This window comes from Pseudomonas sp. TE12508 (genome assembly GCF_056279485.1).
This window is the reverse complement of record NZ_JBWCCN010000010.1, coordinates 1-57,671: the sequence shown is the minus strand read 5'-3', so window position 1 is coordinate 57,671 and position 57,671 is coordinate 1. Positions and strand designations below refer to the sequence as shown.

Annotated in this window: 44 protein-coding genes and 1 pseudogene (1 of these 45 running past the window's edge); 20 read left to right on the top strand and 25 right to left on the bottom strand. The window is 58.1% G+C overall.

Going from position 1 to position 57,671, the window contains the following annotated elements:
* Positions 1–137: the 3' portion of a hypothetical protein gene (locus ACZ9IM_RS15325; protein ID WP_427624592.1), read on the top strand. It extends 169 nt beyond the left edge of the window; the window shows 137 of its 306 coding nt (coding positions 170–306); its start codon lies beyond the left edge, outside the window; it ends in the stop codon at positions 135–137.
* Here the strand turns inward: ACZ9IM_RS15325 and ACZ9IM_RS15320 are convergent.
* From ACZ9IM_RS15320 to ACZ9IM_RS15310, 3 genes are read right to left on the bottom strand one after another with little or no spacing between them, the layout of a single operon-like run.
* Positions 127–1,176, bottom strand: coding sequence for a DUF2955 domain-containing protein (locus ACZ9IM_RS15320; RefSeq protein ID WP_476224376.1), 1,050 nt, complete (start codon positions 1,174–1,176; stop codon positions 127–129). The genes ACZ9IM_RS15325 and ACZ9IM_RS15320 overlap by 11 nt on opposite strands.
* Positions 1,166–2,305 carry an HlyD family secretion protein gene (locus tag ACZ9IM_RS15315; RefSeq protein ID WP_476224375.1) on the bottom strand — a complete coding sequence of 380 codons (1,140 nt, stop codon included), beginning with the start codon at positions 2,303–2,305 and terminating at the stop codon, positions 1,166–1,168. Before ACZ9IM_RS15315 ends, ACZ9IM_RS15320 begins: the two co-directional genes overlap by 11 nt.
* 5 nt (positions 2,306–2,310) lie before the next feature.
* A complete protein-coding gene (locus ACZ9IM_RS15310) occupies positions 2,311–3,834 on the bottom strand; it encodes an efflux transporter outer membrane subunit (protein ID WP_476224374.1) in 1,524 nt (507 codons plus the stop codon).
* A 190-nt stretch (positions 3,835–4,024) separates the two neighbouring features.
* Here ACZ9IM_RS15310 and ACZ9IM_RS15305 point away from each other — a divergent pair, with 190 nt between their 5' ends.
* On the top strand, positions 4,025–4,546 hold the full coding sequence (locus ACZ9IM_RS15305; protein ID WP_427624588.1) for a transporter suffix domain-containing protein: 522 nt from the start codon (positions 4,025–4,027) through the stop codon (positions 4,544–4,546).
* Between the two features lie 7 nt (positions 4,547–4,553).
* Here the strand turns inward: ACZ9IM_RS15305 and ACZ9IM_RS15300 are convergent, their stop codons facing one another.
* Positions 4,554–5,186: a response regulator gene (locus ACZ9IM_RS15300; RefSeq protein ID WP_008072339.1), complete on the bottom strand. Its 633-nt coding sequence runs from the start codon at positions 5,184–5,186 to the stop codon at positions 4,554–4,556.
* A 33-nt stretch (positions 5,187–5,219) separates the two neighbouring features.
* Complete coding sequence (locus tag ACZ9IM_RS15295; RefSeq protein WP_427624585.1) at positions 5,220–6,581, bottom strand: cache domain-containing protein; 1,362 nt, start codon at positions 6,579–6,581, stop codon at positions 5,220–5,222.
* A gap of 430 nt (positions 6,582–7,011) precedes the next feature.
* Between ACZ9IM_RS15295 and ACZ9IM_RS15290 the strand changes: the two genes are divergently transcribed.
* Both ACZ9IM_RS15290 and ACZ9IM_RS15285 read left to right on the top strand, forming a co-directional pair.
* Positions 7,012–9,069 (top strand): carbon starvation CstA family protein, encoded by a 2,058-nt coding sequence (locus ACZ9IM_RS15290; protein ID WP_476224373.1) that lies wholly within the window; start codon positions 7,012–7,014, stop codon positions 9,067–9,069.
* Between the two features lie 14 nt (positions 9,070–9,083).
* On the top strand, positions 9,084–9,281 hold the full coding sequence (locus tag ACZ9IM_RS15285) for a YbdD/YjiX family protein (RefSeq protein ID WP_008069978.1): 198 nt from the start codon (positions 9,084–9,086) through the stop codon (positions 9,279–9,281).
* Positions 9,282–9,400: 119 nt separating this feature from the next.
* On the opposite strand, the gene ACZ9IM_RS15280 is transcribed toward ACZ9IM_RS15285, so the two are convergent.
* From ACZ9IM_RS15280 to ACZ9IM_RS15230, 11 genes are all read right to left on the bottom strand, one after another.
* Positions 9,401–11,320, bottom strand: a complete 1,920-nt coding sequence (locus tag ACZ9IM_RS15280; protein WP_427624582.1) for a type VI secretion system Vgr family protein — start codon at positions 11,318–11,320, stop codon at positions 9,401–9,403.
* A gap of 228 nt (positions 11,321–11,548) precedes the next feature.
* Positions 11,549–12,280, bottom strand: coding sequence for a hypothetical protein (locus ACZ9IM_RS15275; protein WP_427624581.1), 732 nt, complete (start codon positions 12,278–12,280; stop codon positions 11,549–11,551).
* A gap of 488 nt (positions 12,281–12,768) precedes the next feature.
* Positions 12,769–13,707 (bottom strand): carbohydrate kinase family protein, encoded by a 939-nt coding sequence (locus tag ACZ9IM_RS15270; protein WP_476224371.1) that lies wholly within the window; start codon positions 13,705–13,707, stop codon positions 12,769–12,771.
* A gap of 13 nt (positions 13,708–13,720) precedes the next feature.
* The gene (gene xylB, locus ACZ9IM_RS15265) at positions 13,721–15,217 is read right to left on the bottom strand and encodes a xylulokinase (protein ID WP_476224370.1); all 1,497 of its coding nucleotides are present in this window, start codon (positions 15,215–15,217) and stop codon (positions 13,721–13,723) included.
* A 126-nt stretch (positions 15,218–15,343) separates the two neighbouring features.
* Positions 15,344–16,819: a mannitol dehydrogenase family protein gene (locus ACZ9IM_RS15260; protein ID WP_476224369.1), complete on the bottom strand. Its 1,476-nt coding sequence runs from the start codon at positions 16,817–16,819 to the stop codon at positions 15,344–15,346.
* Positions 16,820–16,833: 14 nt separating this feature from the next.
* A complete protein-coding gene (locus tag ACZ9IM_RS15255) occupies positions 16,834–17,937 on the bottom strand; it encodes an ABC transporter ATP-binding protein (RefSeq protein ID WP_008069957.1) in 1,104 nt (367 codons plus the stop codon).
* Positions 17,938–18,102: 165 nt separating this feature from the next.
* Positions 18,103–18,933 (bottom strand): carbohydrate ABC transporter permease, encoded by an 831-nt coding sequence (locus ACZ9IM_RS15250; protein ID WP_007905617.1) that lies wholly within the window; start codon positions 18,931–18,933, stop codon positions 18,103–18,105.
* A gap of 10 nt (positions 18,934–18,943) precedes the next feature.
* A complete protein-coding gene (locus tag ACZ9IM_RS15245; RefSeq protein WP_218394843.1) occupies positions 18,944–19,870 on the bottom strand; it encodes a carbohydrate ABC transporter permease in 927 nt (308 codons plus the stop codon).
* Positions 19,871–20,041: 171 nt separating this feature from the next.
* Positions 20,042–21,364 carry an ABC transporter substrate-binding protein gene (locus ACZ9IM_RS15240; RefSeq protein WP_427624574.1) on the bottom strand — a complete coding sequence of 441 codons (1,323 nt, stop codon included), beginning with the start codon at positions 21,362–21,364 and terminating at the stop codon, positions 20,042–20,044.
* 338 nt (positions 21,365–21,702) lie between these two features.
* Complete coding sequence (locus ACZ9IM_RS15235; protein WP_063343635.1) at positions 21,703–22,608, bottom strand: AraC family transcriptional regulator; 906 nt, start codon at positions 22,606–22,608, stop codon at positions 21,703–21,705.
* 195 nt (positions 22,609–22,803) lie between these two features.
* Complete coding sequence (locus tag ACZ9IM_RS15230; protein WP_476224368.1) at positions 22,804–24,093, bottom strand: glycosyltransferase; 1,290 nt, start codon at positions 24,091–24,093, stop codon at positions 22,804–22,806.
* Between the two features lie 385 nt (positions 24,094–24,478).
* Here ACZ9IM_RS15230 and ACZ9IM_RS15225 point away from each other — a divergent pair, with 385 nt between their 5' ends.
* Positions 24,479–26,821 carry a hypothetical protein gene (locus tag ACZ9IM_RS15225; RefSeq protein ID WP_476224367.1) on the top strand — a complete coding sequence of 781 codons (2,343 nt, stop codon included), beginning with the start codon at positions 24,479–24,481 and terminating at the stop codon, positions 26,819–26,821.
* Between the two features lie 6 nt (positions 26,822–26,827).
* Here ACZ9IM_RS15225 and ACZ9IM_RS15220 read toward each other — a convergent pair whose 3' ends face one another.
* A complete protein-coding gene (locus tag ACZ9IM_RS15220) occupies positions 26,828–27,196 on the bottom strand; it encodes a response regulator (protein ID WP_008069945.1) in 369 nt (122 codons plus the stop codon).
* 259 nt (positions 27,197–27,455) lie between these two features.
* Here ACZ9IM_RS15220 and ACZ9IM_RS15215 point away from each other — a divergent pair, with 259 nt between their 5' ends.
* The 4 genes from ACZ9IM_RS15215 (at position 27,456) to ACZ9IM_RS15200 (ending at position 33,475) form a co-directional block, all read left to right on the top strand.
* Positions 27,456–30,947, top strand: a complete 3,492-nt coding sequence (locus tag ACZ9IM_RS15215) for a response regulator (protein WP_476224366.1) — start codon at positions 27,456–27,458, stop codon at positions 30,945–30,947.
* Positions 30,947–31,762, top strand: a complete 816-nt coding sequence (locus ACZ9IM_RS15210) for a CheR family methyltransferase (protein WP_476224365.1) — start codon at positions 30,947–30,949, stop codon at positions 31,760–31,762. Before ACZ9IM_RS15215 ends, ACZ9IM_RS15210 begins: the two co-directional genes overlap by 1 nt.
* 76 nt (positions 31,763–31,838) lie before the next feature.
* On the top strand, positions 31,839–33,053 hold the full coding sequence (locus tag ACZ9IM_RS15205; protein WP_476224364.1) for a hybrid sensor histidine kinase/response regulator: 1,215 nt from the start codon (positions 31,839–31,841) through the stop codon (positions 33,051–33,053).
* 44 nt (positions 33,054–33,097) lie between these two features.
* Entirely contained in the window at positions 33,098–33,475 is a 378-nt protein-coding gene (locus ACZ9IM_RS15200) for a response regulator (RefSeq protein WP_476224363.1), read from the top strand.
* Positions 33,476–33,601: 126 nt separating this feature from the next.
* Here the strand turns inward: ACZ9IM_RS15200 and ACZ9IM_RS15195 are convergent, their stop codons facing one another.
* From ACZ9IM_RS15195 to ACZ9IM_RS15180, 4 genes are all read right to left on the bottom strand, one after another.
* Complete coding sequence (locus ACZ9IM_RS15195; protein ID WP_476224362.1) at positions 33,602–35,272, bottom strand: ATP-binding protein; 1,671 nt, start codon at positions 35,270–35,272, stop codon at positions 33,602–33,604.
* A complete protein-coding gene (locus ACZ9IM_RS15190) occupies positions 35,269–36,771 on the bottom strand; it encodes an ATPase domain-containing protein (protein WP_008069933.1) in 1,503 nt (500 codons plus the stop codon). The genes ACZ9IM_RS15195 and ACZ9IM_RS15190 overlap by 4 nt, the downstream gene beginning before the upstream one ends.
* A 152-nt stretch (positions 36,772–36,923) precedes the next feature.
* Complete coding sequence (locus tag ACZ9IM_RS15185; protein WP_476224361.1) at positions 36,924–37,979, bottom strand: tetratricopeptide repeat protein; 1,056 nt, start codon at positions 37,977–37,979, stop codon at positions 36,924–36,926.
* Between the two features lie 76 nt (positions 37,980–38,055).
* Positions 38,056–38,955: a bestrophin family protein gene (locus tag ACZ9IM_RS15180; RefSeq protein WP_476224360.1), complete on the bottom strand. Its 900-nt coding sequence runs from the start codon at positions 38,953–38,955 to the stop codon at positions 38,056–38,058.
* Between the two features lie 210 nt (positions 38,956–39,165).
* Here ACZ9IM_RS15180 and ACZ9IM_RS15175 point away from each other — a divergent pair, with 210 nt between their 5' ends.
* From ACZ9IM_RS15175 to ACZ9IM_RS15165, 3 genes are read left to right on the top strand one after another with little or no spacing between them, the layout of a single operon-like run.
* Complete coding sequence (locus ACZ9IM_RS15175) at positions 39,166–41,313, top strand: FUSC family protein (protein WP_476224359.1); 2,148 nt, start codon at positions 39,166–39,168, stop codon at positions 41,311–41,313.
* A complete protein-coding gene (locus ACZ9IM_RS15170) occupies positions 41,303–41,503 on the top strand; it encodes a DUF1656 domain-containing protein (RefSeq protein WP_007905582.1) in 201 nt (66 codons plus the stop codon). The genes ACZ9IM_RS15175 and ACZ9IM_RS15170 overlap by 11 nt, the downstream gene beginning before the upstream one ends.
* Before the next feature lie 4 nt (positions 41,504–41,507).
* Complete coding sequence (locus tag ACZ9IM_RS15165) at positions 41,508–42,473, top strand: HlyD family secretion protein (RefSeq protein ID WP_427624562.1); 966 nt, start codon at positions 41,508–41,510, stop codon at positions 42,471–42,473.
* A gap of 208 nt (positions 42,474–42,681) precedes the next feature.
* Here the strand turns inward: ACZ9IM_RS15165 and ACZ9IM_RS15160 are convergent, their stop codons facing one another.
* From ACZ9IM_RS15160 to ACZ9IM_RS15145, 4 genes are all read right to left on the bottom strand, one after another.
* Complete coding sequence (locus ACZ9IM_RS15160; RefSeq protein WP_476224358.1) at positions 42,682–44,103, bottom strand: efflux transporter outer membrane subunit; 1,422 nt, start codon at positions 44,101–44,103, stop codon at positions 42,682–42,684.
* Entirely contained in the window at positions 44,100–47,291 is a 3,192-nt protein-coding gene (locus ACZ9IM_RS15155; RefSeq protein ID WP_476224357.1) for an efflux RND transporter permease subunit, read from the bottom strand. Before ACZ9IM_RS15155 ends, ACZ9IM_RS15160 begins: the two co-directional genes overlap by 4 nt.
* A 12-nt stretch (positions 47,292–47,303) precedes the next feature.
* On the bottom strand, positions 47,304–48,557 hold the full coding sequence (gene mexE / locus ACZ9IM_RS15150; protein ID WP_007905572.1) for a multidrug efflux RND transporter periplasmic adaptor subunit MexE: 1,254 nt from the start codon (positions 48,555–48,557) through the stop codon (positions 47,304–47,306).
* 250 nt (positions 48,558–48,807) lie between these two features.
* Entirely contained in the window at positions 48,808–49,836 is a 1,029-nt protein-coding gene (locus ACZ9IM_RS15145) for an AraC family transcriptional regulator (protein WP_476224356.1), read from the bottom strand.
* Between the two features lie 414 nt (positions 49,837–50,250).
* Between ACZ9IM_RS15145 and ACZ9IM_RS15140 the strand changes: the two genes are divergently transcribed.
* The 8 genes and pseudogenes from ACZ9IM_RS15140 (at position 50,251) to ACZ9IM_RS15105 (ending at position 57,557) form a co-directional block, all read left to right on the top strand.
* On the top strand, positions 50,251–50,793 hold the full coding sequence (locus ACZ9IM_RS15140; protein ID WP_476224355.1) for a lecithin retinol acyltransferase family protein: 543 nt from the start codon (positions 50,251–50,253) through the stop codon (positions 50,791–50,793).
* Between the two features lie 17 nt (positions 50,794–50,810).
* The gene (locus tag ACZ9IM_RS15135) at positions 50,811–52,055 is read left to right on the top strand and encodes a dienelactone hydrolase family protein (RefSeq protein ID WP_476224354.1); all 1,245 of its coding nucleotides are present in this window, start codon (positions 50,811–50,813) and stop codon (positions 52,053–52,055) included.
* 10 nt (positions 52,056–52,065) lie between these two features.
* The gene (locus ACZ9IM_RS15130; protein ID WP_476224353.1) at positions 52,066–52,851 is read left to right on the top strand and encodes an SDR family oxidoreductase; all 786 of its coding nucleotides are present in this window, start codon (positions 52,066–52,068) and stop codon (positions 52,849–52,851) included.
* Between the two features lie 79 nt (positions 52,852–52,930).
* On the top strand, positions 52,931–54,169 hold the full coding sequence (locus ACZ9IM_RS15125; RefSeq protein ID WP_401170546.1) for a styrene monooxygenase/indole monooxygenase family protein: 1,239 nt from the start codon (positions 52,931–52,933) through the stop codon (positions 54,167–54,169).
* Between the two features lie 25 nt (positions 54,170–54,194).
* Positions 54,195–54,737 (top strand): flavin reductase family protein, encoded by a 543-nt coding sequence (locus ACZ9IM_RS15120; protein ID WP_007905566.1) that lies wholly within the window; start codon positions 54,195–54,197, stop codon positions 54,735–54,737.
* A gap of 231 nt (positions 54,738–54,968) precedes the next feature.
* Positions 54,969–55,916 (top strand): SphA family protein, encoded by a 948-nt coding sequence (locus ACZ9IM_RS15115; protein ID WP_429543134.1) that lies wholly within the window; start codon positions 54,969–54,971, stop codon positions 55,914–55,916.
* Positions 55,917–56,015: 99 nt separating this feature from the next.
* Positions 56,016–56,315, top strand: a pseudogene (locus ACZ9IM_RS15110) (PAS domain-containing protein); the annotation flags it as partial.
* A 231-nt stretch (positions 56,316–56,546) separates the two neighbouring features.
* Positions 56,547–57,557, top strand: coding sequence for a methyl-accepting chemotaxis protein (locus ACZ9IM_RS15105; protein ID WP_476224458.1), 1,011 nt, complete (start codon positions 56,547–56,549; stop codon positions 57,555–57,557).
* Positions 57,558–57,671 lie beyond the last annotated feature (114 nt).

Sequence of the window (57,671 nt, the reverse complement as noted above, 5' to 3'; positions counted from 1 at the left end):
CCTCGGAGGGTGCTGCGGTGGATGCTACGCAGGTACCAGGACGTCAACATGACGAGTTTTATGAGCAGGTCGAGGGGGATGTGAAACAGCAGCATCACGGTTGCCTGCAAGGGCGGGGTTATCAGGTCACTCCGTGAGCTGGGTGACGCCTGGACTGCGCTGCCGCCGATCAAGCAGATGGACCATCAGCAAGGCATAGAGCGTGAGGGCGATAAACAATCCCATGCGCACGGCGAAGGCGGTATAGACGTCTTTCCCGGCGAGGCTGTCCTGAACCGACTGACCCAGCAGGATGATCAGCGTGACCAGACTGTTGAGCCAGAACCCCGGGGTTTGTCGGGTCGGGCTCAGGGCATAGAGTTTGCGCGCCAACAGCAAGCCGAACAGGAGCATCCACAGAAAGAACATCCACAAGTGCACAAACAGGCTGAGCGCGCACCAGAACCCAACAGCCAGCAGGCCACCCATGAAGGTCGAACCGAGCAATTCATGAGCAGCGTTGCGCGTCGTTGTCGTCGAACTCTGTTGGCCAAGACTGACCGCTTTCAAAATGATCGGCAGATAGCTCGCCGGGTCGATCAGGGCCAACAGGAATGCCGGTATGACAATGAGGGTTGCACGCAGTGCAACCCTGCCCACATCTTGCGCCGGCAAAGCGCTGGCGGCGGGTGGGGAGGGGGCATTGGCAGGGTCGGGAAACAGCCAGTGACTAAACGCCACGACGAGAACGGCGAGGATCAAACCCTTGACCAGGGCACCGATGACCATCGTCGCCAGATCGAACTCGGCAACGCCGGCCGAAGAAATCATAGTCAGGCCAATGATCATGAAGGTCATGATCAAGGCGTTGCCGCCGCGCAGACCAAAACCAAAAGCCAGGAACATACTGACGCCAATCAGCAGCACGCCGGTAATCGGGTAGTAACGCAGGATCGGAATCAACAACAGGCCGACGCCGGTGGTTAACATCGCAGCCAGAGCGAGAATCAATCCGGCCTTCAATGGCAGCGGCCGATTGAGGGAAGCCAACAGCAACACGGCCAGCACAGGCGCGAGAAAAGGGATCGGCAAGCCCAGGCCGAAGCTGGCCGCCAGGCACAATGCGGTGCCTGTGCCCATACGCAACGCACGCTGAACCCGGGGCGTGCGCTTGGTAGGCACGCCCTTAATAGGCATAGCTCAGCCAGCTCATGATCCCCACGAACAAACGACCGAGCAGGTTCAACGGGTTGTCTTGAGTCGGGAATGCCATCACTTCAGCCTGCCCACCGGCACGGATGGCGCGGCTGGCGAACAGCGTTTTCCTTGAGTCCTCGGAGAACTCGATAATCACTGGGAAACGCTGGGCCGGACGCAGCCAGTCGCGGCTGTTCTGCACACTGGGAAGGCTGCCGGGTGCAGTGCTCTGACCGACGCTGACACCGTAGCCGACACTGCGCACACGACCCTCGAAAACCTTCCCCGGCATGGCATCCAGAACGATCGAAACAGGGGTGTCGACCTCGACCAGGCCGAGGTTGTTTTCGGTCATGTCCGCGCTGATCCATACATCGTGGATGGCAATCAGGGTCATGACCGGGCTGCCGGCAGTGGCGAACTGTCCGACATCGGTACGCAGATCGGTGATCAGTCCAGCCGACCGTGCGCGAATCTGCGTGTTGGACAAGTCCAGTTCGGCTTTTGACAACGCAGTGGCGGCGCTACGCAACAGCGCGTTGTCTTCCTCGCTGCCGCCTTCCTGTTCCCGTGCTCGCTGGACTTCGGCATGGGCTGCGGCGACCTGGCTGACAGCCTGTTCACGGTTGGCCCGAGAGACTTCAAGCAAGCGCACGGAAATGGTGCCGGGATCTTCGCGGTACAAACCTTCAAGACGCTGATTGTCCTGCCGCGCCTTGAGTTCATTGGCCTGGGCTGCGCGCAAATTGGCTTGAGCCGAAGCAATGCCGGCGGTGCTGGCACCGATTTGTCGGCGTGTTGATTCCAGGTCGGCACGTGCGCGGTCGACGGCTATTTGATAGGGCTGCTGATCCACTTCAAACAGCACATCGCCCGCTTTGACGTCCTGATTGTTGCGCACATTTACACGGATCACCCGGCCGGCCACTTCGGAGGCCACCGGAATGACAAAAGCGCCCACCCGAGCCTGTTGCGTATATGGCGTGAAACGGTCAGCCAACAAGTACCAGGCCAGACTCAGGACGATCAGCAGCATCACCCATTTGATGCCCTTTTTTGCAGGATCGGCGGCAGGCTCGGATGCCTTGGGGGAGGGCGCCTCAGTGACGGGCGGCGAGGGTTCAGTCATCGGCTTTAACCTTCTGGCTCGGGATAAGAGGCTTGCGAAGGGGCCGGCTCATTCAGCAGGTTGCCCCAGTCGGTACGTTGTTCCATTTGCTGGCGAGTGTTTTGATCGACTGTCGGCTGGGCGCTGTACCACCCACCGCCAAGGGCTTTGTACAGAGCGATCAGGTTGCTCACGGCATTACTTCGGCTGAGCAGGTAATTGTCCTGCTGTTCGAGCAATGCGCGTTGAGCGTCCAGCACGCGCTGGAAGTCCGAGTAACCTTCCCGGTATTGGGTGCTGGCCAGGCTCAACGAACGCGCGGCGGCGACCTGTGCTTCACCCAGGATGCGCTCGCGTTCCAGTGATTTGATCAGGCTGCTGGCGGCATCATCGGCCTCCCGTGCGGCCTGGCGGACTTTGTCGCGGTAAACCTCAATCAGCTGCTGCAACCGCGCATCCTGTATACGCACGTTGTTGCTGATCTGGCCGTGGTCAAACAGGTTCCAGCGCAAACTGGGACCGCCGATCAGGTCCAGGCTGTTGGAGGTGCCGCTCAACGTATCGGTGGTCCAGACGATGCTGCCCAGCAAGGTCAGCGACGGATAGAAGTCGGTTTGCGCGACACCGATCAGAGCCGACTGGGCCGCGACATTGAGCTCGGCGGCGCGCACGTCCGGTCGACGCAATAACAGGTTGGCCGGCACGTCTTGCAGCACGGCTTGGTCCACCAGCGGGATCAGTCCCTCGTTTTCAAGCAATTGGGGCAGGGTGCTGGGTGGCTGTCCGATCAGCACAGCCAACGCGTTACGGGTGCGCACTACTTGCGCCTCAAAATCCGGAATGCTGCTCAAGGTGCCCAGGTATTGGGTCTTGGCTTGTTGCAAGTCGAGTTCGGCGCTCTGGCCACTATTGAACAGTTTTTCGGTGATCTCAAAGTTGCGCTTTTGCTGTTCGGCGTTTTCTCGGGCGACGCGCAAACGCGCTTCGGTGGTGCGCAACAAAAAGTAGGTATCGGCCACCTGAGCACGCAACAGTACAAGAACGTCTTCATAGTTGGCTTGGGCCGCGAAGTAACTGGCATCGGAGGACTCGATGGCTCGACTGAAACGCCCCCAGAAGTCCAGTTCCCAGCCGACATCAAAGCCCGCGCTGTGTTGCCAGAAGTGGCTGTCTTGCGGGTTGCTGCCACCGGATTGCTTGCGGTTGAAGTACAAGCTGTCGGCGCTGGCCTGTTGCAGCTGCGGATAACGCCCGCTTTGCGCAATGCCCAACCGGGCACGGGCTTCCATGACGCGGAGGCCGGCAATTTTCAGGTTGGAATTATGCGCATCCGATTCGGCGATCAGCGCGTCGAGGACCGGGTCGGCGAACACCTGCCACCACTGGCGAATGTCGGGATTCAGGCTTCGTTGGCTGGCTTGCTCAAGCGCGGGGCTGCTCCAGAGTTTTGTCCAGGCCTCGCCTGGGGCCTGGAAATCCGGTCCCAGACGGACACAGCCGCCAAGGCCGAGGGCGACCAGCAGAAGCAGCCGGCCCGAGCGCGTCAGCATCGGTGCACTGATGGTAGATCTTGGGAAAACGTCATCCGAACATACCTAGTATTGAAATGGCGTTGGTTACCGGTTCGCTTAGGTTAGTACAGCTCGGACAAATACAAGGTCATGTTGAATGATCATGGGGTCGACCAACTGCTACGCTTCTGAAGATCCATTAATCCCGGCAAAAAAGGTTAAGAAGACCATGAGCAACTCTCAGGATGACAATGCACCTGGTTCCGCTGGTTGGCGCTTCAAACTGGGCATCGCGATTATCTGTTTGATGCTGGGCTCCTGGCTGATGGTGCCTCTCGCTGCCGCAGTGGATGTGCCCGGCTCAAAGATCGCGGCACTGACAGGCGTTTTGTTTATCAGTAACAAGGTTCTGTTGATTCTGGTCATTGCCATTATGGGCAAATCCGGCTTTCAGCAACTCAAGCGCAGCATGTTCGGTTACGTCTCCACACTTGCACCGGCAGACGTGGAAGTAGGCCCGGCTCGCCATAGAATTGGCCTCGTGATGTTTTGCCTGCCGCTGATCTCGGGATTTCTCGAACCTTACATAGATACTATCTGGCCGGGGCTGAGACCCAATATCTGGCAGCTCCAGGCGCTGGGCGATGCCATGTTGATCGGCAGCTTTTTTGTGCTGGGGGGGAATTTCTGGGACAAGGTACGCGCGTTGTTCATTCGCACGGCACGTGTCGTTAATACGAGCGCGGTGTGAATCGCCTCTAGCGTGAAATGATCCCGTGATCGATCGCGTACTTTACAAGTGCGGCGGGTTTGTCGATGTTGAGCTTGCGACGGATGCTCAGGCGATGAGTTTCTACAGTCCGCACACTGATATCCAGTTCGCGAGCCATTTCCTTGTTGTTCAGCCCCTGAGCCATCTTGTACAGCACCTGGCTTTCGCGCGGAGTCAGCTCGTTGTCGCTACTTTTATCGGCGATGAGCCGCTGTGCGATCTCGGCACTGTAGAACGTCCCGCCGCTGACAATGGCTTCGATTGCCGCAATGATTTCCCGTGAAGGCGCGTTCTTCAGCACATAGCCGCTGGCACCCGAGCGAACGGACTCACTCACGTATTCATAGTTGTCGTACATGCTCAGCACCAACACCTTGAGCGACGGGTATTGGCTGCGTAACAACCGCGTCAGCTCAAGGCCATTGATGTCCTTCAGACTGATGTCGACCAGCAACAGATCCGGCTGGCAGCGCCCGACCATTTCAATGGCATCGGCGCCATTCTCGGCTTCTCCCACCACTTCCAGCTGCGTCATGACCCCCAGCAGCGATTTGATTCCGTCGCGGACCAGGGAGTGATCGTCAACCAGGGCGACGCGGATCGGGTAGGGCAGGTTCATCGCAGGCATTCACTCTAATTGTTATGGGCTGAGTCAGCGTTCTGTACCGGGCAGTTTCATCGGCAGCAGCACGTCCAGCTCACTTCTTCCCGGCGTCGAGGTCAGGTCGAATCGACCGCCAAAATGCTCGACACGCTCACGGATGTTGCGCAGGCCAATGCCCGCGTGACGACGTTCGACCTGGGCGACGTTGAAACCGATACCATCATCGACCACCGTCAAACGTACGGACTTTTCAGAACCGTGCAGGGTAATGATGACGTTTTTTGCTTGTGCGTGGCGTTCGATATTGGTCAGGCCTTCTTGCACAATGCGAAACAACGAGACGGCGGCGCCATCGACCAGATGACAGTCGAATTCGTTATCGTTGAAAGTCACGACCAGACCGCTGCGCTGCTCGAATTCTGCGGCGAGTTGACCGATTGCCGCCGGCAGGCCAAGGGTGTCGAGCAGCGACGAGCGCAGGTCGTGAGAGAGGCTGCGAACTTCGCCAATCGCATCCCCGAGGCGCTCCGTGGCGTCTCTTAAAATGCTCAATCCCTTGTCTTGCCCATTCTCCAGCACATGGCTGGCCAGTTCGAACTGAAACTTGATAGACACCAGTAGCTGGCTGATGCCGTCGTGCAGCTCTCGGGAAACCCGTGACCGTTCTTCCTCTTGAAGGCTGACAATGCGTTGGGTCAGGCGCTGGAGTTTTTTGTCGGCCAGGCGATGCTCGCTGACGTTCAACGTCATGCCGCTGGCGAAGACAAACAGCACCGCCACAAGGGCCACCACGGCAATGGCCAGCATGGTTTTGCGGATGCCCTGAGCCACCTCGTCACGGGCCTGTCGGGTGGCGCGCTCAACGTCTTCAAGGTAGATGCCAGTGCCGAGCATCCAGCCCCAACGGTCCAGCATCACCACGTAGGCGAGCTTGTCGGTCACTTGGCCGGAAGAGGGTTTGTTCCAGGCGTAACGTTGAAAACCTTCGCCCGATTGCGCACTTTTGAGCAACGCCTGGATCACCGGCAAACCGTGAGGGTCGGTCATGTCCCACAGGTATTTGCCTACAAGCTCTGACTGGCGCGCGTGCATCAGGCTGCGACCTTCGCGGTCGTAGACGAAGAAGTAGCCGTTGATGCCAAAGCTGAGCTTGCGCAGTTCTTCGAGCACTTGTTGCTGCGCGCGCGCGTCACCCCGGCCGTTGTCGTACAGCGGCGCGATCAGGCTCTGGGCCATTTCGACGTAGTTTTTCAGCTCTGCGCGCTTGCTGGCCAGAATGCTGTCTTCGATCAGTTGCGCCTGTTGATCACCCAGTTGGCGGTTCAGGGAAATCACCAGCGCGCAGATGACCGCGATCGCCAACACCAGCGGCAGAATCCCGAGCGCGACGATTTTGTGTTTGAGCTGCATCTCTACTCCTGGCCAGACCGAGGGAAGGCGAAGGCCCGGCATCATATGCCAAAGATACGCGCCTCCAGTAGCAATGCTGGACAGAATGACCTGCGGCCGTGATGAAAACGCAGAACCTTGTGGGCTGTGGCGAGGGGGCTTGCCCCCGTTGGGCTGCGAAGCGGCCCCAAAAAATCTCTGATGTACCCAAGATCTTGTGAGTGCTACGCACTCAAACGGGGGCAAGCCCCCTCGCCACAGCCCGCTCCCACAGGTGTTGCATTTCAACTGAGAGATCAGCGGCGCCTACGTAGAACTACGTAGACGCCACGTACGTAGTAACGCGGATTTATTTGTCGACAGCATGGGCGGATATTGGGCCCGCTCCGCAATGCGGACACAATTATAATAATTACCGCCGCAGCCACTGGCTGTCGGCAGGAGACACGCTATGCCCCGTCTGGCTAAACACCTCGCCTGGTTTGCCGTGGCTGTCCTGGGAGCGTTTGCGCTAAGTGTCGTGGCCCTGCGCCGCGGCGAAGCCATCAACGCCCTCTGGATCGTAGTCGCAGCAGTCGCTATTTATCTGGTCGCGTACCGCTATTACAGCCTGTTCATCGCCACCAAGGTGATGCAACTCGATCCCAATCGAGCCACTCCCGCCGTACTCAACAACGATGGTCTGGACTACGTGCCGACCAACAAACACGTGCTCTTCGGACACCACTTCGCAGCGATCGCTGGCGCAGGGCCGCTGGTCGGTCCGGTCTTGGCGGCGCAGATGGGCTATCTGCCCGGTACGCTGTGGCTGATTGCCGGGGTGGTGCTGGCGGGTGCGGTTCAGGACTTCATGGTCTTGTTCATGTCCACCCGCCGCAACGGTCGTTCCCTGGGCGACATGGTCCGTGAGGAAATGGGCCGCATCCCCGGGACCATCGCGCTGTTTGGCTGCTTCCTGATCATGATCATCATCCTCGCGGTGCTGGCGCTGATCGTGGTCAAGGCCCTGGCCGAAAGCCCGTGGGGCATGTTCACGGTGATGGCGACCATCCCGATCGCGATGTTCATGGGCATCTACATGCGCTACATCCGCCCGGGCCGCATCGGTGAAATCTCGGTGATCGGCGTGGCGTTGCTGCTGGGTTCGATCTGGCTGGGCGGGCAGATTGCCGCTGACCCGGTATGGGCCAAAGCCTTTACCTTCACCGGAATCCAGATCACCTGGATGCTGATCGGCTACGGTTTCGTGGCCGCAGTGTTGCCGGTGTGGCTGATTCTGGCGCCGCGTGACTACCTGTCCACCTTCCTCAAAATCGGCACCATCGTTGCGCTGGCGATCGGCATTCTGATCACCATGCCCGACCTGAAAATGCCGGCATTGACCCAGTTCATCGACGGCACCGGGCCGGTGTGGAAGGGTGGTCTGTTTCCGTTCCTGTTCATCACCATCGCCTGTGGCGCGGTGTCGGGTTTCCATTCGCTGATTGCTTCCGGCACCACGCCGAAGCTGCTCGCCAGTGAAGGCCATGCCCGTTACATCGGTTATGGCGGCATGCTGATGGAGTCCTTCGTGGCGATCATGGCCATGGTGGCCGCTTCGGTGATCGAGCCCGGCGTGTACTTTGCGATGAACAGCCCGGCGGCCCTTGTCGGCGCGGATGCTGTTTCAGTGGCGCAGACGGTCAGTAGTTGGGGTTTTGCAATTACCCCGGAAGCGCTGCAAGCAGTGGCCAAGGACATCGGTGAAACCACCATCCTGGCCCGGGCCGGTGGTGCGCCGACCCTGGCGGTCGGTATCGCGCAGATCCTGCACCAACTTCTGCCGGGTGAAAACACCATGGCGTTCTGGTACCACTTCGCGATCCTGTTCGAAGCGTTGTTCATCCTGACTGCGGTGGATGCCGGCACTCGTGCCGGGCGTTTCATGCTGCAGGACTTGCTCGGCTCCTTCGTGCCAGCGCTCAAGCGCACCGAATCCTGGACCGCCAACCTGATCGCAACCGCCGGTTGCGTGGCGATGTGGGGTTACCTGTTGTATCAAGGCGTGATCGACCCGCTGGGTGGGATCAACACCTTGTGGCCACTGTTCGGCATCTCCAACCAGATGCTGGCGGGTATCGCGCTGATGCTGGCAACCGTGGTGCTGATCAAAATGAAGCGCCAACGCTACGTTTGGGTCACCATGCTGCCAGCGGTGTGGCTGCTGATCTGCACCACCACCGCAGGGTTCATCAAGCTGTTCGACGCCAACCCGGCAATCGGCTTCCTGGCGCTGGCGAAAAAGTACAGCGACGCCTTGGCCAACGGCCAGGTCCTCGCGCCGGCCAAAAGCATCGAGCAGATGCAGCACGTCATCTACAACGCCTACACCAACGCAACGTTGACCGCGCTGTTTTTGCTCGTGGTGTTCAGCATCCTGTTCTTTGCACTCAAGGTCGGTATAGCCGCCTGGGGCACCAAGGAGCGTACGGATAAAGAAGCGCCGTTCCAGGCTTTGCCGGATGCGTAATCGAGGATTGCACCATGTTCAATGACCTGAGTCGCCTCGGTAAATACCTCGGTCAGGCCGCGCGCCTGATGGTCGGCATGCCCGACTACGACACTTACGTCGAGCATATGCAAACCAAACATCCGGACAAACCGCTGATGAGTTACGAGGTGTTCTTTCGGGAGCGTCAGGAGGCTCGTTACGGCAGCAAGGCGGGACCGAAGTGCTGTTGATGCGAAACATTTAAGCGGTATTTTGCTTTAGGAGCCCGGCCTGCCGGCGATAGCGATCTTCGAGACGCTACCGTTGGCAAGCCGGGCTTTTTTGCTCGCTGTATCCGCATCCGCCACCTTCATCGGCCCGGCAACAATGGCGCAGCAGGCGTACCCGCACCCGGCTCACCACCGGAATTGACCTTCACCTCTGCGCCGCTGATGGTCACCCCACCCGCATCAATCTTCACAAAGCTCCCGCCAGCCTTGGCCGTGAGCTCCATCCCACCCTCAACCACCACCTTCTCTCCGGCGTGGTAATGAATCTCCGTCCCGGCCTCGACAAACTGCGCCGTGCCAACCTTCACATGCCGGGTCACGCCAACGGTGAGGTGATCGTCCGCCCGCGCTTCGGTCTTGCGGTCGAGGTGGGTGAGGCGGTGCTCTTCCACCTTGAACTCGCTGAATACATTGGCCTCGACCGTGTCATGCCGTTCATTGCCGATGCGGATTTTCTGGTCGTGCTCGATGTTTTCATCCCAGTCGCGCTGGGCGTGCAGGTAGATCTGTTCCGCGCCTTTCTTGTCTTCGATGCGAATCTCGTTGTAGCCCTTGCCGCCCGGTGAACTGAGGGTCTTGAAAGTGCTGCGGGTTTTGTTCGCCGGCAGATCGTAGGGGACGACGTTTTCCTTGTGGTACAGGCAGCCGGTGATCAGCGGTTGGTCGGGGTCGCCTTCGAGGAAGGTGACGAGCACTTCCATGCCGACTCGCGGGATGGCGATGCCGCCGTAGGCGTTGCCGGCCCAGCCGGTGGCGACGCGCAGCCAGCAGCTGCTGGTGTCGTTGCCCTGACCGTCGCGGTCCCAGTGGAATTGCACTTTGACCCGGCCGTATTCGTCGCAGTGAATTTCTTCACCCGCCGGGCCGGTGACGATGGCGGTCTGGCTGCCCAGCACTTTCGGTTTCGGGTGTTCCAGGGCCGGGCGGAAGTGCGCGTCCCACGGCGTGGCGAGGAAGCGGTTGCGGTAGCCCTGGTGGAAGTCGTCCTTGTTATGGGTGACGTCGCTGGTGATGTTCTCCCCGAGCACTTGCGGCTGTTTGCCTTCGTGGACGATTTCCAGCAACAGCCAGAGATCGTTCCACTCGGCGCGCGGGTGTTCGCTCAGGGCCATGAAGTGGCCGCTGACCAGGGTCGGTTCGTCGCCTTTGCCTTCTGCCAGTTGGTAGTCGCTGCGATGGCGTTCGAGGGCGCGGGTCGCCAGTTGTTTGCCCCGTGCGCGGTCGGTGAAGCGGCCGGGGTAGTCGTAGTCTTCGAGGTCCGGGGCGAATTCGCTTTTGGCCGCACTTTCCGGCAGCAGGCGTGGTTTTTCGAAGTTGTAGTCGCGGCGGCTGACGCGGGTGGTACGGGTTTCCAGGCGCAGGTTGAAGCGCTTGATCACCGGTTTCTCGGCGGCCATACCGGAGTCTTGCTGGTAGCTCACCGGCGCGAGTTTGCGGAACACCGTCTGGTCATCGCCGAACACCAGTTTGTGGCCGCTGGTCGAGTGCTGGAAATGGAAGTGAATGCCTTCCTCTTCGCACAGGCGCTGGATGAAGTGCAGGTCGGATTCGTCGTACTGCACGCAGTACACACGCTCGGGGTAGATGGCGCCGAGCTGGAAGCTGTAGGCGTCGGCCAGAATGCCCCGGGCTTCGAGAACCTGGGCGATGATCTTCGGCACGCTTAAATGCTGGAAAATCTGCTGGTCGTGGTTGTGTCGCAAATAGGCCAGTTGCGGCACCAGGCTGATGCTGTAGCGGGTCAGGCTTTTGCCGGAATCACCTTGCTCGATGCGATAGACCAGGCCATGGATTTTGCCTTGGCCGGTGGCGCCAAAGGTCAGGCAGCCGGGCTTGTGCAGCAGTTTTTCGAGTTTCAGGTCGGGGCGGGCACTGACCAGTTCGATATCGAAACAGAACGGCTGGTTGAGAGCTTCGCGACCGACGAAGCTGAGGACCTGCAGGTCGACGGAAACGCCTTCGAGTGTGAGGGAGATATGGATTGCGTTTGCGTCCAGCATGCCTTGAGTTCCGTCCTTTGAAAAAGCAGGGGCGGATGGTGCAGTATTAAAGTGCCATGTTCAAGGTTGAAATGCCGTAGGTCCGGGGCCTGACGGGTATCGGGCTTTCCCCTATAGCCGAGGTCTTGTGCAATGAATACAGGCATTTTTTGAGGCGATTGGGGCCGTCACACCAAATAAAGGAAGGCCCCACAGGGTGGGGCCTTCTCTATTACTCAGCCAGGAAACTCAAAGCGATTGCAAGGAAATGGTCGCGCTCTGGGAATCTTGCGGGCTGTCAGCATCCATCCACACCCATTGCGTGCCGTCGCCTTGCAGATTATTGGTGATGCTCTGAATCTGCGAGTAAGTGATCTTGACGGCTCCAACCTCACCGGCAGTAGGCCCGATCGTGGTGACCTGCCCAGAGAGTAGGCCGTTCGACGTCTCATTGACGACGAATACGGTCGCTTGCGCCTCACGGAACTGGCAAGAGAGGAACTGTGTAATGGTGCTGGTGATCGTCAGGTTCATCCACTTCGATGGGGGTACCGCATAGTAACGGGCGTACTTGTTGAACGGATGCTGCTCACCATCGGCTTGCAGCGGATAATTGCTCAGACCCGATGTATTGGTCGGCATACTGACACTTCCCAACCAGATTTCGACCTGGGACTTACCGGCGTTGCTAGGCAGTGAAACCGACACGGTTTGAGTATCGGTACCCGAGACAAAACCCAACGATGCCAGGCCTGCATTGGCCGTGGTGCCAGGAACTGTGATCGGTACGGGTGGCTGGCTATTGCTCCAGTTCACGGAGACAGTCGAATTGGTATCATTTTGAGCGGAGTTGTAGATAAAGATGCCATAAAGCTGGCCGGGGCTAAGTGCGGTGCAGGTGGCTGTATCTCCTGCGGTGAGCGTAATGCGTTGTCCGCCGTTCCAGTTAATTTGGGCAGCTGAGATAGCGACACTTTCCATGTTGGAGTTCCTTTTCCTGTTGTGGGGTATAAGGATAGCCGCACAGCAATTTCCTTACCTGCGCTGTGCGTGGAAAGGATATTAGTTGAAGGCATGTAGCGGTCAAGTAACGGGCTGGTTATTTTTATTGAACGCACATTATCTTCAGTAGCCGCTGGATTGTCTCGGCGGAGCTTTGTAGTGATTATCTATTTATTAATATAATTCAATAAGATAAGAATCAGTTGTGCATTCGGCGGTAGTGCTGTTTGAAGAAGCAGGAGTTTAGGAAATTGATTTTTGGAATAGCTCAAATCAGGAAGCGCTATAACTGCGCTCATAATTTTAAGGGCTATAAAACTGTCAATATCCGTTTATCTTTTATTTGGATTGAGGGCTCGGTACATATTTTCAATCGAAATATAAATATATCAAAACAATATTTAATCTCTACCGGCAGGTCCTGAAATCAGCACCTGCGGTAGTGAGAAGGCATGAGGTCGCGGATTTCAGCTCAACTGCTGCCGATACGGCAAATCCGGTCCGGTCTTGCTGCAGGTCAACGCTGCGGCGCTCACCGCAAACCTGATCATCGCGTCAGTTTGCTCACGGCTCAGCTGTTGCAACCCGTCAACCGAATCCAACTGCTGCTCGGTCAGCCAGGTAATCAACGCTGCCTGAAACGTATCGCCAGCCCCCACAGTGTCGGCAATTTTCACCGAACAGGCCGGTACCGACCACGAGCCGTGGGCGCGGCTGAACACCGTTGCGCCTTCGCCGCCACGGGTCAGGAACACCAACTGGCAGCGATGCTCCAGCCAGCCTTCGATGACGCGCTGAGGATCTTGCTCGGGGTACAGCAGACTCAAGTCTTCGTCGCTGACCTTGATCAGATCCGCCAGCTCCACCAGCGTGGCAATCCGCGAACGCCACAACTCGATGTTCGGCTCGGGATTGAGGCGCACGTTCGGATCGAGGCTGATCAGGCGTTTGCCGCTTTCCCGTTGCACCAATGCCAATAACGTATCGGCAATCGGTTGCACCACCAGCGAAAACGAGCCGACGTGCAAACCGCGCACTTCAAGCCCTAGCTCTGGCAGATGCGCCAGGCTCAACTGCCGATCAGCGCAGCCTTCGCCACGAAAGCTGTAATGGGGCGAGCCATTGGCACCGACTGCGACCATCGCCAAGGTAGTCGGCGCGGCAAAGTCCACGAGGTAATCCGGGCGTACACCTTCATCCTGCAGCACTTGCTGCAAACGTCGGCCGAGGTAATCGGTCGACAGCCCGCCAAACAGCGCGGCGTCTACGCCCAAGCGGCGCAAACCTACGGCCACATTGAACGGCGAGCCGCCGGCAATCGCCTTGAAATTCACTTTGGATGCCAAGCCGCTGGCATCCTCTTCGCTGAAGAAATCGAACAGCGCTTCGCCACATACCAGATACATAGTTTCTCGCTCTTTAAAGGGTTGCGACATGCTGTCGATAGCGTTCATAGGCCTGCTGACAGGCCGCCACATTTTCTGCAATCGGTAAGGTTTCACTGGCCAGATCGAGCTTTACGCAACGCTCGCACAAGTCCGCCAGGCTGTCTTCGTGACCGTTTGCCCAGGACTTGCACCACGCCGCCTGAATCGCTGCGCCGAGGGCCGCGGCTTCACTTTGCTCGGTACAAATCACTGGCGTATTCATGATGTCAGCGACGATCTGTCGCCACACCGGGCTCTTCGAACCACCCCCAGTCAGGCAGATGCGCAGGCTTTGTAAGCCATTCTGGCGCAGCAGGTCCAGCCCATAACGCAAACCAAAGGTGGTGCCTTCCACCACGGCGCGGCACAGGTTGGCCCGGGTCAGGTTGGTCATGGTCAGCCCCAGCAGACTGCCGCTGGCATGGGGCAGGGCGGGGACGCGTTCGCCATTGAGGAACGGCAGCACGCACACGCCGTCGGCACCGATCGGCGCTTGCTCGACCAAGCCGTTGAACGCTTCGATATCCAATTCGAACAACTCGCGAATAGTGCCGGTCGCGTTGGTCAGGTTCATCGTGCAGATCAGCGGCAGCCAGGCGCCGCTGGAGGAACAGAACGTCGCGACCGAGGCGTTCGGGCTGACGTTCGCCTGGTCGGCATAGGCGTAGACCGTTCCCGAGGAGCCGAGGCTCATGGTGATCGCGCCGGGCTTTATATTGCCGGTGCCGATGGCGCCCATCATGTTGTCGCCGCCGCCGCTGGAGACCAGTGCGTGCGGGTTGATGCCCAGATGTTCGGCGATACTCGGCAGGATTGTGCCGACCGGTTGATGGGCGTCGATCAGCTCCGGGAGCGCGGCTTGCAGGCGCCCGGTGGGGTCGATGTCGCGCAGCAGTTGCAAGTCCCATTGGCGGGTGCGCACGTTGAAATACCCGGTGCCCGAGGCATCACCGTACTCGCTGCAACTGCGGCCGGTGAGCCAGTAGTTGAGGTAGTCATGGGGCAGCAAAATGCGGGCGATCCGGGCGAACACTTGCGGATGTTGTTCTTTGGTCCAGAGCAGTTTGGACACGGTGTAACCCGGCGCGATGACGATGCCGAGGCGCTCCAGGGAGCCTTTTTCGCCGCCCAGATGGGCGAGCAAGCGGTCGTTCTCCGGCGTGGACTCGGTGTCGCACCAGAGCTTGGCCGGGCGCAGCACCTGGCCGCGATCGTCGAGCAGTACCAGGCCATGTTGCTGGCCGGAAACCCCGATGCCGAGGATGGCCTGACCGTCTACATTCGCTGCGAGCAATGCACGGTGGGTGGCCAGGGTAAAGGCTTCCAGCCATTGGGCAGTGTCTTGCTCCCGACGACCATTGGCACCGCTGATGAGGCTGTGGGCCGCGGCGCCCTGACCGAGGACCTGGCCGCTGTGCGCGTCGAGGACGACGGCTTTGGTGCCTTGGGTGCCGCAGTCGACACCGAGGAATAGTTGTTGGTTTGCCATGGAAACACCCTACCGAAGATCGTTCCCACGCTCTGCGTGGGAATGCCTCAATGGACGCTCTGCGTCCGCTTCTGGATGGGACGCGGAGCGTCCCGGGCTGCATTCCCACGCAGAGCGTGGGAACGATCAGGCGGCGAGCACTCTTTCGAGCGTCCGCGTCACCCCAACATCGCGCAAGCTGTTACAGCACCACTCGAACGCAGCGACAAACTCCGGAGAGCGCGGTATCGCCGTCCCGAAAATTTCCTCCACTTCCAACAACCGCTGCGTGATCAACACATCATCGGCCACCAGTGCCTGACAGAACGCCGCCCGTGGATCCGGAATTGCATAGGTCTGGCCATTCTCATCCACACCTTTGAGGTACAGCGCCCACGCCGCGACCACCAGCGCCGCACGCTTGGTCTCCTGCCCATCGGCAATCAAGCGATTGATCGTCGGCACAGTGAACTTCGGAAACTTCGACGAGCCATCCGAACACACTCGCTCCAGCTGATCGGCAATCGCCTGGTTGGAGAAGCGCGCCACCAGGGTGTTTTTGTATTCAGTCAGGTCGATCCCCGGCACTGGCGCCAGTTGCGGCGTCACGTCCAGGTCCATGTAGGCGCGCATGTAGCGCACGAACAGCGGGTCGTTCATGGTTTCGTGAACGAAGCGGTAACCCTTCAAAAAGCCCAGATAGGTCAAGGCCAGATGGCTGCCGTTGAGCAGTTTGATCTTCATCTCTTCGTAAGGCGTGACGTCATCGGTGAACTGCACGCCGACCTTTTCCCAGGCCGGGCGACCGTTGACGAATTTGTCTTCCAGCACCCATTGCACAAACGGTTCGCAGACCACCGGCCAAGCGTCGTCGATGCTGTGTTTGTCGTGCAGTTGCAGACGATGCTCGGTGCTGGTCATCGGCGTGATGCGATCGACCATCGCATTAGGGAAACTGACATGGCGCTCGATCCAGTCGCGCAGATCGGCGTCGCGCAGGGCGGCGAATGCCAGCAGGGCTTTACGGGTCACGGCGCCGTTGTGCGGCAGGTTATCGCAAGACATCAGCGTGAACGCGGGCGTACCGGTTGCACGACGTTTGGCCAGTGCGGCGCAGAGGAAACCGAATACAGTCTTAGGCGCGTTCGGGTGAGCCAGGTCGTGCTGGATCTGCGGCAGGTGCGCCATGAACTCGCCGTTGCTGTCGTCGATGCAATAGCCGCCTTCGGTGATGGTCAGCGAGACGATGCGGATATCTGGATGGGCGAGTTTGTCGATCAGCACTTCGGCGCTGTCTTCGGCCAGCAGCATGTCGCGGATGGCGCCGATAACCCGCACTTCAGCGTCGTCGGCGTCGCCGAGTTCGAACAGGGTAAACAGATAATCCTGCTCTTTGAGATCGTCCCGGGCCCGGCGGTCTTCGGCGCGCAGGCCGACTCCGCAGATGGCCCAGTCCAGCGCTTGGCCGGTATTCATCAAGGCATCGGTGTAATACGCCTGATGCGCGCGGTGGAAGCCGCCAACGCCAATGTGCGCGATGCCTTGGCGGGTATCGCTCAAGGTGTAGGCGGGCAAGGCCACCTCGGGGGCGAGGCGGTTGAGGTTCTGTCTATTCAGTTTCATCGCATGCTCTCGGATCAGGCTGCGGCGCGCAGTGGGCGGGTCAGCGCCACGCCGTCGGCATCGAATAAATGGCAGTGTTCGGCATCCAGGTGCAGGCTCAGGGTTTCGCCATAACGGCTGGCCAGATCGCCGCGAACACGCATGGTCAGCGCTTCGCCGGATGACGTCAGGACGTGGCAGAAAGTGTCGCTGCCCAAGCGTTCGCTGACGTCGGCAGTGACTTGCAGGGTGCAATCGCCGGGTTGCGCCAGTTCAAGATGTTCCGGACGAATCCCTAAAGTCACCGCACCGCCGACACTCAGATTCGCCCCGCTCAGCGGCAGGGTAATGCGGGTGCCGGCGTCCAGCAGCACTTCGCAGCTTGGGCCGTTAACGCGGGTGATTTTGCCCTTGAGGAAGCCCATTTTCGGCGTGCCGAGGAAGCCTGCGACAAACAGGTTGGCCGGCTGGTGATACAGGTCCAGTGGCGAACCGACTTGCTCGATCTTGCCGCCATTGAGGACAACGACTTTGTCGGCCATGGTCATCGCTTCGACCTGGTCGTGGGTCACGTAGATCATCGTGGCTTGCAGTTCTTTGTGCAGGCGCAACAGTTCCAGGCGCATCTGCACCCGCAGGGCGGCGTCGAGGTTGGACAGCGGTTCGTCGAACAGGAAGATTTTCGGGTTGCGCACGATCGCACGGCCGATGGCCACGCGTTGACGCTGACCACCGGACAGTTGCTTGGGCTTGCGCTCCAGCATCGGCCCGAGTTCAAGGATGCGCGCCGCTTCGCCGACTTTTTTCTCGACTTCGGCTTTCGCTACACCGGCCAGGTCCAGCGCGAACGACATGTTTTTGCGCACGCTCATGTGTGGGTACAAGGCGTAGGTCTGGAACACCATCGCCAGGTCGCGCTTGGCCGGGCTGACTTCGGTGATGTCGCGGCCATCCAGTTCGATGGTGCCGCCGCTGACTTCTTCAAGGCCGGCGATCAGTCGCAGCAGGGTGGATTTGCCGCAGCCCGACGGGCCGACGAACACCACGAATTCCTTGTCATTCACTTCCAGGTCGATGCCTTTGATGATGGAAAAACCTTCGAAGCCTTTTTGCAGATTTTTGATTTTCAGGTTGGCCATGATGATGGGCCTCCACTTGTAGTTATTCAGTTGAGCCGGGCGGGCTTTTTTGTGGGAGTGAGCCTGCTCGCGATGAGGCCGTGTCAGTCAACATCACTGTTGAATGACACTCCGCCATCGCGAGCAGGCTCGCTCCCACAGTGGATCGCGTTGAGTCGGCGATCTTCATTTCACGGCGCCGAACGACAGGCCGCGGACCAATTGTTTCTGGCTGATCCAGCCGAAGATCAGGATCGGCGCACAGGCCAGGGTCGACACCGCCGATAACTTGGCCCAGAACAGACCTTCGGGGCTTGAGTACGAGGCGATCAATGCGGTCAGTGGCGCGGCCTGGGACGAGGTCAGGTTCAGCGACCAGAACGCCTCGTTCCAGCACAGGATCAGCGACAGCAAAACCGTCGATGCCAGGCCGCCCTTGGCGATCGGCAGCAACACCCGGACCATTTCCTGCCACAGCGTTGCGCCGTCCAGGCGTGCGGCTTCGAGGATGTCCTTGGGGATGTCTTTGAAGTAGGTGTAAATCATCCAGACCACGATCGGCAGGTTGATCAGCGTGTAAATCACGATCAGCGCGATGCGCGTGTCCAGCAGGCCGAAGCTCTTGGCCAGCAGGTAGATCGGCATCAACACGCCCACCGGCGGCAGCATCTTGGTCGATAGCATCCACAACAGCGTGCCTTTGGTGCGCTGGGTTTCGTAGAACGCCATGGAGTAGGCCGCCGGCACTGCAATCAGCAAGCACAGGGCCGTGGCGCTGAAGGAAATCACCACCGAGTTCCAGGCGAAGCTGAAGTAGTCGCTGCGCTCGTTGATGTGCAGGTAGTTCTCCAGCGTCGGCGTGAAGATGAATTGCGGCGGCGTGGCGAACGCGTCGATTTCGGTTTTGAAACTGGTCAGCACCATCCAGAAAATCGGGAAGAAGATCAGGATCGCGATGGCCCAGGCCAGGGTGCCCAGCAGCAGGCTTTGCAGACGACGGGATTGTTGAAGAGTCATGGCGCAGGCCTCAGGCTTTGTCTGTCAGGTTTTTGCCGATCATCCGCACCAGCACGATGGCCGCGACGTTGGCAATCAACACCGCGATCAAACCACCGGCGGACGCCATGCCGACGTCGAACTGCACCAGTGCCTGGTTGTAGATCAGGTAGGCGAGGTTGGTCGAGGCATAACCGGGGCCACCGTTGGTGGTGGTGAAGATTTCGGCAAACACCGACAGCAGGAAGATGGTTTCGATCATCACCACCACTGCAATCGGCCGGGCCAGGTGCGGCAGGGTCAGGTGCCAGAAGATCGCGATGGGGCCGGCACCGTCCAGGCGCGCGGCTTCTTTCTGCTCCTGGTCGAGGGACTGCATGGCGGTCATCAGAATCAGGATCGCGAAGGGCAGCCATTGCCACGAGACAATGATGATGATCGACAGCAGCGGGTAATGCGCGAGCCAGTCCACCGGCTGTGCGCCGAACAGCTTCCAGATGTAGGCGAGAATCCCCGAGACCGGGTGAAAGATCAGGTTTTTCCAGATCAGCGCACCGACGGTGGGCATGATGAAGAACGGCGAGATCAACATCACCCGCACGATGCCGCGACCGAGAAACTCACTGGCCTCCAGCAACGCACTGATCAATACGCCGAACACTATGCTGATCAGCAGCACGCTGCCCACCAGTAACAGGGTGTTGGTGGCGCCGGGTAGAAAGCCCGAGTCACTCAGAAAGTAGCTGAAGTTCTCCAACCCCACGAACTGGTTTTCACCGGGGTAGAGCAGGTTGTAGCGGATCATTGAAAAGTAAACGGTCATGCCCAGCGGCACGATCATCCACAGCAGCAATAGCGCCACCGAGGGGCTGACCAGAAACCAGCCGGGGTTGGTCAACCGGCTTTTACGCACCGGTTGGGCAATGTCCATGTGAGCTTTGACAGTTGAAATATTCATGGCGTTAAAACCGATTAAGAACAGACAAATGAAGATCCAATGTGGGAACAGGTTTGTGTGGCGAGGGAGCTTGCTCCCGCTGGGTCGCGAAGCGGCCCCAAAAGCTTTGCGACTGCTTCGCAGCCGAGCGGGAGCAAGCTCCCTCGCCACAAAAGCCCGTTTCCACAGTTGTTATTGCGCGGTTATTTTTGGATAACCGGCGCGCTTCATCTCACGTTCGGTGGTTGACTGGGCGGCGGTCAGGGCCTGGTCGACCGTGGTCTGGCCGATCAGCGCTGCCGAGAACAGTTTGCCGACCTGGGTGCCCACGGCCTGGAATTCAGGGATGGTCACCAGCTGGATGCCGATGTAGGGCACGGGCTTGAGGGACGGTTTACTCGGATCCGCAGCCTTCAGCGACTCCAGCGTCACCTTGGCGAATGGCGCGGCATTCATATAAGCCTCGGTGTAGGTCGAGGCGCGAGTGCCTGGCGGCACGTTGGCGATGCCGTCTTTTTCCGCGACCAACGCACCGTATTCCTTGGAGGTGGCCCAGGCGCTGAAGGTTTTCGCCGCGTCCTTGGCCTTGGAACTGGTCGGAATGGCCAGCGCCCAGGAATACAACCAGGCCGAACCTTTGTCGGTGGTTTCATGCGGTGCGTAGGTGAAGCCGACGTGATCGCTGACCTTGCTTTGGGTCTTGTCGGTGACGAACGAGCCGGCAACGCTGGCATCGACCCAGATCGCACATTTGCCACTGTTGAACAGCGCCAGGTTTTCGTTGAAACCGTTGCTCGACGCGCCCGGCGGGCCGGATTTCTTCATGGTGTCGACGTAGAAGTTCAGCGCGTTTTTCCATTCGGGACCGATGAATTCCGGTTTCCACTGCTCATCGAACCAGCGTGCGCCGTAAGCATTGGCGACAGTGGTGATCAGCGCCATGTTCTCGCCCCAGCCAGCCTTGCCGCGTAGGCAGATGCCGTACTGTTCTTTGTCTTTATTGGTGAGTTTGCCGGCAAATTCGCTGATCTGAGTCCAGGTCGGGCGTTCGGGCATGGTCAGCCCGGCGTCCTTGAACAGGTCGGTGCGGTAATAGGTGATGGAGCTTTCAGCGTAGAACGGCAGGGCATAGAGCGTACCCTTGACCGAAAGGCCTTCACGCACCGACGGGAACACGTCGTCGAGGGCATAACTGGCCGGCAGGTCCTTCATCGGTTCCAGCCAACCCTTGGCGCCCCAGAGTGCGGCTTCGTACATGCCGATGGTCAACACATCGAACTGCCCGCCCTGTGTAGCGATGTCGGTGGTCAGGCGTTGGCGCAGGACGTTTTCTTCGAGCACCACCCAATTGAGCTTGATGTCCGGATGCTCGGCCTCGAAGGTTTTCGAGAGTTTTTGCATGCGGATCATGTCGCTGTTGTTGACGGTGGCAATGGTCAGGGTCTGGGCGCCGAGGCTGACGCTACTGAGGGTCATGCAGGTGAGAGCAAGCAGAGCTTTTACAGAAGGTTGCATCGTGCACTCCTTTTCTGCACCCGGCGGGTACAGAAGGACAGTTATTGTTTTTGTGTCTTCCTGGGCAGGAAGAATGTGCACTGATTACAGCCTTCAATTGATGGGGTGACAAATCATCCATCGCACTGTGACCGATACTTTTTTGCACTGGGGTTTGCGGCGAGAGGTGCGTGGTACGGTTTATTAGCCGCTAGCGCCGTTGGAATCTGTACAGGTTTTCAGCTTGAATACAAAACCTTGTGGGAGCGGGCTTGCCCGCGAAGAGGCCGTCAGATCCACCATTTATATCGGCTGACAGTCTGCTATCGCGGGCAAGCCCGCTCCCACAGGGGTAGGAATTAACCCAGGTTTTGCTCAGTCAAACGCTGCACCGCCAACCGCCGGTAGTGCGATGGCGTCATGCCCTTGAGCTGTTGAAAGCGCCGGTTGAAGTTGGAAATATTATTGAAGCCCGATTCGAAACACACATCGGTCACCGTTTTGTCGCCATCGGCCAGCAGCTCGCAGGATTTGCTGATCCGCAGGCGATTGACGAATTCGATGAAGCAGCGCCCGGTGGCCTGTTTGAACACTCGGCTGAAGTAGGTCGGCTTCAGGCCCAGGTGCTCGGCGACTTCTTCCAGCGGCAGTTCCCGGGCGTAATGGGCAAAGATGTAATCCACCGCCCGGTTGGTGCGGTCGATGTTGTGTTCATCGGCCAATTGCGGCGTCGTGGCACCGGACAGCAACTGATAGTCATCGGATGCCGCCAGCAACTCCAGCAGAATGAAAAAATGCCCGAGCCGGGTCATGCCCTTGGTATCAGCGATGCGCTGCATCAAGGTCATGGCCTGGCGGATCGTGCGCTTGCAGCGAAACTCGATGCCGTACTGCGCGCGCTCCAGCAAGGGTGCAAGCGTCTTGAGCTCGGCGAACACCTGATGGCCGCTTTCGAACAGTTCGTCAGTGAAATTGACCAGCATGTCGCGTTTGGGCACCACTTCGTCTTCGGCCACCTGGCTGATCCAGTTGTGGGGCAGGTTGGGGCCGGTCAGGAACAGCGTTTCCGGGTAGAAGTTACCGATGTAGTCACCGATGAACACCTTGCCGGAGCTGGCGACGATCAGGTGCAGTTCGTATTCCTTGTGGAAATGCCAGCGCACCAAAGGGCAGGGGAAGCCGTGCTGACGATAGATGATGGACAACCCGTTATGGTCGTCCATCAATTCGTAGGAAGGATCGGTAACTCTGGCTGGTCGGCTCATGTCAGGGCACTTTTATTGTTATCGCCCGTTGATCATGCCTCTTTCCAGGCTCTCTGTACCAGCCTGCAACACTGACCGTGGCTGCTCGATAGCGAATGGTGGTCGAAGACAGCGATCAGAAGAACGTTTCGTAGGGCGTCCCTTCAAGGGCTGATAAGTTCTTGTTGCGTACGGCGGGCGAAGTTCGGCATTTTCTTAAATGCGATTTTTTGCTTCAATCCACTGGGCCATGTACTGAGTGCTTTTGTGATGATGATGGCGCAACATGCTGCCGGTGAAGTTATCCCTTCTAAGGCGTGCCAGGTGTTGCTGGCAATACAACAACTTCTCGATCAGCGCCGGGCCATGTACTGCCGGCTGATAGCGATCGGCTAATAACGTCTGCCCATGGGATTGGGCGCTCATCCAGAGCTCTTTGTCCTTATAAAGACGAACCGCACAATCGGCGAACTCGCGCGCGGTTCGGGTCACGGCGCCCGGCCACGGCTGTTCGCGGTGCATCGCTTCTGCGCCAATCGGGGTGGTGACATTGGGCGTGCCACACAGCATGGCGTCGACAATCTTGCCTTTGATACCCGCACCAAAGCGTAACGGCGCCAGGCACACCCGGGCTTCAGACATGACTTGCAAAGCATCTTCTGCCCAGTTCATCACATGAAACCCTTGGGCCGCATTGTGCAGGGCGGTAGCTTTGGGCGGCGTATAGGCGCCATAGATATGCAGTTGCGCCTCTGGCAGCTGCGCACGGATCAGCGGCCAGATCGTGGTTTTCATCCAGAGCACGGCGTCCCAGTTCGGCGCGTGACGGAAGTTACCGATACTGAGGAAATGCGCACGGTCTTCAAAGGCTGGCGATGCGGTGGTCAGCGGTTCGACCATCAACGGGCACCAGTGCAGCAGTTGTTGTGGTAACCCGAACTGCTCGACCAGCAATTCAATCTCCACTTCGGAGATCATCAGGTTCAAGTCGCAGCGATACAGCGCGGCGATCTCCCGTTTTGCCTGATCGGTATCGGCCATGAGCTCGAACTCTTCGCGCAATGCAGGGGCGAACAACTCGCCGAAATCATTGGCGTCATCACTGGCTTTCAAGCGTTCCTTGAGGCGCTGATGCCGGGCATGTCGCAGGCTTTGCAGGTCGGAGGTCTCCAGTACGCGCAAGGCGTCGGGGCAGTGTTTCTCTACTCGCCAGCCGAACTGTTCTTCCATCATGAACTGGTCGAACAACACGATATCCGGTGCCAGTTCACTGACAAAGGTGTCGAAACTGCTGTTATTCAACTCGATCGGCACTTCGCGGATGCCCAACGCGGTCAGATCGGCCTTGTGCTCGCCGGGACCGGCGGGACTGCTGAAGGTGATATCCCAGCCTTGCTGCAAGAACGTTTCGAGGATCTGCATCACATGCCCACTGGCCGCAGAAGAGCGGGGCTCGGGCCAGACGTAACCGATGACTAGGACTTTGGTGATGGGCGGGGGGGCCATGAAGGTGGATCCTTTGCGGCAAGCGATAGGGCGAAAAGGGCGCAATTAAACCACAGCGCTGGGTAATTTTATTCCTGCGTGGAATCACACGACGGTGTGAATTTTTCAAGCAACCAATGACAAGGGGCTATTCATTATTCCTGGATAGCCCGGAATTCACTTCTCGCCTGGCCATGTCGAGCCGCTGTCGCCGGTTGCGAGCAGTAACGTTCTTTACTGTCATTGCATGCAGGTCAAAAAATATAACTAAGGTTTTTGGTTGTGTTGTAAATATTAATAACATATCTACGGTTTGTTATTTAGTTGGGGATGATTACGCTTGTGCCTGGCTTGCAGTAATGGAAAAGTGCAGTTCGTGCTTTGTTGCTGCTCGCAGGAATACGTTATGAAAATGGAGTTGCCTGGTATTTACGATAATGCCGAAGATCAATACTCGCTTCTATGGCTGCTGGACCCCCTAAGTGATGTGGAGGAGGAAGAGTCTGTGCCAATGGCGAAAACCAGAACATTCGAAATCAGTTCGCTCGATGACGGAGATGTCGATGGTGTTAATGTGAAAGAACTGAGTGATGAAATATTGCATGGCTGTTCTATCGTCGCTGACCCCGCCAGCTTTGATCCTGCCTATTTTATTCGTGATCGCATTGATGAGGCTGTGCAAGCGCTAGTGCCTGACGAAAAAAACAGGTCACGGATAAGGCATGATTCAGAAGTGACGATTAAATATATAGAGGTTAAACAACCCAATCGCAGTGACATGCTTAAAGCCGAAAGGGATTCTGCCAACTGGAAGGAGCGAACATTTACATTGGCAGAACTATGCACCGGCTATCATTATCGTGTGCTGAAAGACAGAGGGTACTCTGAAATACAATGGCCTTCCTACTATCCTGCCAAGCTTGTAAAGACGTTGGAGGGGGCCGACTATCAGGCTGACTTCAAAAAGTATGTTGTCGAAAGCTTACAGCATCCTGCGGCGCACGCTTTTGGGCGACTGCTAAAAAAAGCCGAACTCAACAAGCTGGTCGTAGAGTTCATCAAGAGTGACGCTCGTTCAATGGAAGACAGGATGATTGCCTTTGAGTATCTCAAAGGCTTGATCCCTGCGCGCCTTCTTAACTTGCACAGCGACCCGGATCTTGAGGTCGATAACGTAGTGTTTATCGGGCGCAGCAATCTGGATCGCGGCGTGTTGTTTTTTCTGGGCGAAGACAGCGCGGCCATCGAATTTCCCGCCGGGCATGACGAGCGCGGAAGGTTTCTGGAAAACCATCCGGAACTGCAAAAGCGTCTGCTGAAGCGTGTTCCATTGAGCGCGCAACAAAAACCTTACGTCCGTGATTTCAAATATCGGGGAATGGAGTTTCTCCTGTTCGCGACGCGCCCAAACTATCGAGAGATTGTATTTCGATCCAGCACTGACATTGGCAAAGACCTTTTCGACCGGCAGATCGAGCGAGCGTTGGCGGACATCGATACATTGGTATCAACCCACGCCGAGCGTATGACCGATATTGCGTTGGAAGTCGCCGGGTATCTGCTGCAATGCATTGCGTTCGCGGTTTCGATCCCTACCGGAGGAACGGCGGCCTTGGTGTCTGCACCGATTCGTATGCTGATTCCCTTCCTGTTGGGAATTGGGGCATCGGCAACTGATCTGATCCGTGCCGAAATCTCTGATGACCCTTCCGAGGCGGAACGTTTGAGGATCAACGCAGCGATCGGAGTTTTGTCTGAACTCGCCGGCCCCATTGCGGAAAAGCTTTTGGGTAAAGCGCTTTCCATGGTGGCCAGGAAAAACATCAGCCGCCGAGTGCTCGAAACGCTTAAGCGCAGCAATAGACCCTCGTTGGTGCGCAGACCCGCAGGCAGCATCAGCCATCAACTGGCGAGTACTGCTGGCAAAGAAATACCGGATGCAGGCAAGGGGGTGCTTGTCGCAGGCTACCTGTCAGAGTTGGCGGGCGGGCCGAATGTGGCGCAGTCCCTTGCGACGAACTCACAGGTGGTGAGACTTTCCGGGCCGGAAAAAGGTTTTGTCTATCAAGGTTTCGTGTTCCGCGGGGACATGCGCGACACGAAGGTAATCTTTGAAAAAGGGTTTACCCAACGCACGCCAATCAGGGATCTCAATCAGGTCAACGGCTTCAAAGGTGGCTATGGAGGTGCTCACGATGCACTCGATCTTGATGGCGCGGGGATTTCGACCTCGGCTTTTTACAAGAAAGACGGCGCAGGTGCCTTTGTCTATGGTGGCCAAAAAGGCGGCTACACCTATTTCGTCGATGCTCGTCAGTTGGAGGGATTCCATTTGTATGCCAATACCGAACTAGCGTTTCGCCCAAACTCCGGGTTGAAACAACTGCCGCCTTTGGAAATCAACTATGCCGTCGATCTACCGCCTGCCTTGATTCTCGGCGCCTATGACAAGACCGGAACGTTCATTCCCAACCCCAAAGCGATCAATCGAGCGCTGATGGCGAGTGAGGTCAATCCATTGAAAGGCAGTGGTCGAGACGTGGGAAATAAATTCCGCCAGCCGCTGACTGATATCAACGGACTTGCAGGCGTCGATTTTGGTAACGAGGCGGTGGCCGAGCAGGAAGCAGTGCCGCCTGTGCCAGACACTACTCCGACGCCTGCAAGACTACCGGCTAAAGTGGATGCCAATGACATCATCGCTTTCCGAGAGCGGCAGGAGGCTAAACGCAAACGCCCGAGTGCTTGAGTCGCGTTATTGGCCAGGCGACAAAATACCCTTGACCTTGTCCCGCAACTGATCGATAGAGAATGGCTTGCCGATGAGATACATGCCGTCCGGCACCTCGATGCTTTCGGCATAGCCGCTGGCGAACAGAATCGGCAACTCGGGACGCAGCATGCGTGCCTGCTTCGCCAATTCCCGACCGTCCATGACCGGCAACCCTACATCCGTCATCATCAAGTCGATGTACTGGTCTTCATCATTGATGAACTCCAGCGCCGCTTCACAGCCGTCCGCCGCAAGCACCTTGTATTCGAGCTCCTCCAGCACATCGACGATCAGCGTGCGCACGATGGCATCGTCTTCGACGACTAGAATGGTGGAGGGGTCAGCGGACATAGTGGGGCTCTCAAAGGTTGAATTCGCGGTTGCCGGACAATCGAAACCGCCGGGTTCTTGCGTGATTGAGTGATGAATCACGACAGGTTCCCGACGCGCTACAAAAACAATAGCCGCACAAGAGCCGCAGAGAATAACCGCTCCTTTGTCCCAGAGCAGCTAAATGCAGGTTTTTGCCGCAAAACATGTCAGAAAAATGGATGAGTCCGGCCGTTTTGGGGCAGACTCGATGCCTTTCAACAGCACGACAAGGCTTCCCATGACCTCTGCGTCTTCGGTTGATGAGCAACGATTCCGTAAACTCCTGAGCCGCAACGTCAGCCTGCCATTGGGCGTGGGCGTCATCAGTGCGGTTTTCTTCGTTTCGCTGATCACTTACCTGCTGTCAGTGATCCAGTGGGTCCAGCACACCGACCGGGTGATCAATAATGCCAATGAGGCGATAAAGCTGACCGTCGATCTGGAAACCGGCATGCGTGGGTTCCTGCTCAGTGGCGACGAACATTTTCTTGATCCCTACGAGACGGCCAAGCCGAGAATCGCCGTCGCGCTCAATACCTTGCTCGAATTGACCGCTGACAATCCGGTCCAGACTGATCGTCTGCGCCGGCTCCAGGCCTTGCAGACAGAATGGGCCAATTACGCGCAAGCGATGATCGATTTGCAGCGCGCCAGCGGTGACTACCGTGGCGCCGTCAAGGCCGGGCGTGGCAAGCGGCTGACCGATGAGATCCGCAAGCAATTCGAAGACGTTATCGACCTGGAGCAGCAGTTGCGTGCCACACGTAACGAGGAAGTGCGCCGCACCACGATCTGGAGCATCGCCCTTTATCTGCTGTTCGTGGCCGCTATCAGCGGGTTGCTGGCCTACATTGGCCGTCGGGACTTGCTCAAACTGTCGCAAAGTTACAGCACCAATCTCGCCGGACAACAGGCCAGTGCCCGGCGCCTGGAACAGCAAGCCTGGTTACGTAACGGCCAGACCGAACTGGCCGAGCAAGTCCTGGGGCAGCTATCGCTCAATGTGTTGGGGCGCAACATTTTGCAGTTCTGTGCCCAATATTTAGGCACGGCTGTCGCGGCGATCTATGTCCGTGAGGATCATGGTGGCCTGAAGCGTATCGCGTCTTACGGTTTCTCCCGGGAACAGGAAGCGCTTGAACAGCAGATCTACAGTGGCGAAGGGATTGTCGGTCAGGTGGCGCAACAGGCGCGTTTGATTCGTCTAGATGACGTACCAGGCGACTACTTCAAAGTCAGTTCCGGCTTGGGCGAAGGTTTACCGCATAGCGTATTAGTGGTGCCGACCAGCGATGACGATCGGGTCAACGGTGTGATCGAACTGGGGTTCCTGCGCACGCTGACGGATCGTGATGTTGAACTGCTCGAATTGATTGCCGGCAACATCGGCACCTCGATCGAGGCCGCTCGCTATCGTCAACGTTTGCAGGAGGTGCTGGCCGAAGCCCAGCAACTCAACGAAGAGCTGCAGGTTCAGCAAGAAGAACTCAAGAGCGCCAACGAGGAGCTGGAAGAGCAGTCGCGGATTCTCAAGGAGTCCCAGGGCCACCTGGAAACCCAGCAGGTAGCGCTGGAGCAAACCAACGAACAACTCGCCGAGCAGGGGCAGATCCTGGCCGCGCAACGCGATGCCATGGACCAGAAAAACACCGAGCTGAATCTGGCCCAGGTTGAGCTCGAAGCGCGCGCCGAAGAGTTGCAGCGCTCCAGCAAGTACAAATCCGAATTCCTCGCCAATATGTCCCACGAACTGCGCACGCCGCTGAACAGTTCGTTGATTCTGGCCAGGCTGTTAGCGGAAAACCCGCAGGAAAATCTCAGTGCCGAGCAGGTCAAGTTCGCCGAGTCGATCTATTCCGCCGGCAATGATTTGCTCAACCTGATCAACGACATTCTCGACATTTCCAAGGTTGAGGCCGGCAAGCTTGAGGTGCGAGCGGAAAACACCAGTGTCGCGCGTCTGGTGGAAGGCCTGCGTGGCATGTTCCAGCCGTTGGCTGCGCAAAAGAACCTGGATTTCCAGGTGCAATTGCTGGCCGATGCGCCCCTGATGCTGTTCACCGACCGCCAGCGCCTGGAGCAAGTGATCAAGAACCTGCTGTCCAACGCCGTGAAGTTCACCGAGAAAGGCACTGTCAGCCTGAGCGTCGCCGCTCAACCGGGCGAGGGCATTGCCTTTATCATCCGCGATTCGGGCATCGGTATCGCGCCGGATCAGCAGGAAAGCATTTTCGAAGCCTTCCGTCAGGCCGATGGCACCATCAATCGTCGTTACGGCGGCACCGGCCTGGGTTTGTCGATTTCGCGTGATCTGGCCACCTTGTTGGGCGGCTCGATCAGTGTGACCAGTACGCCTGGGCAGGGCAGTGTGTTCACCCTGGTGCTGCCGCAGCAGTACGTCGAGCCGGACGACGGGCCTGTCGATGCGATGGAAGCCACGCCGGTTGTCATGCCCCAAAGCGCCATGGTTGCTGCGCCTGGGCCGCTGATTGCCGCCGTCGATATTCCGCGTTTCGACGATGATCGCAACAAGGCGCCATTCGCAACTCGCTGCATTCTGGTCGTGGAGGATGAGCCAAACTTTGCGCACATTCTTTACGATCTGGCCCATGAACTGGGTTATCAGTGCCTGGTGGCCCACGGCGCCGACGAAGGCTACGACCTGGCCATGCAGTTCCTCCCTGATGCGATTCTGCTGGACATGCGCTTGCCGGATCACTCCGGGCTGACGGTATTGCAGCGCCTGAAAGAACATGCCGAAACCCGGCACATCCCGGTGCACGTGATTTCGGTCGAAGACCGTGTCGAGGCGGCCATGCACATGGGCGCCATCGGTTATGCGGTCAAGCCCACCACCCGCGAGGAGCTCAAGGATGTATTTGCCCGCCTCGAAGCCAAACTGACGCAGAAGGTCAAACGGGTCTTGCTGGTTGAAGACGACGATGTGCAACGCGACAGCATCGCCCGGCTGATCGGCGACGAGGACATTGAAATCACCGCTGTCGGCCTGGCGCAGGATGCGCTGGACTTGCTGCGCACCACGATTTTCGACTGCATGATCATCGACCTGAAGCTGCCAGACATGCTCGGCAACGACTTGCTCAAACGCATGTCCACCGAGGATATCTGCTCGTTCCCGCCGGTGATCGTCTATACCGGACGTAACCTGACCCGGGACGAAGAGACCGAGCTGCGCAAGTATTCGCGTTCGATCATCATCAAGGGCGTGCGCTCGCCCGAGCGGTTGCTGGACGAAGTGACACTTTTTCTGCACAAGGTCGAATCCCGCTTGTCCCAGGAGCGTCAGACGATGCTCAAGATCGCCCGCAGCCGCGACAAGGTTTTCGAGGGCCGTAAAGTGCTGTTGGTGGACGACGATGTGCGCAACATCTTCGCCCTCACCAGTGCATTGGAGCAAAAGGGGGCCGTCGTGGTCATTGGCCGCACCGGCCGTGAGGCGATCGAGAAATTGAATGAAGTCGAGGACATTGACCTGGTGCTGATGGACGTGATGATGCCGGAAATGGATGGTTTCGAAGCCACCCTCGAAATCCGCAAGGACCCGCGCTGGCGCAAGCTGCCGATCATTGCGGTGACGGCCAAGGCGATGAAGGACGATCAGGAGCGCTGCTTGCAGGCCGGTTCCAACGACTACCTGGCCAAGCCTATCGACCTGGACCGCCTGTTCTCTTTGATTCGTGTGTGGTTACCGAAGATGGAACGAATCTAGTGGAGCGCGGCACCGACATCGAATTGCGCTTATTGATCGAGGCGATCTACCTCAAGTACAGCTACGATTTTCGCGATTACTCCAGCGCGTCGATCAAACGCCGGGTCAATCACGCCTTGAGTCAGTTCGAGTGCAAAACCATCTCGGCGCTGCAAGAGAAGGTTCTGCATGATCCGACCGCGTTCATGCAATTGCTGCAATTGCTGACGATTCCGGTCAGTGAAATGTTCCGCGACCCTTCGCATTTCCTGGCGCTACGTCAGGAAGTGGTGCCACTGCTCAAGACTTATCCGTCGATCAAGGTCTGGATCGCGGGTTGCAGCACTGGCGAAGAGGTTTATTCGATGGCGATTCTGCTTCGCGAAGAAGGCCTGCTGGATCGCACCATCCTCTATGCCACCGACATCAACCCGCACTCGCTGGATAAAGCGCGGCAGGGGATTTTCTCCCTGGAGAACGTACGGGCCTACACTCACAACTACCAGCAGGCGGGTGGTCAGCGGTCGTTCGCCGATTACTACACGGCGGCCTATGGTTATGCGATTTTCGACAAGAGCCTGTGCGACAACGTGACCTTCGCCGATCACAGCCTGGCCACCGACAGTGTGTTCTCGGAAACTCAATTAATTTCATGTCGTAATGTATTGATTTATTTCAATAAAAAACTTCAGGGCCGTGCGTTGGGCTTGTTTCACGAATCGCTGTGTCATCGGGGTTTTCTGGCGCTGGGCAGTAAGGAAACCCTGGATTTCTCGGCCTATGGCAATCAATTTGAAGCATTGGTCAAACCAGAACGGATCTATCGCAAATCATGAATAGGGCAGTGCTGGATACTCATCGGCTGGATCTTCGCGGCATTGGCCGTCTGTTTGTCGAGCTGGAACGAATCGTATGTTAAGTAATGTCCTGGCCAAATTACTGATCGTCGACGACCTGCCGGAAAACCTTCTGGCGCTCGATGCATTGATCAGGCGTGAAGACCGTATCGTCTACAAAGCCCTGTCCGCCGACGAAGCCTTGTCGCTGTTGCTGCAGCATGAATTCGCCATGGCCATTCTCGATGTGCAGATGCCCGGCATGAACGGCTTCGAGCTGGCCGAGTTGATGCGCGGCACGGAAAAAACCAAAAATATCCCGATTGTGTTCGTCAGTGCCGCCGGCCGCGAGCTTAATTACGCGTTCAAGGGCTATGAAAGCGGTGCGGTAGATTTCTTGCACAAGCCGCTGGACGTTCATGCGGTCAAGAGCAAGGTCAATGTCTTTGTCGACCTGTATCGCCAGAGCAAAGCGATGAAGCATCAGGTCGAAGCGCTGGAGCAAAGTCGCCGGGAGCAGGAGGCGCTGCTCAAACAGTTGCAGAACACCCAGAATGAGCTGGAGCAGGCGGTGCGCATGCGTGATGACTTCATGTCTATCGTGGCTCATGAAGTCCGTACGCCGCTCAATGGCCTGATTCTTGAGACCCAGTTGCGTAAAATGCACCTGGCCCGGAATAACGCTGCAGCATTCACGCTGGACAAGATGCACGCCATGGTCGACCGCGACGAGCGGCAGATCAAAAGCCTGATCCGCCTGATCGAAGACATGCTCGATGTATCGCGGATCCGCACCGGTAAGCTGTCGATCCGCCCCAGTCGGTTTGACCTTGTGCAACTGGTGAACAACCTTCTGCAGAACTTTGCCCCGCAGGTCGAGGCCGCCGAGTCGTCGATGACCTTGACGGCCGAGCAGCCGGTGGTGGGCCACTGGGACGAGTTCCGTATCGAACAAGTGATTTCCAACTTGTTGACCAATGCGCTGCGTTATGGTGCCAAGAGCCTGATCGACGTACGCGTGTACAATCAGGACGGGCAAGCGTGGGTTGAGGTTCAGGATCGCGGTATCGGGATCAGTGAAGAGAATCAGCAGCGCATTTTCCAGCAGTTCGAACGGGTGTCCGCCCAGTCCGTTGTAGCGGGGCTGGGCCTGGGGCTGTTTATTTCGGAGCAGATTGTCGCCGCCCACGGTGGCTCCATCACTGTCGAGAGCCGGATTGGCGAAGGCGCCTTGTTTCGCGTTTGTCTGCCGCTGCAGGAAAACAGCCCGATAAACGCAACCTCTGAGTGACCGCACGGTCGTATCAGCAGCTATTGACCGAACAAAGGCTTTCCATGAGTGAAGATGCACAAGATGTGGTACTGATCGTCGAGGATGACCCTTCGATCTTGATGGTGCTGTCTGCTTACTTGTCGGGTGAGGGGTACCGGGTGCTGCAAGCCGAGAACGGCGAGCAGGCCTTTGAAATTCTTGCGAGCAAGCCGCATCTGGACATGATGATCACCGACTTCCGCTTACCGGGGGGAATCACTGGCGTGCAGATCGCCGAGCCCGCCGTGAAGCTGCGACCGGAGCTCAAGGTCATTTTCATCAGCGGCTACTCGCAGGAAATTCGCGAGACCGACAGCCCGATCACCCGCAAAGCACCGATCCTGGACAAGCCCTTCGATCTGGATATGTTGCAAAAGATCATGCAGGACATGCTGTCCTGAAGACGGCGGGCCCCCGTAGGGGCTGCCGCAGGCTGCGATCTTTTGATCTTTTGATTTTTTTGGCGCTCGCGCGACGGCCCAGGATCAAAAGATCGCAGCCTTCGGCAGCTCCTACACGAGAATCTCTCAGATTCTGATCATCTCCCGCACCTTCGCCGTCAACAAATCGAAGGTGAACGGCTTGGTGATCATCTGCATGCCGGGGTCAAGAAAGCCACCGCGCACGGCGGCGTGTTCGGCATACCCGGTGATGAACAATACCTTGAGATCAGGCCGATACTGCCGGCCGATTTCCGCCAGTTGCCGGCCGTTCATGCCCGGCAGCCCCACGTCGCTGATCAACAGGTCGATTCGCTGACCGGAGTCGAGAATCGGCACGGCGCTGTCGGCGTCGCACGCTTCAACGAAGGCGTAGCCCAATTCACTCAATACGGCACTGACCAGAACTCGCACGGCGGGATCGTCTTCGACGATCAGCACGGTTTCGCCATCCCGGGCGTAAGGAGCGTGTTGGGCATCAACTTGGGTGTCCTCGAGCAGTTCCCCGCTGAAGCGCGGCAAAAACAGACTGACCGTGGTGCCTTTTCCGACTTCACTGTGAATGCTGACGTGGCCGCCAGACTGCTTGCTGAAACCGTAAATCATCGACAACCCCAGACCCGTGCCCTGGCCGATGGGTTTGGTCGTGAAGAAAGGGTCAAAGGCCCGGTTGATGGTGCTTTGCGGCATGCCGTAACCGGTATCGGTGACGCTCAGGACGATGTAATCGCCCGGTTGCAGATTGCTGTGTGCCGCGGTGAATCCCGTATCCAGATGCTGATTGGAGGTTTTGACCAGCAGCTTTCCGCCGTCGGGCATGGCATCCCGGGCATTGAGCACCAGGTTGAGCAGGGCGCTTTCAAGTTGGTTGGGGTCTGCCTCGGCGACCCACAGTTGCTCGTCCAGCTGCATTTCCAGGTGAATGCTTTCGTTGATGCTGCGTAGCAACAGCTCGCCCATGGACACCACAAGGGTGTTCATCTGCACCGGTTTTGAATCCAGCGACTGACGCCGAGAGAACGCCAGCAGACGATGCGTCAGACCCGCCGCGCGGTTGGCGGAGGTCACTCCAAGATCGATCAGACTGTCCAGGTCTTCGGTGCGTCCGCGCGCCAGGCGTCGACGCAGCAGTTCCAGGCTGCCGATGATGCCGGTCAGCATGTTGTTGAAGTCGTGGGCAATGCCGCCGGTGAGTTGGCCGACCGCTTCCATTTTCTGCGACTGCCTGAGGACCTCCTCGTTGAGGCGCAGTTGTGCGGTGCGTTCCTCGACCTGTTGCTCGAGGGTTTCCAGAGTGTTTTGCAGGCGCAGTTCACTTTGGCTCAGATCAATCAACCGGTCCCTGGCTTCATACTGCCGTCGTCGCCCGCGCAACGCCGTGGTGACCAGGCTGATCAGCGTGACCGGATGGAACGGGCGCTCAAGGAAAGTCACGTTACCCAACTGCGAACCAAGTCGCGACGCAGGGTTCTGCTCCGGGCCACCGTGGTGGGTCAGCAGCACGATCGGCAGATCCGACCACGCCGGTTGCTGTTCGATCAGACCCAGCAGCGGTTCAAGGTCGGCGCCCAATAAAGCCTCGCAAGCAATCACCAGCAGGCCGGCACCTAGCGACAGCTCATTGCACAACGCGCCCAGATCCCGGGTGATGACCCCGTCGAACCCTGCCTCGTTGAGCATCATCAGCGCGATCTGGCTGTCGCGTCCCAACGGCGCAAGAATGATCGCACGCTCGGACATTGCCTCCATGACCGTCACTGGGCATCTTCCTCAAGCAGCGGATTGCTCGCGCCCAGGTAAGTGGGCACACCACGCAATACACCCTGGAATGCATCCAGTGGTTTACCGATGGTCATGCCCTGGCTGCTGATGCGGTATTCGCGGATGGTCGATTCGTGGCTGCCGGTACGTTTTTTGATGATCGAGATCGCTCGGCGAACCTTGCCCAGGGCTTCGAAGTAGCGCAGCAGAATGACCGTGTCGGCGAGATAGGTAATGTCGACGGGGGCCTGCATGTCACCGACCAGCCCATGCTGGGCGACGGTCATGAATGTCGCGGCGCCTTGGCGATTGAGGTACAGCAGCAACTCGTGCATGTGCAGCACCAGGGCATTTTCTTCGGGCATTGCCGCTTGATAGCCGTTGATACTGTCGATCACCACTGTTTTGATATTGCGTTCATCGACACAACGACGAACCCGGTAGGAGAACTCGCCGGGGGACAATTCGGCGGCGTCCACTTGCTCGATCAGCAGATTGCCGGTGTCTTCCAGTGCCTTCAGGTCGATGCCGATGTTTTTCATCCGCTCGAACAGCAGCCCCAACTCTTCATCGAAAATGAACAACGCAGCCTTTTCGCCACGGGCCACTGCCGCAGCGGCGAAGATCATCGAGATCAGGGATTTGCCGGTACCGGCCGGGCCGAGGATCAGGGTGCTTGAGCCCGTCTCGATACCGCCACCGAGCAGGGCATCCATTTCCGGGATGCCACTGGTCAATTGCTGGCGGATATAGCGCCCGCGATGTTCGGCCGCCACCAGGCGCGGGAAGACATGCACACCGTCACCCATGATGGTGAAGTCATGGAAACCACCCCGGTACTTCTGACCGCGATACTTCACCACGCGAATGCGCCGGCGTTCGGCGCCGTAATTGGGCGTCAATTCTTCGAGGCGAATCACCCCGTGGGCCACACTGTGCACGGTTTTGTCGAGGGCTTCGGTGGTCAGGTCATCCAGCAGCAGCACCGTGGCCTCGTAGCGCACGAAGTAATGCTTGATGGCCAGAATCTGTCGGCGGTAGCGCAAAGAGCTTTGGGCCAACAGGCGGATTTCGGACAGGCTGTCGACCACGACGCGGGTCGGCTTGACCCGTTCGACCGCCTCGAAAATCTGTTTGGTGGCTTCGCCCAGCTCCAGGTCCGAGGAATACAGCAGACTCTGCTGTTGCTCGGCATTGAGCAGGCTTTCCGGCGGCGTCAGCTCGAAGATGTGGATGTTCTCATCCAGCTCCCAGCCGTGGGACAACGCCCCTTGGCGCAGCTCGCGCTCGGTTTCCGACAGGGTGATGTACAACGAGCGCTCGCCGGCACGGGCGCCAGCCAGCAAAAAATGCAATGCGACGGTGGTTTTGCCGGTTCCGGGTTCACCCTCCAGCAAGAACACGTGGCCGCGGGACAATCCACCGGCCAGGATGTCATCCAGACCTTCAATGCCGGTGGCGGCTTTTGCACTGATCAACTCGTTAGATGTAGACAAGAAATGCCCTCTCATGACTAGGGGAAGCGAGGCAGCAGGCTGCAAGTGCCTGAATGGACTGCCTGATCACTTGACCTTTCGCCGAGACGGCGGTTCACCTTTTCTTGCTCTGATTTGTAGCAGCCTTCGGCAGCTGCTACAGAGGCGATCTTTTAAAGCCCTTGCTGCAACGCCGGATCATCCGGATTGAGTTGCTCCAGCTGTGCCAGCAGGATCTGAACGTTCTGCAACTGTCCGCTTTCCTTCCAATAGTTGATCAGCAACACGCGCGCCTTGCGATCGGCCGGGTGGCGCTGGACGATTTCCTGTAGCTGGTTCTGCGCCGCTTCCAGCTCTTGCTCAGCATGCAGCGTGGTGGCCAGGTCGTAGCGGTAATCCTTGTTGTCCGGCTCAAGCTCCACGGCCTTGGACAGGCCGAGCAGGGCGAATTCACTTTGCCCGTGATGCAGCAACCAAAGCCCCAGCGCATGTTGCAGGTAGGCCGAGTCAGGCTGGGCCTTTAACTGTTTCGCCAACAATTGCCTGGCGGCATCGCTTTGGCCCTGTTTATCCAGCACTTCGATCTGCATCACCAGTGCCGGCAGGTTACCGGGCTCCAGTTGCAACGTGCGTTCCAATGCCTGCTGCGCATCCTTCAGCTCGGCATTGTGCAAATGCAGGCGCGCCAGTTGATATTGTGTTTCGGCGCTTTCCGGCTGACCCTTGAGGAGTTGCTCCCAGGCATCGATGGCTTGCTCCAAGGGGCCGAAATACAACCCCAGCTCATCCGGCGTCAGGCCCAGCAAGGCATTGACCGCCGCAAACCGCACGCTCGGATCGCTGTCATCGAGCAAAGGCCCCAGCAACAGGCTGCGCTGCCCACTGGGCACCAACCCATTGATGCTTTTGATCGCTGCGATGCGCACATCCGCCGAGGGGTGTTGCAGGTCCGCATCCGCCAGCTTCAGGGCTTGCGGGCTTGGGTAGTTGGGCAGTTCTGCATGCAGCCAGACACGGCGCTTGGTCGACAGGTCAGGACGACCCAATTGCTGATAAAGCACCCGCGCCGCGCCCGGTTGACCCGTGCGTGCCTGGGCCAGTGCTTCGCTGTAGCCATGCTTGATCGCCGCCGGCACCACGGGTGTCGTGCTACGCAGGAAAAACCAGGCGAGGACGAGGGCAAACAGTACGCAGAGGCTGATGAGCAAGTAGCGGCGGGACTGAGGCATGCAGGAATCCGGGAGCTGGCAGGCTTTTGCAAAGCCTCCAGCTTCGGTCAGGCCGGGCTGTGAGTCAAACCCAAGCTTAGTTCAGCACGTAGTCGACGGGCTCAAGGGCGGGTGGCAACGCGGTTTGCCCCAGTGCTGCCAGCACTTCGCGCTCCAGCATGCGCATAATTGCATTGCACGGCAGATCGTTCTCATCGAAGCCGAACGGGTCTTCCAGATCGTCGCCGATTTCGTCGAGGCCAAAAAAGGTGTAGCTGACAATGGCGGTGATCACCGGTGTCAGCCAGCCAAGGGGTTCGGCCATGGCAAATGGCAACAGGATGCAGAACAGATAAATGGTGCGGTGCAGCAACAGGGTGTAAGGGAAGGGCAGTGGCGTGCTTTTGATTCGCTCACAACTGGCCTGGACCTGGCTGAGGCTGACCAGTCGGGTTTCCAGTTGGGTATAGCGCCATTCACTGATCTGGCCGCGCCCGGCCAACGCTGAACACCGAGCACCGATTCGCTGCAAGAGTGCGTCGGTGATGTTCGGGTGCTTTGCGTCTACGGCTTCTTGCGTCCACGGTTTGATCGCGCTCATCTCGTTTTCAAAGCGCAGGCGGGCGATCAAGCCATGGGCGAAGCCGCAGAGTTCACGCAGCAGAAGTTCACGTTCGGCCGCAGCCATCAATCCTTGGGTTTCGCGAATCAACGAGCGTACTTCGATGATCAGTTGCCCCAGTTGCTTGCGACCCTCCCACCAACGGTCGTAGCAAGCGTTGTTGCGAAAGCTCATGAAGATCGACAGCGCCAAGCCCAGCAGGGTGAAGGGTGTGGCATTGACCTTGGAAAAATAGGCCGGGTGCCAAGTCTCCACCAATACAATGACCGACGCGAGCAGGGTCACCAATAGACTGCGCAAGGCAATGCGCTTGGCAATCGAGCCTTTAAGGGAAAACAACATGCCGATCAGGTTCGGCTTGGGACGCACAATCATGGGCAGCAACTTTATATAGAGAGTGGCGCTTTCGCAGCAGTGTCAGCCTAAGGGGCGGAGGAAGGGCCGTCCAATTGCTATGGCTGACGAACTAATCGACAGGCTCTATCAAGGTAGGCGTATTCATCAGCGAATTTGCCTACAGGTTTTGTCGACACCGAAACCTGTCGAGGCACTGAAGCAATGACTACGCTTGCTGGAGATGACTCAATGAGCGCTCCCATGCAACCACTGCTTCAATATTTCAAGGCGATACTCAACCCCGGACGAGAAGTGCTGCTGTTCGCCCTGAGAACCATTGTGGCCGGACTGCTGACATTGTATCTGGCCTTCCTGTTCGACCTTGAACAGCCCAAGTGGTCGATCATGGCGGTGGTTATCGTCAGCCAGCCATTGGGCGGCATGGCCTTGGCCCGAAGTTTCGGCCAGGTCATCGGCACCACGCTCGGAGCAGTGGTGGCGGTGTTGATCATGGCGATCTTTCCCCAGGCGCCCCTGCCTTTCATCCTCACCCTGGCCTTGTGGTTGGCATTCTGTACCGCCGGCGGAACCTTGTTGCGCTACACCAGTTCCCAGGCATTTGTCCTGAGCGGGTACACGGCGGTGGTCGTGGCGCTGCTGGCGGTGCCCGATCAGGAGGGCACGTTCCTGCTGGCCGTCACTCGTGTGACCGAGACGCTTTTGGCGGTGGCTTGCGTGTGCGTGGTCAGCCTTCTCACGGCGCGGCCGGAAGCGGTGGCGCGGGATTACTTCGCCAAGATCGATCAGGTCATCAAGCTGCTCGCGACCCACGCTGCTGCCGTCATCCGAACCGAAGAAAGCGAAACCGATTTCCATCGGCGGCAAATGCAACTGCTCGGCGCAATCAGTGCTCTGGAAGGGGTACGTCGGCATTTATATTACGATGCGCCACGGTTGCGCAGCGCCAATAGTCTGGTGCAGTTGCTCGGCAATCAACTGGTGCTGCTGACTTCGCGGTTGACGGCCCTGCGTCACCAGCGGCTATTGCTCACCGAACGCTGGGAAGGCGCATTGCCGGAAGAGATACAGCGTTTGCGCGCCGAAGAACTGGCGTTTCTCGATGAGCTGGCCCTGCAAGGGCGTTCACTGTCGACCGAGGCGCGGCACCATTTTTCCGCGCTGCAACAGCGTTTCGATGACCAGGCCTACAAGGCCGAACAACTCACCGAGACGATGCCTGCCACCCTGCGTTCATTGGCCTGGGCACTGCGCTGGGAGCAGGCACGGATGTTAGAGCAACTGGCGCAGATTCTGGAACTGAGCGACGCGATTCAGGAAGGGCGTGAAGCCAGTTGTGTGTTCCGTGGCCAGGAAAATCCGCTGCATTTGGACTTCACTTTGGCGGCAATGAATGCAATCCGGGCATTTGCCGCGTTGCTGGTGGCCGGTCTGATCTGGATCGAGACTGCTTGGGACGGGGCCCGTGGTGGGATGATTGTGGTGGGGATTCTCTGTTCGCTGATGGCGACTTTTCCGCGACCGTTGCTGGCCGCGCAAAGCTTTGCCAGGGGGCAGGGTCTGGCTTTGGTAGTGTCGGCGCTCTATCTGTTCATGCTGGTACCGATGATCAGTGACTTCGAGTTACTCGCCTTGTTGCTTGCCCCATTGCTATATGCCGTCGCGGTGGGGCTGGCCAGTCCGTCAACCACGGGTACAGGCATTGGTCTTGGGCTGACGACCATTCTGTTGCTGGGTCCGCAAAACACAGAAATCGGCCAGAACAGTGCCATTCAGTGGTTCGAGTTTGCCGGTGCGTATGTCAGCGCCTCCGCGCTGGCGCTCAGTGTCTACGCCTTGATCTTCCCGTTCAGGCCCGTTTTGCGGATACGCCGGCTGTTCAATGAAAACTGCGAGCAGGTTTACGCTTTGCTGAAGACGCCGGCCACCGATGAACAGCAATTTACGTTTGAAAGCCGTATGGTCGATCGCCTGACCATGATGCTGGGACTATTGCCGGCGACCAACGACAAGCACTCCAGCGAGCTGTTCGAAGTCAGCCTTGGGTGCATGGCACTGGGTGTGGCCTTGAACCAGCTCAGGCAACAGGGGCAAAGCAACACGTTGCTGAGTACAGAACAGCAAAACCGTTTGCTGGCTGCCGTGCGTGAGACAGGACGATTGATCTCTGGGCGGCCCGGGATTGACCTTGAGCAGTTGCTCGCAAACTTGCGTGTCTTGGGCGATGAAATGGACGACTTGCATTTAGATGTTCATGAACACCTGTGGTCGGTATTCAGGATGCGCGTGGCGTTGTTGATCGTGGTGTCGTTTCTGGAACGACATCGCAAATACTTTCAACCTGCTCAAACGGAAGGAGAGCCAGCCCTTGCCCATTGATTTTGAATTGGGGGGCGTCTACTTGCCGCCGATTGCCCAGGCGTTACTGCTGGCCCTGCCGATTTTCCTTTTGCTGGACTGGGTCTTGCGCCGCTTTGGCGTGCTGCGTTTTGTCTGGCATGAAGCCTTGTTCGAAGGTGCGCTGTACGCGTGTGTTTGCGCGACGCTGATTCTGGTGATGGGAGCTTGATGCCTTGAAGAAGATCCTTGCCCGACTCGTGACTGTGGCGGTGGTATTGCTGGCCTTCGTGCTCGGCTGGTTCGCCTGGGAACATTACACCCGCGCCCCCTGGACCCGGGATGCGCGGGTTCGCGCCGATGTGGTGACATTGTCCGCCGATGTCTCGGGCCGCATCGTCAGCCTGAGCGTTCAAGACAACCAGCATGTTACGAAAGGCCAGTTGCTGCTGGAGATCGACCCGGCTCGTTATACGCTGGCGGTGGAGCATGCCAAGCGTGCGGTGGAAGTCGCAAAAGCCACGCTGGGCCAATCCGAAGCGACGATTGTCTCCAGCGAAGCGCTACTCAGGCAGCGCCAAAGCGAAGAACGGCGCCGTCGAACCCTCAAACAGGGTTTCGCGATCTCCGGCGAAGAATGGGAAAAATCCAGTACCGAAGTGGCTGTGGCGCAGGCGGAGCTGTTGCGCAATCAGGCGAATCTGGGCCTGGCACAAGCCAATGTGCAGCTGGCGATCGCCGCATTGACCCAGGCTGAACTGGACTTGCAACGCACGCGGGTCGCAGCGCCGGTCAGTGGTTACGTGACCAATCTGCTGACTCGTCAGGGTGATTACGCCACTGCTGGAGGGGCGTTATTGGCACTGGTGGACAGCGACTCGTTTTATATCAGCGGCTACTTTGAAGAAACAAAACTGCCACGAATAGAGGAGGGCGACCGGGTAAAGGTCGAGTTGATGAGCGGCGAGACCTTCGGCGGCACCGTGCAGAGCATCGCTTTTGCTATCGCCGACCGCGAGAACTCCCCCGGCAGTCGCCTGCTGGCCAACATCAACCCCAGTTACACTTGGGTGAAGCTGGCGCAACGGGTGCCGGTACGGATTCAAATCGACGCCGACTATGTCGCCAAAAACCGCCTGCGTGCCGGGACCACGGCCACCGTGACTGTGGAAGATCACCGAGATAACAAGACAACACACTAACCCCATGTGGTAGCGGGCTTGCTCGCGAAGAGGCCGGTACATCCAATAGATATTCTGCGGCTGATACATCGCATTCGCGAGCAAGCCCGCTCCCACAGGGGGGGGTGACTCCAGCACGGCGTGCAGACAAAAAAAGCCCCGCGACCGAATGAGGCGCGGGGCAAAAGAATTGGTTGGTTGCGGCCAACCAAAGGAGCTCTATAAAACGTTACTTGCTGGCGACCGTCTCTGGTTGCCAGCCGCCGCCAAGGGCTTTGTAGATCGCGACAATGCCGCGATACAAATCGACTTCGGCCTGGGCCTGGGTGTCTTCGGCTGCGAGGCGCTCACGCTGGGCATCGAGCAGCACGAGGAAGTCCACGGTGCCTTCGCGGTAGCGAATGTCGGCCAGGTCCGCGGCGGCGCGGCTTGATTCGCTTTGACGAATCAGCGAGATCAGGCGCTGCTGACGTTTGCCGTAATCGCTGAAGGCGTTTTCCGATTCTTCCAGCGCCAGCAGTACTTGCTGCTCGTAGGTCGCCAGGGCGCCTTCGGCTTCAGCATCGGCGCCGCGCAAACGGGCGCGCACACTGCCCAGGTCAAACGCCGCCCAGGTAATGCTTGGGCCCAGTGCCCAAGCGTTGGCCGCCGAGGAACCGATCTGCGACCCGCGCCCGGCGGTGAAACCGAGGAAGCCGCTGAGGCTGACCCGCGGGAACAAATCAGCTTTGGCCACGCCGATGCGGGCGGTGGCGGCCGCCAGTTGGCGTTCGGCGCTGCGAATGTCCGGACGCCGTTGCAGCAGTTCGCCCGGATCACCAATGGGCAGTGCCTTGGCGATCGCTGGCAAGTCTTTTGGACTCAGGTCGACGGTCAGCTTGTCTGGACGCTCACCCAGCAAGGTGGCGATGCGGTTGCGCTGACGAACCTGTTCGGCCTGCAGTTGCGGCACGCTGGCTTCGACAGAGGCCAGGCGTGCATCGGCGCGAACCACGTCCAGCTGATCGCCGACACCGGCATCACGCAGGCTTTCGGTGATCTTGCGCGACTCCTGCTGGTTGTTCAGGTTGGCCAGGGCGATCTTTTCCCGCAACTGTGCGCCGCGCAGTTGGCCATAGGCGTCCACCAGTTCGGCAATCATGGTGACTTGCAGTTGGTAAAGATCGGCTTCGGCGGCCTGCTGTTCAGCGTCGCTGGATTCCAGGTTGCGCTGGATGCGACCGAACAAGTCCAGTTCCCAGGCCATGTCCAGGCCCAGGTCATAGCGTTCACTGCTGACGCGTTTAGTGGTCTGGCCGGGAATCTGTCCTTTGGCCAGATCACTGCTGGCGCGGCTGGTGATGGTCGGCATGGCGTCATTGCTGGCGTCATCGCGAATCGCCCGGGCCGCTTTCCAGCGAGCGAAGGCCACGCGCAAATCACGGTTGCCTTGCAAGGATTGCGTCACCAACTGGTTGAGGGTCGGATCGTCGAACTGCTGCCACCAGATACCTTCGAAACGGGCGCGGTCGAAGTTCTTCTGACCGGCGCTGCCATCGGTGGCGGCCGTGATGTTGGCCGCCTCCGTGGTTGGGGTTTTGTAGTCCGGGCCGACGGCACAGGCACTCAGGGCCAGCACCAGAAGGCTCGGCAGGAAGGCTTTCAGGCTCATTGTTGCGCCTCCAGTTGCTTTTCCAATTTCAGTGCCTTGGCCGCTTTGCGCGCTTCACCGCGCTCCACAAAGTTACGAATCAGTACGTAGAACACCGGCGTCAGCAACAGACCGAAGAAGGTCACCCCGAGCATCCCGGAGAACACCGCCACACCCATGGCATGACGCATTTCAGCACCGGCACCGCTGGAGAAGACCAGAGGCACCACACCCATGATGAACGCGAAGGAGGTCATCAGGATCGGCCGCAGACGCAGACGGCAAGCTTCCAGCACCGCTGCCAGCGGGCCGAGGCCTTCTTCCTGTTTATCCTTGGCAAACTCGACGATCAGAATCGCGTTCTTACAGGCCAGTCCCACCAGTACGATCAAACCGATCTGGGTGAAGATGTTGTTGTCACCGCCCGAGGCAATCACACCGGTAATGGCCGACAGCAGGGTCATCGGTACGATCAGGATCACCGCCAGTGGCAGGCTCCAGCTTTCGTATTGAGCCGCGAGTACCAGGAACGCCAGCAGTACGCAGAGCGGGAACACGAACAGCGCCGTATTGCCGGACAGAATCTGCTGGTAGGTCAGGTCGGTCCACTCGTAGGTCATGCCGTTGGGCAATTCGTCCTTGAGCAGTTTCTCGATGGCTTTCTCGGCCTGGCCGGAGCTGTAGCCGGGGGCTGCGGCACCGTTGATTTCAGCGGTGATGAAGCCGTTGTAGTGCATCACGCGGTCCGGCCCGGAGGTGTCGCTGACCTTGATGAAGGTCGCCAGCGGAATCATCTCGCCCCGGTTGTTACGGACTTTCAACTGACCGATCTGGTCCGATTCGAGACGGAACTGCTGCTCAGCCTGAACGTTGACCTGATAGGTGCGACCGAAGCGGTTGAAGTCGTTGGCATACAGCGAACCCAGGTAGATCTGCAGGGTGTCGAAGATGTCACTGACGGCAACGCCGTGGGTCTTGGCTTTTTCCCGGTCAATGGCGGCATCGACCTGCGGCACGTTCACTGTGTAGCTGGTGAACAGGCCGGCCAGTTCCGGCACGCTGTGGCTTTTGGTGATGATGTTCATGGTTTCTTTGTACAGCTCGTCATAGCCCAGGTTGCCCCGGTCTTCGATCTGCAGGCGGAAACCACCAATGGTGCCCAGGCCTTGTACCGGCGGCGGCGGGAAGATCGCCATGTAGGCTTCCTGAATCCCGGCGTACTGGCCGTTCAATGCACCGGCAATCGCACCGGCGGACATGCTCGGATCCTTGCGCTCGTCGAACGGTTTCAGGGTCACGAACACGATGCCGGAGTTAGGGCTGTTGGTGAACCCGTTGATCGACAGACCCGGGAAGGCCACCGCGCTTTCCACGCCAGGCTGTTTCAGGGCCAGGTCGGACATGCGCTTGATCACGTCTTCGGTACGGTCCAGGCTCGCGGCATCCGGCAGTTGCGCGAAGGCCACCAGGTATTGCTTGTCCTGGCCAGGTACGAAACCGGTCGGGGTATTGGAGAAACCGAAGAACGTCAACACCATCAGGCCGGCATACACAAGCAGGGCGATACCGCTGCTGCGGATAACCCGGCCCACGGTGCCGACATAGCCGTGGCTGGCCTTGTCAAAGAAACGGTTGAACGGACGGAACAACCAACCGCCGAAGATTTTGTCCAGAACCTTGGAAAAACGGTCTTTCGGCGCGTCATGACTCTTGAGCAATACCGCAGCCAGAGCCGGCGACAAGGTCAACGAGTTGAAGGCCGAGATCACGGTCGAGATCGCAATCGTCAGGGCGAACTGTTTATAGAACTGCCCGGTCAACCCGGAGATGAACGCAGCCGGGATAAACACTGCGCACAACACCAGCGCCGTCGCGATGATAGGGCCGGTCACTTCACGCATCGCACGCTTGGTGGCTTCTACAGGGGCTAATCCGAGCCCGATGTTTCGCTCGACGTTCTCCACCACCACAATCGCATCGTCGACCACGATACCGATGGCCAGTACCAGCCCGAACAGCGACAGGGCGTTCAATGAGAAGCCGAACAGGTGCATCACGGCAAACGTACCGATCAGCGAAACCGGCACCGCCACCAATGGGATGATCGAGGCGCGCCAGGTTTGCAGGAACAGGATCACCACGAGCACAACCAGGATCAGCGCTTCGAAGAGGGTGTGAACCACCGCTTCGATCGAGCCGCGCACGAAGATTGTCGGGTCATAGACGATGCTGAAGTCCATGCCTTCCGGGAAGTTCTTCTTCAGCTCGGCCATTTTCTCCCGAACATCGTTGGAGATCTGGATCGCATTGGAGCCAGGGCGCTGGAAGATCGGGATCGCCACCGCCGGCTGGTTGTCCAGCAGGGAGCGCAGGGCGTATTGGCTGGAGCCGAGTTCGACGCGAGCGATGTCTTTCAGACGAGTGATTTCACCATTTTCGCCGGAGCGAATGATGATGTTCTCAAACTCTTCTTCGGAAACCAAACGGCCTTGCGTGTTCACCGACAGCTGGAACGCGGTGGCATTCGGCGCAGGCGGAGCGCCCAGGGCACCGGCCGCCACTTGACGGTTCTGTTCACGAATCGCGGTGACCACATCGGTGGCGGTCAGGTTACGCGAAGCAGTCTTGTTCGGATCGAGCCATACCCGCAGCGAGTAATCGCCCATACCGAACAGCTGCACGTCACCGACACCGCCCAGACGCGCCAACTCATCCTTGATGTTGAGCAAGGCGTAGTTGGACAGGTAAAGCATGTCGTAGCGTTTGTCCGGCGAGGTCAAGTGCACAACCATGGTCAGGTCGGGCGACGCCTTGTCCACAGTGATACCGATGCGCGTCACTTCCTCGGGAAGTTTGGGCTCGGTCCGGGTCACGCGGTTCTGAACCTGCACCTGCGCGTTGTCCAGGTCGGTGCCCAGTGCAAAGGTGATGGTCAGCGTGATCTTGCCGTCAGCGGTGGACTGCGAGGACATGTACAGCATGTTCTCGACGCCGGTGATGGCTTGCTCCAAAGGAGCGGCCACGGTTTCACCGATGACTTTAGGGTTGGCACCCGGGAAGTTGGCACGGACCACAACGGTCGGCGGCACGACTTCCGGGTATTCGCTGATCGGCAACTGGAACAGCGAGATGGCGCCGGCGATCAGGATCAGCAGCGACAGTACCGCTGCAAAGATCGGCCGTGAAATGAAGAATTGGGAAAAATTCATCGTAGAGATCCCTTAACCGCGTGGAGTCGCAGCAGCCACTTTCACAACCGTACCCGGCGCGACCTTGGCAGGTGCGACTTGGGGCAGGTTGCTGGCTTCCAGCGCTTGTCGTTGTTGAGCCAGCGCCGCGAGGGTTTCCTGGCTGGCCATCGGGATCACTTCAGGGGTGACCGGTGAACCAGGGCGAACCCGTTGCAAACCCTTGACGATGATGGTGTCGTCTTTGTTCAGGCCGCTGCGCACGATGCGCAGACCTTCGATCTTTGGACCCAGCTCGACAGGGCGATAAGCCGTTTTGTTGTCGGCATCCATCACCAGCACGAACTTTTTACCCAGGTCGGTACCGACCGCTTCGTCGTTGATCAACACCGCGGAGTAAGTGCCGCTGCCCACCAGTTTCAGGCGTGCATAAAGACCCGGGGTGTAGGTGCCGTCGCTGTTGTCGAACACCGCGCGACCGCGGATGGTGCCGGTCTTCGGGTTGACCTGGTTGTCGACGAAGTTCATCTGGCCCTGGTGCGGGTTGCCGTCTTCATTGGACAGGCCGAGGTAAACCGGCGTGGTTGCGCCGCGTTGGCCCTGGCGGGCGAGCTGGGTGTATTTAAGGAAGACACGCTCGTCGGCGTCGAAGTAGGCGTAGACCTTGTCGGTAGACACCACGCTGGTCAGCGCGGTGGTATCGGCGGTCACCAGGTTGCCGGCGGTGATTTCCGCACGGCTGACACGGCCGCTGATTGGGGCCGTGACGCGGGTGAAGCTCAGGTTCAGTTTGGCCAGGTCCAGTTGGGCCTGGAGGGCGCCGACGGCGGCGCGGGCTTCTTGAGCCGCGCTGGTGCGCGAGTCGGCGAGTTCGGCGGAAATCGCGTTGCTGGTGCGCAGGCGTTCACCGCGCTGGGATTCGTTTTCGCTGCGGGTGGCGGTGGCGCGAGCTTGGGCAACCAGGGCTTCGAGGCGGCGGACCTCAGCCTGGAAGGGGCGCGGATCGATCTGGAACAGCAGGTCGCCTTTCTTGACCAACGCGCCTTCGGTGAAGGCCACATCATCGATCTGGCCGGAAACCCGTGGACGAATCTCTACCGTTTCCGGCGCTTCAAGGCGCCCGGTGAATTCGTCCCACTCGTTGACCGGTTGTTCCAGCACCTTGGCCACGCTGACTTTGGCCGCGGGCATCGTGGCGGCAGCGTCCGGGGTCTTGCCGCAGGCGCTCATCACCAGCACGGCCAACAAGGCCAAGGGGAAGCGCAAATGTTTGAGTGACTGTTCCATGGATGCATCCGCCAATGTATTGAGATGGACGGATGATGCTTGGCGGGGTTGTATGGCACGAATCGAATGAACCGAAGGTAACTATCATTCGGAATGATATAAGTTCATTGCAAGCCCTCTAGCATGCACCTCCCATTAGGGGCCTTTCAAATGAATTGATGACAATTGTGTGTTGCGGGGAATGCAAAGGTTGGCTTGAAACCGAGTCTTGGCGGGCGGGTTCGGCCAACTCTGCCTGTGCTCTCTGAATTCAGCTACGGAATCTGAGCGTTGTTGAGGGGGCTTCGCCGTAGCGTCTTTTATACTCCTGAGCAAATCGCCCCAGATGAGCAAAACCCCATTTGAAGGCGATATCTGTGACCGAACAATCTTGTTGCTGGCGGCAAAGTTCAAGGTGCACTTGTTCCAGCCGTAAATTGCGCAAGTAGGCCATGGGCGTGGTATCGCAAAAGTCGCGGAAGCCGGCGAACAGCGTGCGAACGCTCACACCGGCATGTTCGGCCAATTGCTCGATGCTCAGCGGTTGGTCGGCGTGAGCGCGCATGAATTCTTCGGTTCTTTTAACGAAGTGGGGTAAAGGCGCTCTGGGTCTGCTGGCACAGTCCAGTCGTTCTCGAAGATTGTTCGGCTGGCCGTAAACCAGAGCATCGAGCAGCATTGACTCGAACTGCTTGAGTACCAGCGAATGATGCAGTGGATGGTCATCCAGCTTGATAGCGTCTGCCAAAATGCTGATTAGCTGGAGAAAGTAGTGACCGCCAGGCGTGGTCAAGTCGAGTTCTGGATCGAACTCCAACGGTCTTTCCAAATTGTGTCCCAGATGCTGGACGCAATGGTATTCGACTTCACTGCGCTCGATCCTCAAGGCCAATTGTGGCGCGTTAGCCTCCCAGCTCATCGACAACGGCAGATTAGGGGAGATCAGCGAGGCCCGTTCCGGCGTGGAAATGAAGTCATGTCCTGCGCATTGAATGCGTGCTTGTCCCTTGATGGGTACCTGGATCAGGAAAAAATCCTCGAGGCGACCAGGGTCGATAAAGACGTTGACGCCGTATTCCAATCGATTCAAGGACAGTCGCCCACGGTTGATGTGGTGCATCCGTGCGCTGACCCGCTCGGTGCTGTCGATGCAGCGCAATTCGTGGTTTTTGAAGACGCCGCTGACGCCCTCGCGGATGCCCTCCAGATCATTGAGCAGAAACAATTGGTTTTCCGGGGTGAACAGCGACGCACTGTCGAAAAGGCTGGCGCAGCGCTGTGCGATGAGATTCTGACTCATGGTCACCTCAGTTGCATGCACGATTCAAGGCATGTCGCACGGTGGTGTTACCCAGGTTTTGCAGGATCTGGATGATCGCTGCGTTATCCGGATAACCCGTGTGCATGTCCGTTTCTTTTTGTGCCCTTATTGGGCTTTCTGCCTAAGTCAGCAATTGGTGTGCCAAGCGACGACAGTGGCATTCTGACGCAGCGTGGCGTAGTCGGTAATTCTTAGAATCCTCCCGCAAATCCTGGACGTCCAACTTTTTTTGGAGGGGCGAGGCATAGGTGAATGTGGCAAAGGCGTCGACACATTTTCGCAGCTCGCGGACAACGACAGCATCAGATGGATAGTGCTGGCAAGGGTAGGGTCGCACCATGACTTCAACGCTTGTTGATTCGTTGAAGCCGCCAGACGGCGAGGTTGAACGCCATGAACATTACCCATACACAGCCTGTTCCAAGCGCTCATCAATGGCGCAACTGGGACGACCTGGAAAATGCAGACGTTCAGCCTGGCAGCCATCTCATCACGTCAAGACGTCGTTACTACCACCATGGAATTTATCTGGGCGGGCGTCGAGTCGTGCACTACGCAGGCTTTCATAAAGGTTTTCAGGTCGGTCCGGTCGAAGTGTTGGCATTGGACTGTTTTGCTGGCGGGCAACCAGTGTGGGTCGACGATGCCCCGATGTCTCAGTTCGACGGTGAGGAAGTGATCCGCCGGGCACTCTCGCGCCTGGGGGAAAATCACTACCGGTTGCTGACTAATAATTGCGAGCACTTCTGTAACTGGTGCCTGTACGGCAAAAGCAGCAGCGAACAGGTTCGCGGCTTCATGACCCATCCATTGGCACTGCTGCGGCTGGTGCTGCAAAGCCTGCCGGATAACTTCCTGCAGGCCTCGGACAAGCGTTGCACTCAGCGGATAGTCGGTGCAGCAGAAGGTGCCCAATATCACATCCAACGTTCCTGAGCCCTTGGAGATTCGAGATGAAAGGCCAATATGTCAGCGTGCCGGTTCCGTCCGGCGGTCAGTTCCAGGCTTACCTTGCGACCTCTATCGATGGTCGCGGTCCGGGTGTGGTGCTTTGCCAGGAAATCTTCGGCGTTAACCAGGCTATGCGTGAAGTTGCCGACCTGTTGGCCGAGGAAGGTTATACGGTGCTGGTTCCGGACCTGTACTGGCGCCAAGAGCCTGGTGTCGATTTAGGTTACACCGAAGCGGAGTTCGGTCGTGCCTATGCGCTCTACCAGGGCTTCGACGAGGCGCTGGGCATTGATGATATCCGTGCCAGTCTGAAGGCATTGGAGTCATTGCCTCAATGTAAACCGGGGGACCTGGGCGTTGTCGGCTATTGCCTGGGTGGCAAGCTGGCTTACCTGGCGGCCTGTCGGTTGCCTGAGGTGGCCTGTGCCGTTGGCTACTACGGCGTAGGAATTGAAACCGCGCTCTCGGAAATTGAAGGACTTCAAGGGCGTCTGGTGCTCCATATGGCCGAACAGGATCAGTTCTGTCCAGCAGAGGCCCGCTCCGCGATCAAGGAGGCCCTTGGCGATAAAAAGGGTGTTGAACTCTACGTTTATCCGGGCGTTGATCACGCGTTTGCTCGCCCCAGCGGTCATCACTACCACAAGCCATCAGCGCTTCTGGCCCACGAGCGGACTGTTGCCGCATTACGCAGAGAGCTAGGGCCAGACTACAACCTCTCTGACCTGTGGGATGAGCATGTCCGTCACGAGTTCGATACCCGGGACGTACCTGCCACCATGGCGACCATGGTCGCTGAACCTTACGTCAACCACATCCCGACCATGACCGGTGGCGTGGGTGCTAAAGAGTTGAGCCGCTTCTACCAGCATCACTTCGTCCACGGCAACCCCAAGGATATGGCGTTGACGCCACTGTCTCGCACAGTCGGTGCATCACAGATCGTCGATGAATTCATCATGAGCTTTACCCATGACGCCGAGATCGACTGGATGCTTCCCGGGGTGGCGCCCACCGGGCGCTACGTCGAGATCCCGATGCTTGGCGTAGTCAAGTTCCGCGGTCCGAAGCTCTATCACGAACACATCTACTGGGATCAGGCCAGCGTGCTGGTTCAGATCGGCCTGCTTGACCCGACCGGACTACCCGTAGCGGGTGTGGTGACTGCGCAAAAGTTGCTTGATGAGTCACTGCCCTCCAATACGCTGATGCCGAGTTGGGCTTCCAGCGCTGACAAGCCGGTGTAAGGGGAAAGACATGTCTCATCTACAGAATAAGGTCGCCGTGATCAGCGGTGGCGCAACCCTGATTGGTTCCGCCGTCGCACGGGCGCTGATGGATGCCGGTGCTGTTGTTGCGCTGTTCGATATCGATCGTGAAGCAGGTCTCAGGACGGCGTCCGAGCTCGGTGAGCGAGCCGCATTTTTTCATCTCGATGTAACGGATGACGAACTCATTGCCCATGCAGTCGAAGACGTTCGGGCACGTTTTGGTGGGGTCGACCTGTTGATTAATCTCGCCTGCACCTACAGCGACCAGGGCTTTGCTTCCAGCCGCCAGGATTGGCTACAGGCACTTGATGTGAACCTGGTTTCAGCCGTGGCATTAACTCAAGCGGTGCATCAGGACCTTAAAGCCCGACGTGGTGCGATTGTCAATTTCACGTCCATCTCGGCCAAGTGTGCCCAGACCGGGCGCTGGCTTTATCCAGTCTCGAAGGCCGCCATGGTGCAGCTGACTCGCTGCATGGCGATGGACCTGGCCGCCGACGGTATCCGCGTTAATTCGGTGTCGCCAGGCTGGACCTGGTCGCGGGTGATCGACCACGCCAGTGGTGGTAACCGCGAAAAGGCTGATGCGGTCGCCGCTTCCTATCACCTGTTGGGCCGTCTGGGAGAACCCGGCGAAGTGGCCAATGTGGTTGCGTTTCTATGTTCGCCAGCCGCCAGCTTTGTGACGGGTGCGGATTATGCCGTCGATGGAGGCTACTCGGTCATGGGACCGGAACAGAACCTGCCGGCGATACCACGGCTTGCTGAGTAACACCGAACACTAACAAGAAACCCTGTTCGGCGACTGCCGAATGCTGCACCTGTAACCGTCGATAACCAGGAGAATAACAATGCGTCGAATCGCCATCGTCGGAGCCGGTCAAGCCGGCCTGCAACTCGCTCTAGGCCTGCTCGCCAAGGGCTACCATGTGACCCTGGCCACTAATCGTAATGGCGAGGACATTCGCAACGGTAAAGTGATGTCCAGTCAGTGCATGTTCAACGCCGCCCTGCAAAGTGAGCGTGATTTGGGCCTGAACTTTTGGGAAGACCAGTGCCCGGCCGTAGAAGGTATTGGCCTGGCAGTGCCTGACCCAGAGAAGCCAAACGAGCCACTGTTCAGCTGGAGTACCCGGCTGGAACGCTACGCCCAATCAGTCGATCAGCGCCTGAAAATGCCAGTCTGGATGGACGAGGTCGTGAAGCGTGGCGGCGAGGTCATTATTCAGGATGTCGGTGTGGCCGAGTTGGAGCTTCTGTCGACTAGCCATGACCTGGTACTGCTGGCGGCGGGTAAGGGCGAAATCGTCAATCTGTTTGAAAAAGATGCCGAGCGGACTCAGTTTCAGCAACCGCAAAGAGCGCTGTCATTGACCTATGTGAAGGGCATGACACCGATGTCGCCGTTTTCCCGGGTCAGCTTCAACTTGATTCCCGGTGTAGGCGAGTACTTTGTGTTTCCTTGCCTGACGACCACCGGACCTTGCGAAATCATGGTTTTCGAAGGAATTCCGGGCGGGCCGATGGATTGCTGGCAGGGGATTACGTCTGCAGAGCAACATCTTGAGAAAAGCCTGGAGCTGATCAATCGCTACGTCCCTTGGGAAGCGGAGCGCTGCCGCTCCGTGGAAATGACCGATGACAAGGGCTTCTTGTCCGGCAGATTCACGCCGATGGTGCGTAAACCGGTATTGACGCTGCCGTCTGGCCGCAAGGTCTTTGGCATGGCCGATGCTCTGGTAGTCAACGACCCGATTACCGGCCAGGGTTCGAACAATGCCGCCAAGTGCAGCAAGGTTTACCTGGATGCGATTGTTGCTCGTGGTGCGCAAGATTTTGGCCCGGACTGGATGCACGACACTTTCGAGCAGTACTGGAGCTATGCCCAGCATGTGGTCAAGTGGACCAACACCATGCTGACTCCACCGCCTCAGCATCTGCTGGAATTGCTGGGCGCCGCCAGCCAGTCAAAACCCCTGGCTTCGGCCATCGCCAACGGCTTCGATGATCCGCGCAATTTTGCACCTTGGTGGTTCGACGCCCAGTCTTGCCAAGCCTTTATTCAGGAAAAGACTCGTCAGGCCGCTTGAGCCGCCATCGAGCCAGGAGTTCATCATGAATGCATTTAGTCCAGAATCTATCCAACACGAACTGGTCAACGCACAAGACTGCGACCCGCGCGAACTGCGTAATCTGCTCGGGAAGTTTGCGACCGGTGTGACCGTTATTACCACGCGCACCCCTGACGGGCGCAATGTTGGCATGACCGCCAACTCCTTTTCATCGGTATCGCTGGATCCGCCACTGGTGCTTTGGAGTATTTCTCGCAACGCTCCGAGCCTGGCGGACTACCTGTCGTGTGGCCATTTTGCAATCAATATCCTGGGTGCTGATCAGCACGATCTTTCGGGACGTTTTGCGCGGCCCGCGCCAGATAAGTTCTCGGGTGTGGCGTTTAAGGCCGGGGAGGCTGGAGTACCGCTTCTTGATGGCGTGATCGCGACCTTGGTCTGCCGCAACGTTACGCAGTATGAGGGGGGTGATCATCTGATTTTTCTTGGGCAGATCGAGCACTACCGCCACGGCACAGGCGAGCCGCTGGTGTTTCATTGTGGACAGTATCGAGTGGCGTCGGAGCATCCAGGATTGAGTCGATAATTTAAGAACCCCGAACTTCGCCGCTATTTCAGAGTGGCGAAGTATTTGTTACCGCTGAAAACATAAAGTTGCGGTGTGATCGCAAGTATTCGCTTTATTTCCTGAAGGTGTTGAGTCTGACTGTTGCTTGTGCAATGAGGATTCTGCGTTTGTACGTTAACGGATGGCCTTGCCTGCAGATTGCAACTTTCGACTGCTCTACCTTTAGCCTGGCTGTAAGTGGAGAGCGTGATGAAAATAAAAATAAAACTGCTGTCGGTGTGCATTCTGGGATCTGGCTTTTCGGGATTTGAAACGGTACAGGCGTATGACCTGCCCGTGGTCAATTTAGGTTTCACCAGTTTTCTCGATGGCGGCCCACCCGCTGGATCAGGTTGGTACTTCCAGGAGTACTTCCAGAGCTACAGCGCCGATCGGCTGCGCGACAAAGACGGCAAGGCGCTGGGGCTACCCAAGCAACAGCTGGATTATCAAGTGGCTGTCACTCAACTGACGTACTTGTCCGACATTCGCATAGGCAATGCCGCACTGGGTATGAATGCCTTGCTGCCCTTTGTGACGCGGATGGACGTCGATGACGGGCTGAACAATGCAGCGATAAAAGCTCAAAGTGGCTTTGGTGATTTGCTGTTGGGACCGATGATTCAATTTGATCCGATTATGGGGCCCGATGGCCCGCGCTTCGTTCATCGCATTGAATTGCAGGTCAATTTGCCCACCGGCAAATACGATAGCAAACACGATGTTAATCCCGGGGCTAATGCCTGGTCGTTTAATCCGTATTGGGCGGGCACCTATTGGTTCACGCCAAAATGGACGGCGTCGGTGCGAGCGCACTATCTCTACAACGGCAAAAACAACGACCCGGGGCCAGGCTTTGGCGATGCCGGCGACATCCAGGCCGGACAGGCTCTGCACGCCAACTTTGCAACCGAGTATGCCGTCACGCCACAGCTGCGCCTGGGCATCAACGGTTATTGGTTAAAGCAGATCACCGATACCAAAGTGGACGGTCATGAAGTGTCTGGACGTCGAGAGAAGGTCTGGGCCATCGGACCGGGTGCAATGTACAGTTTCTCGAAGGATGACCATGTATTTTTGAATGCGTACTTTGAGCAAGACGTAGAAAACCGTGCTGACGGCAGCCGTGTGCAAATGCGTTACATCCATCACTTTTAAGACCGCGAAACTCCTGCTCCTTTGGCGTTCGATACCTTTGGTCTTTTGCCTGCCCCACGCGGCAGGCATTTTTTTTTCTGCTTCCGGGACTTTTCGATCATGCCCGCATCGCCCTTATCATCCGATACCGCCGTTCTGATCTGCCGCACTGATTTGCGAGGACGCATCAGCCATTGCAGCGAAGCATTTGTCGCGCTCAGCGGCTATTCAAGCCAAGAACTGACTGGTCAACCTGGTAACGTGCTTCGGCATCCGGAAATGCCGGCACAGATTTTCAGTAACCTGTGGCAAACGTTAAAGCTTGGCCGGCCCTGGATGGGCCTGATCAGGAACCGTCGTCGAGACGGTTCAGCCTATTGGTTGAGCGCATACATCAAACCGGTGTTCGGCCTCGATGGCATAGAGGCCTATGGTGCGGTTTATAGCGTACCTTCCGAGCAACAACGTGAGCGAGCGCAAAAGCTCTATGCTCGCTTGAATAGCCAGGATCCGGTCGTGCGATGGAATATCGGGCGTTTGCCTGGCTGCGCACTGCCGGCGGTACCCTTAGGTTTTGTCCTGTCCGCCGGGCTTTGGCAACTGGACGCTTTTGTCGCTCAGAGCGCGTTGATCGTAGTGGGGCTGGGGGCCATGGCGGCTTTTCAGGAGTATCGACAAAGTCGAGCTCTCCAGCGTGTTTTCTCTGCACATCCGAAAGCATTCACTGAACCGTTAATGGCGCAAATGTACAGTCGCGAGCAGGGTGCCGCAGCTCAAGTGGATATGGCCTTGGTCGCGCAAGAGGCTCGTCTGCAAAGTGCTCTGTCGCGGATTGGCAGCACCGGCCTGGTGGTACAGCAGCGGGTGCTGGAGCTCGGGCAACTGATCCAGGCCGAAACCCTGCGCCTTGAACGTCAGCGCGATGAAACCGATCTGTCGGTGACAGCGCTCACTGAACTGGCCGCGACGATTCAAGAAGTTACTGGCAATGTGCAGGCCACCCATCTGGCGACCACCCGGGCCGTCGATCTGGCCAACCATGGGGAGCAACTATCCGGTCAAAGCCTGAAAGCAATGCAATTGCTCAATACATCCGTGGGCGACACCGCCATGGCCGTTCAACAATTGGCCAGTTCTACGGAAGCGATCAGTCATATCACCAACATCATCAGTTCGATTGCCGGACAAACCAATCTGCTGGCACTGAATGCGGCAATAGAGGCGGCGAGGGCGGGGGAAGCGGGCAGGGGCTTCAGTGTAGTGGCCGATGAGGTGCGGCAATTAGCGACGCGAACCCAGGAAGCGACACAACAAATTCAACCGCTCTTACTGCAATTGCGCGATGCCACCGAGCTGACGGTGCAACTGACTGATGCCGGGCGTGAGTTTGCCTCAAACAGCACCCTTGAAGTCACTTCGGTGCAGGACAACCTGGCGGGTGTGAACTCATCCCTCGCACAAATTTCCGGCATGGGCATGCAGATCGCGTCTGCCATGGAGCAACAGTCCCAAGTGGTGGAAAGTTTGTCGCAACAGGTATTGCAGGTGGCTGAGCTGTCGACGGGTAGTGTCGACAAGGCGCTGGATGGAAAACGCATCAGCGAGGACTTGCAACGTCAGGTCGAAGCACTGTGTCATCTGGCTGAACGCTTTGATCAATGATTTGCCAGGTTCACTAAAAGTGTCTAGTCCTGAAATAGGTTTACACCTGTTTCACCCTAACGCCCGATGCACCGCATCGGGCGTTTTGTATTTCAAAGACAGGTGCGGACGCTC

Excerpts from the sequence above, each read along its gene's own strand:
- ACZ9IM_RS15320 (WP_476224376.1), bottom strand. The coding sequence starts at position 1,176 with ATGCCTATTAAGGGCGTGCCTACCAAGCGCACGCCCCGGGTTCAGCGT.
- ACZ9IM_RS15315 (WP_476224375.1), bottom strand. The coding sequence starts at position 2,305 with ATGACTGAACCCTCGCCGCCCGTCACTGAGGCGCCCTCCCCCAAGGCA.
- ACZ9IM_RS15310 (WP_476224374.1), bottom strand. The coding sequence starts at position 3,834 with ATGCTGACGCGCTCGGGCCGGCTGCTTCTGCTGGTCGCCCTCGGCCTT.
- ACZ9IM_RS15305 (WP_427624588.1), top strand. The coding sequence starts at position 4,025 with ATGAGCAACTCTCAGGATGACAATGCACCTGGTTCCGCTGGTTGGCGC.
- ACZ9IM_RS15300 (WP_008072339.1), bottom strand. The coding sequence starts at position 5,186 with ATGAACCTGCCCTACCCGATCCGCGTCGCCCTGGTTGACGATCACTCC.
- ACZ9IM_RS15295 (WP_427624585.1), bottom strand. The coding sequence starts at position 6,581 with ATGCAGCTCAAACACAAAATCGTCGCGCTCGGGATTCTGCCGCTGGTG.
- ACZ9IM_RS15290 (WP_476224373.1), top strand. The coding sequence starts at position 7,012 with ATGCCCCGTCTGGCTAAACACCTCGCCTGGTTTGCCGTGGCTGTCCTG.
- ACZ9IM_RS15285 (WP_008069978.1), top strand. The coding sequence starts at position 9,084 with ATGTTCAATGACCTGAGTCGCCTCGGTAAATACCTCGGTCAGGCCGCG.
- ACZ9IM_RS15280 (WP_427624582.1), bottom strand. The coding sequence starts at position 11,320 with ATGCTGGACGCAAACGCAATCCATATCTCCCTCACACTCGAAGGCGTT.
- ACZ9IM_RS15275 (WP_427624581.1), bottom strand. The coding sequence starts at position 12,280 with ATGGAAAGTGTCGCTATCTCAGCTGCCCAAATTAACTGGAACGGCGGA.
- ACZ9IM_RS15270 (WP_476224371.1), bottom strand. The coding sequence starts at position 13,707 with ATGTATCTGGTATGTGGCGAAGCGCTGTTCGATTTCTTCAGCGAAGAG.
- xylB (WP_476224370.1), bottom strand. The coding sequence starts at position 15,217 with ATGGCAAACCAACAACTATTCCTCGGTGTCGACTGCGGCACCCAAGGC.
- ACZ9IM_RS15260 (WP_476224369.1), bottom strand. The coding sequence starts at position 16,819 with ATGAAACTGAATAGACAGAACCTCAACCGCCTCGCCCCCGAGGTGGCC.
- ACZ9IM_RS15255 (WP_008069957.1), bottom strand. The coding sequence starts at position 17,937 with ATGGCCAACCTGAAAATCAAAAATCTGCAAAAAGGCTTCGAAGGTTTT.
- ACZ9IM_RS15250 (WP_007905617.1), bottom strand. The coding sequence starts at position 18,933 with ATGACTCTTCAACAATCCCGTCGTCTGCAAAGCCTGCTGCTGGGCACC.
- ACZ9IM_RS15245 (WP_218394843.1), bottom strand. The coding sequence starts at position 19,870 with ATGAATATTTCAACTGTCAAAGCTCACATGGACATTGCCCAACCGGTG.
- ACZ9IM_RS15240 (WP_427624574.1), bottom strand. The coding sequence starts at position 21,364 with ATGCAACCTTCTGTAAAAGCTCTGCTTGCTCTCACCTGCATGACCCTC.
- ACZ9IM_RS15235 (WP_063343635.1), bottom strand. The coding sequence starts at position 22,608 with ATGAGCCGACCAGCCAGAGTTACCGATCCTTCCTACGAATTGATGGAC.
- ACZ9IM_RS15230 (WP_476224368.1), bottom strand. The coding sequence starts at position 24,093 with ATGGCCCCCCCGCCCATCACCAAAGTCCTAGTCATCGGTTACGTCTGG.
- ACZ9IM_RS15225 (WP_476224367.1), top strand. The coding sequence starts at position 24,479 with ATGAAAATGGAGTTGCCTGGTATTTACGATAATGCCGAAGATCAATAC.
- ACZ9IM_RS15220 (WP_008069945.1), bottom strand. The coding sequence starts at position 27,196 with ATGTCCGCTGACCCCTCCACCATTCTAGTCGTCGAAGACGATGCCATC.
- ACZ9IM_RS15215 (WP_476224366.1), top strand. The coding sequence starts at position 27,456 with ATGACCTCTGCGTCTTCGGTTGATGAGCAACGATTCCGTAAACTCCTG.
- ACZ9IM_RS15205 (WP_476224364.1), top strand. The coding sequence starts at position 31,839 with ATGTTAAGTAATGTCCTGGCCAAATTACTGATCGTCGACGACCTGCCG.
- ACZ9IM_RS15200 (WP_476224363.1), top strand. The coding sequence starts at position 33,098 with ATGAGTGAAGATGCACAAGATGTGGTACTGATCGTCGAGGATGACCCT.
- ACZ9IM_RS15185 (WP_476224361.1), bottom strand. The coding sequence starts at position 37,979 with ATGCCTCAGTCCCGCCGCTACTTGCTCATCAGCCTCTGCGTACTGTTT.
- ACZ9IM_RS15180 (WP_476224360.1), bottom strand. The coding sequence starts at position 38,955 with ATGATTGTGCGTCCCAAGCCGAACCTGATCGGCATGTTGTTTTCCCTT.
- ACZ9IM_RS15175 (WP_476224359.1), top strand. The coding sequence starts at position 39,166 with ATGAGCGCTCCCATGCAACCACTGCTTCAATATTTCAAGGCGATACTC.
- ACZ9IM_RS15160 (WP_476224358.1), bottom strand. The coding sequence starts at position 44,103 with ATGAGCCTGAAAGCCTTCCTGCCGAGCCTTCTGGTGCTGGCCCTGAGT.
- ACZ9IM_RS15155 (WP_476224357.1), bottom strand. The coding sequence starts at position 47,291 with ATGAATTTTTCCCAATTCTTCATTTCACGGCCGATCTTTGCAGCGGTA.
- mexE (WP_007905572.1), bottom strand. The coding sequence starts at position 48,557 with ATGGAACAGTCACTCAAACATTTGCGCTTCCCCTTGGCCTTGTTGGCC.
- ACZ9IM_RS15145 (WP_476224356.1), bottom strand. The coding sequence starts at position 49,836 with ATGAGTCAGAATCTCATCGCACAGCGCTGCGCCAGCCTTTTCGACAGT.
- ACZ9IM_RS15140 (WP_476224355.1), top strand. The coding sequence starts at position 50,251 with ATGAACATTACCCATACACAGCCTGTTCCAAGCGCTCATCAATGGCGC.
- ACZ9IM_RS15135 (WP_476224354.1), top strand. The coding sequence starts at position 50,811 with ATGAAAGGCCAATATGTCAGCGTGCCGGTTCCGTCCGGCGGTCAGTTC.
- ACZ9IM_RS15130 (WP_476224353.1), top strand. The coding sequence starts at position 52,066 with ATGTCTCATCTACAGAATAAGGTCGCCGTGATCAGCGGTGGCGCAACC.
- ACZ9IM_RS15125 (WP_401170546.1), top strand. The coding sequence starts at position 52,931 with ATGCGTCGAATCGCCATCGTCGGAGCCGGTCAAGCCGGCCTGCAACTC.
- ACZ9IM_RS15120 (WP_007905566.1), top strand. The coding sequence starts at position 54,195 with ATGAATGCATTTAGTCCAGAATCTATCCAACACGAACTGGTCAACGCA.
- ACZ9IM_RS15115 (WP_429543134.1), top strand. The coding sequence starts at position 54,969 with ATGAAAATAAAAATAAAACTGCTGTCGGTGTGCATTCTGGGATCTGGC.
- ACZ9IM_RS15105 (WP_476224458.1), top strand. The coding sequence starts at position 56,547 with ATGGCGGCTTTTCAGGAGTATCGACAAAGTCGAGCTCTCCAGCGTGTT.